We start from the raw sequence: 56,540 nt of genomic DNA, 5'->3' as shown, positions 1-56,540 counted from the left end.
GCCGGGTCCGGAGGCGTGGGCAGGAGACCGCCGCCCACGCGGACCGCCGCGGGGCCGCTGTCGGGCGGTGCGGGGTCGGGGGCGGAGGCGGGCATGGAGGTGAGGGCGGAGACGTGCCCAGGGGCGACGCCACCTGCCGCGTCCGCAGCGGGTAACCGGTGCCGCGCCGTCGTGGCCCCCGTTGGCGTGACACCCGCCATCGTGGCACCCGTTGGCGTGACACCCGCTGTCGTGGCACCCGTCGGCACGGCGGCACTCGGCGCGGCGCCACTCGCCCGCCTCTCCTCTCCGGACCTCTGCTCCCCCGCCCGCCGCCCGGATGCCGGTGGTCGTGGGGCGAGAGGAGTGGGGTCGGGTGGGCCGGGGTCCGGCGGGTCGGCGGCGCGCTCGTAGTCGCGCCACCGCACGCCGTCGCCGACCACCGGGTCGTAGCGCCCTCCGGGAAGGACCCACCGGACGCGGGGCTTGCGGTCGCGGGTCACGTCCTGCCTCCTGTCGTGCTCGACGCCGATCGTAGGGCCGCCGCCCCGGCCAGGAGGGCCACTCGGCAAGTTCGGGCACCACGATCCACCCGCCGTACCTGCACAAACGCGGAGAAAGGGTACGACGGAGCGTTACGAGACCTGGACCGTGATCGTGTGCCAGCCGGTCGCGCCGTCCGGTGCGGGAGGCGCCTCCTGCTCCGCCTGGGTACGGCCGGCGGCGTCGGTCGCACGCACCTCGATCGTGTGGCGGCCGGGTGTGGCGTCCCAGTCGAGCGCCCACTGCCGCCACGTGTCGGGCCCCGGCACCGCGGCGAGGCGCGCCTGCCGCCACTCGCCACGGTCCACGCGCACCTCCACGGCGTCGATCCCGGTGTGCTGCGCCCAGGCGACCCCGGCGACCGTCGTGCGGCCCGCCCGCACCGTCGCGCCCTGCCGGGGCAGGTCGATGCGCGACTGCGTCTTGATCGGCGCCTTGGCGGCCCAGCCGCGCGGCGTCCAGTACGCCTCGTCCCGGTCGAACCTCGTCACCTTCACGTCCACCACCCACTTGGTGGCCGAGACGTACCCGTACAGCCCCGGCACCACCTGACGCACCGGGAAGCCGTGGTCCACGGGCAGCACCTCCCCGTTCATGGCCACGGCGAACAGGGCGTCCCGCCCGTCCATGACCACGTCCACCGGGGTTCCGCAGGTGAAGCCGTCGGCGGAGGTGGACAGGAGCATGTCGGCGCCGGACTGGAGCCCGGCCTCGCGCAGCACGTCGGCCATGCGGACGCCGAGCCAGCGGGCGTTGCCGATGTACTCGCCGCCGACCGGGTTGGACACGCAGGTGAGCGTGATGTCGGCCTCGGTGAGAGGCCGCTTGAGCAGGTCGGCGAAGGTCATCTCGATCGGCCGGTCGACCATGCCGTGGACGCGCAGCCGCCACGTCTGCGGGTTCACCTGGGGAACGACGAGCGCGGTGTCCACCCGGTAGAAGTCCCGGTTCCTGGTGGTGAAGGGGGACAGGCCGCTGATGCGGAGGTCCGTCCCGGCGGGCAGCGGCGCGGCGGGCGTGGTGGGCGCCGGCAGGGCCAGCCCGCCCCTGGCGGTGTCCACGGCCTGACGGTCCGACAGGACCCGCCCGAGCACGGTGGCCGCCCCCGCCACCACCACCCCGCTCGCGACCCCGGTCAGCAGCCTGCGCCGGTCGAACCCACCGGCCGCGGACGCCCCGGGCCGCATCACCACGGGCCGCTCCACCCCGGACGGCCCCCCGTCCTCCCCCGCACCGCGCTCACCACGGAAGCCCGCCTCCCCGGCATCGGCCTCACCACGGAAGCCCGCCTCCCCGGCGCCGGCCAGGACCGCGGGCTCCTCGGCGGGCACCGGGTGGAGACGCGCCCGCCGTTCGAGGAGGCGCAGCGTCCAGACGCCCGCCGCCACACCCACCACCGTCGGGAGCACCCCGGTGATCCCGGCGCCCGGCCGGGTCAACACCGCCAGCACCCCCACGGCCCCGAACGCCAGCAGCCCCGCGTCGCCGGCCACCGGCCGCCGCCGGGCCGCGATCCCCAGGGCGGCCGCGATGACGGCCAGCACCACGAGCACGCCCCCGACGAGGACCGTCTTGTCGTTGGCGCCGAACGCGTTGATCGCGAAGTCCTTGACCGGTGGGGGCGTCAGGTCGACGACCACGTCGCCCACGGCCACCACCGGGAACGTCTCCGGCCCCGCGATCCCGGCCACGAGCCGGGCGACGCCGAGCGCCACCGCCCCGGCCGTCAGCCCCGCCAGCGCGCCCGCCCAGGCGGGCGCCATGTCTTGCCTCTGCACGGTACCGACGCTACGCCCGCGGCACCCGCCCGGTTCTTACGCGCCGGTTACGGGACTGCCACGCCAACGTCAGGACCCCACACACGCGTCAGGACTCCACGCACACGTCGGAACCGCCACGCGAACGTCAGGACAACGGTGACAGCAGGTCGCGGACCTGCGGGGCGAGGGCGCGGAACGCGCGGCCCCGGTGGCTGATCGCGTCCTTCTCCTCGGGCGCCAGCTCGGCCGTCGTCCGCGTCTCACCGTCGGGAACGAAGATCGGGTCGTACCCGAACCCGTTGGACCCGCGCGGAGCGGAGATCAGCCGGCCCGGCAGGTCGCCCTCGACCACGCAGGTCTCCCCCGACGGCAGCGCCAGCGCCGCCACGCACGCGAAGTGGGCCGTCAGCCGCTCGGCGGGCACGTCGGAGACCTGGGCCAGCAGCAGGTCGAGGTTGGCCTGGTCGTCGCCGTGGCGGCCGGACCAGCGGGCGGAGAAGACGCCCGGCATGCCGTTCAGCACGTCGACGCACAGGCCGGAGTCGTCGGCCACCGCGGGCAGCCCGGACCCCTGGGCGACGGCGTGCGCCTTGAGCAGGGCGTTCTCCTCGAACGTGACCCCCGTCTCGGCGACCTCGCCGATCGAGGGGAACTCCTCCAGCCCCAGGATGTCGAACCCCGACAAGATGCGGCGCAGCTCGGCGATCTTGCCCTGGTTGCGGGTGGCGAGCACTATCTTCATCGGCCGAGCGCCTCCATCTGGATCAGCGTCAGCTCCTCGCAGCCGCCGGCGGCCAGGGCGAGCAGCTGGTCGAGCGTCCCGCGGTCGAACGGCGCCCCCTCGGCGGTGCCCTGCACCTCGACGAAGCTGCCGGAGCCCGTCATGACGACGTTCATGTCCGTCTCGGCGGCCACGTCCTCGGTGTAGCAGAGGTCGAGCATCGGCACCGCGCCGACGACGCCGACCGAGACGGCCGCGACGGAGCCGACCAGCGGGTCGCCGGGGCACATCTTACGCTCGCGCATCCAGGCCACGGCGTCGGCCAGGGCGACGTACGCCCCGGTGATCGCGGCGGTCCGGGTGCCGCCGTCGGCCTGGAGGACGTCGCAGTCGAGGACGATGGAGTTCTCGCCGAGGGCCTTGTAGTCGACGCAGGCCCGCAGCGACCGGCCGATCAGCCGGGAGATCTCGTGGGTGCGCCCGCCGATCTTGCCGCGGACCGACTCGCGGTCGTTGCGCGTGTTGGTGGCGCGCGGCAGCATGGCGTACTCGGCGGTCACCCAGCCCTGGCCGCTGCCCCGGCGCCAGCGCGGCACGCTGTCCTGCACCGAGGCGGCGCACAGCACGCGCGTGCCGCCGAACTCGACGAGCACCGAGCCCTCGGCGTGGGCGAGCCACTGCCGGGTGATGGTGATCGGGCGTAGCTGGTCGGGAGCACGGCCATCCTGTCGAGACATGCAGTTCACCCTATCTCCGCACCGTGACGCTCTTGACCGAAAGTGTCCGCCACAGCGATCCTTACGCAATGACAACGGGGGTGTTGCGGAGCCCTGACTTCATCAGGTTCCTCAGCTCACATGTGGCCGACGAGCTCGGGGTCAACATCTCCCGAGTCGCGCTCCCGCTGGTCGCCGTCCTGGTCCTCAACGCCGGCGCGCTGGAGGTCGGCCTGCTGTCCGCGTTACAGACCGCGGCGTTCCTGGCGATCGGGTTACCCGCGGGGGTGTGGGTGGACCGTATGTCGAAGCGCCGCGTGATGATCACCGCGGATCTGGTCCGGTGCGCGCTGCTGGCGAGCATCCCGCTCGCGTACACGCTGGGACTGCTGTCCATGGGGATGATGCTGGCGGTGGCGCTGCTGGCGGGCATGGCGCAGGTGTTCGACGACGTGGCTGATCAGACCTACCTGCCCGAACTGGTCAGCAAGCAGAGCCTGAGCAGCGGCAACTCCAAGCTGGAGTTCGTTCGCTCCGGCGGCGCGCTGGCCGGCCCCAGCCTGGGCGGGCTGCTGGTGCAGGCCCTGGGCGCGCCGCTGACGGTGTTCGCCACCGCGCTGGCCTCGCTCGGCTCGGCGATCCTGCTCACCTCGATCAGGACGCCCGACCGGCGGGCTCCCGCGGGCGGCGGGCGCACCGGCATGCTGCGGGACATCCGTGAGGGGCTCGTGTTCGTCTGGGGCGACCGGCTGCTGCGGGCGATCGTCACCACGACCGCCGGCACCAACCTGTGCGTCAGCGCCGTGCTCGGGCTGTCGGTGCTGTTCCTCGCCGACGAGGTGCGGCTGGCGCCGGGGGTGATCGGCGTGCTGCTCATGTCCGGCGCGGTCGGCGGGCTGCTCGGCGGGCTCACCGGGACGTGGCTGTTCACCCGGTACGGCACGGCCCGGGTGACCTGGCTGGCGATCGCCGTGACGTCGCCGTTCGGCCTGCTGCTCCCGATGACGCAGGCCGACTGGCGGGTGGCGTTCTTCAGCGTCACGTCGATCGCGCTGTCGTGGGGGGCGATCCTCTACAACGTGGGCCAGATCACCTACCGGCAGATGGTCGCGCCGGAGCGCATGCTCGGCCGGATCAACGCCACGGTCCGGTTCGTGGTGTGGGGCACGATGCCGCTGGGCGCGCTGCTCGGCGGGCTCGTGGCCCAGCAGATCGGCGTGCGGGAGGCGTTGTGGCTGTTCATGGCCGGCCGGCTGGTGTCGTTCCTGCCGCTGCTGTTCTCGCCGCTGCCGCGGATGCGCGACTTCACCCAGGTACGCACCGACCCCTGAACCAGCCGACCCGACGAGGTCAGGCCAGTTCGTAGACGGCGCCGCTCCTGGCCAGCTCGATGGGGCCGTCGTAGCCGCCCCGGGAGGCGTCGTCGAGCACGGTCGCCTGGTCGTTCCAGGGCACCAGGTGGGTGAGCACCAGCCTGCCGGCGCCGGCCTTGGCCGCGTGCACGGCGGCCTGCCGGCCGGAAAGGTGCAGATCGGTGGGCAGCCCCGGCCGGTCCACGAAGGACGCCTCGCACAGCATCAGGTCGGCGTCCTCGGCGAGCTTCACCAGCTCGGCGCACTCGCCGGTGTCGCCGGAGTAGGCGACCGTCCGCCCGCCGTGGGAGACGCGGAAACCGTACGCCTCGACGGGGTGGTTGACCAGGCGGGCCGTCAGCGTGAACGGTCCCACCTCGAACGTGCCGGCCGTCAGCGGCCGGAAGTCGAAGGCCGTCTCCAGCGCCGGCTCGTCGGGCATGCCGTACGCGGCGGCCAGCCGCTTCGACGCGTCGGCGGGCGCGACGACCGGCACGCGCGGGTACGGCGCCTCGGGGCCGTACGTGCGGGCCACGTGGTAGCCGCACATGTCGAGGCAGTGGTCGGCGTGCAGGTGGGACAGGCAGATGGCGTCCACGTCGTACAGGCCGATGTGCCGCTGGAGGGCGCCCAGCGCGCCCGCGCCGAGGTCGAGCAGCATCCTGAAGCCCTCGGCTTCGAGCAGGTAGCACGACGCGGGACTGTCGGGGCCCGGGAAGCTACCCGAGCAGCCGATGATGGTCACCTTCATGTGGGCCTCCGTTGCAGGTAGTACCCCCGACCGGTGTGACTTCGACCGCGTCGATCTCCGGGCCCAGGAAACGCCGTCCCAGGTGGGCGAACAGCGTGGAGTCGCCGGTGGCGCGGAAGCGGTGCCGGGGGGTGACGTCGCTTCCGGCCGCCAGGCCACGGTCGTGCAGGATCCGATAGACGTCCTTGGCCGTCTCGTCGGCGCTGGAGACCAGCGTGACCTCGTCGCCGGCGACATAGGAGATGGCGCCGGTGAGGAGCGGGTAGTGGGTGCAGCCGAGGATGAGCGTGTCGCACCCCGCCTCCCGGATGGGCGCCAGGTACTCCCGGACCGCCTCGATGACCTCCTCGCTCGTCGTGTCCCCCCGCTCGGTGTACTCGACCAGGCGCGGGGCGGCCACGCTGGTCAGGCGTACGTGGGGGGCGGCGGCGAAGGCGTCGTGGTAGGCCATCGACGCGATGGTGGCCCGGGTGGCGATCACGCCCACCTCGCCGGTGCGGGTGGCCCGCACCGCGCGGCGGGTGGCGGGCTGGATCACCTCGACCACCGGGACGTCGTAGCGCTCGCGCGCGTCGCGCAGCACGGCGGCGCTGGCGCTGTTGCACGCGATCACGAGCATCTTCACGTCGTTCTCGACGAGGTGGTCCATCACCTCCAGCGCGTAGGCGCGCACCTCGGCGATGCTTTTCGGCCCGTAGGGCTGGCGCGCCGTGTCGGCCACATAGGTGATGGACTCATGGGGAAGCTGGTCGATGATCGCCCGGGCGACCGTCAGGCCGCCCACCCCGCTGTCGAAGATCCCGATGCTCGCGTCCTGCACGTTTCAGAGGGTAGGGGACCCGCGACCTGCGCACTGCGTAAGAATACTCACAGTGCGTTCGTGTCACCCCCGTCCCACGCGTGCCAGCTGGCGGGCCTGGGCGACGAGGCGGCCCCGGGAGTCGCGCACCTCGACCTCCTCGTCGAACCAGCCGCCGGAGACGAGCCGGCCGCCGCCGATGAGCGTGAGCCAGCCGGGGGCGGGCAGCGCGCGCAGGTGCCAGGTCAGGTCCACGGTGGGCGCCCAGCCGCGCGCCCCCGTCGAGAACACCACGGGCGGCAGCGCGTCGACCGCGAGGGCCAGCACGTACGGGTCCGGGTCCTGGGTCTCGGCCATCCGGAAGTACGCCCGCGACTCGGGCCGGCCGGTGGGACGGCCGCTCAGCCAGCCGATCGTGGGCGGGTCGAAGAGCAGCTCGAGCTGGGCGTTGAGCGTCATGCCGGACTCGGGCTTGGGGTCGGGCAGCCGGACACAGTCCTCGGGGCGCGGCATGACATATCCCGATTCATCGGCATACGTGGGCTCCGCGTCGTGGAGCGTGGCGGTCGTCACCAGTGCCGCGATCTGGGCGACGTCGTTCTGGACGAGTGTGGCCCGGGTGAAGGCGGCGGTCTTGCCCGCCTTGAGCTGCTCGACCCGGACCCGCGCCGGACCGGCCGCCGGCGACCGGAGGAACTGGACCGTCGTGCTCACCGGGTGCTCGAACGGCGAGGAGTCCACCACGGCTCGCAGCACCACGGCCATCAGGTAACCGCCGTTGAGCGGCCCGCCGATGGCGTAGCCGGGGTCGAGGCAGACGTCGTAGGTGGTCTCGTCGACCCTGATCGCCTGCGTGGCCTCGTCGAACTTGGTCATCAGTCCCGCCTCACAAAGTACCGAACTATATTCTAGTAGCCCGCATACTCTACGCGACCGGGACAGGAGCCAGGGCAGCCGGACGATCCACGGCCTCGTCGTCTTCAGTGCATTGCAAGCGCCCGTACAGCAACATCCGTTACCGTTCCTGTGGTCATAAGTCCACATTGTGAGTTGAGTGATGTCTGCGAATAATCCCCCTCCTGGCCAGGATCCTGATCGGACGACGGCTTACCGCTGGAGCTCGGAGCAGTCCCCCAACCCGCCTACCGCGCCGCACGGCCAGCCGTACCCGCCGCAGCAGCCCTACGCGGGCCAGCAGCACGGTCAGCCGTACGGCGAGCAGGCGTCGTCGGGTCAGCAGCCCGGGTACGGGCAGCAGGCGTCCTACGGCCAGCCCGCGTACGGCCAGCCGGACCACGGTCAGGCGGCCTTCAGCCAGCAGGCCGGCTACGGCCAGCAGCCCGGCTACGGCCAGCCCGACTTCGTCCAGCAGGGCTACGGGCAGCAGGGTCACGGGCAGCAGTCCCAGGGCCAGCCAAGCTACGGCCAGCCAAGCTACGGCCAGCAGGGCTACGAGCAGCCCGCCTACGGGCAGCAGCAGTACGCGCAGCAGGGTCACGGGCAGCAGCAGGGCTGGCAGCAGCAGGGGCCCGACGGGTTCGGTCCCACCCAGCCGGCCGGCAAGGGCCGCAAGAGCTGGATCATCGCCATCGCCGCCGCCCTGGCCGTGGTGCTGCTCGGCGGCGGCGCCGTCTGGGCCGTGGGCGCGATCGGCGGCGGCGGCACGCAGCCGCACGAGGTGCTGCCGCCCAACGCGATCGCCTACGTCCGCCTGGACCTGGACCCGGCCGCCAACCAGAAGGTGGCGCTGTTCCAGATCGCCCGCAAGTTCTCGGTGACCAAGGACGCGTTCACCGGCGAGGACCCGCGCCAGGCGCTGTTCAACTCCATCAAGGAGGACGACGACAGCCTGGCCAAGATGGACTTCGCCCGCGACGTGGACCCGTGGCTCGGCAGCCGCATCGGTGTGGCCGTGATGCCGCCCGCGGCGGCCGGCAAGGAGCCGGAGTTCGCGGTGGCCGTCCAGGTGAAGGACGAGGCCGCGGCCAAGGCCGGCATCGCCAAGCTGATGGGCGACGACAAGTACGGCATCGCCTTCCGCGACGACTACGCGCTGCTCACCGACGAGCAGGCCAAGGCCGACACGTACGCGGCCGAGACCGCCAGCCTGGCGACCGCCGCCGACTTCTCCGACGACCTCGACGCCGTGGGCGAGCAGGGCGTGCTGTCCTTCTGGGCCCGCCTCGGCGAGGTCGGCAAGCTGGCCGCCGAGGACATGGACGCCGAGGAGGCCAAGGCGCTGGAGCAGGTGAAGAACGCCCGGTTCGCCGGCGCGCTGCGCTTCGACAGCGCGTACGCGGAGCTGGCCGGCGTGGTCCGCGGCGCGGAGGGCCTCGTGGACGGCGACCTGGAGGGCGCGAAGCTGAGCACGCTGCCCGCCTCGACGGCCGGCGCGCTGTCCGTCTCCGGCCTCGACCAGATGCTCACCAAGAAGTGGGCCGACATCGAGAAGTCCATGACGGCGGCCGGCGGCGGCGAGTTCAAGCAGGTCATCGACAAGGCCAAGCAGACCTACGGCCTCCAGCTTCCGGACGACCTGGCCACGTTCTTCGGCAAGAACCTGACGGTGGCCGTGGACAGCGAGGGCCTCGACAGCGACCAGGTCAAGGGCGGCGTCCGCATCGTCACGGACCCGGCCAAGGCGCAGGCCGTCTTCGACAAGGTCCAGAAGGCCATGACCGCCGAAGGTCAGCCCGCGCCCAAGGTCGCCAAGGTCGCCGGTGACGGCACGTTCACGCTGGCCACCACCGACGAGTACGCCAAGAAGCTCGCCGAGGAAGGCGCGCTGGGCGACAGCGAGACCTTCACCACGGCCGTCCCGGACGCCGACAAGGCCACGTTCGCGGTCTTCGTCGACCTGGACAAGGTGGAGAAGTACTACCTGCAGAGCCTGAGCGGCGAGGACAAGACCAACGCCCAGGTGCTGCGCGCGGTGGGCCTGAGCGGCACCCAGACCGACTCGGACGCCACGTTCTCGCTGCGGCTGCTGTTCAACTGATCGGCTCAGGACGTGACAGAAGGCGGCCGGCTCCACGCCGGCCGCCTTCTTCTTTCACGCTTGTGCGTCAGGGGCGTCACGCCCAGAGCTGGCCTTCCAGCCGCTCCTCCGCCTCGTCCAGGGTGCCCTCGTACGCGCCCGTCGACAGGTACTTCCACCCGCCGTCGGCCACCACGAACACCACGTCGGCCCGCTCCCCCGCCTTGGCGGCCTTGGCCGCCACCCCGAGCGCCGCGTGCAGGGCGGCGCCCGTGGACACGCCGGCGAAGATGCCCTCGGCGGCCAGCAGCTCGCGGGTGCGGCGCAGCGCGTCGGCCGAGCCCACCGAGTAGCGGGTGGTCAGCACCGACTCGTCGTACAGCTCGGGGATGAAGCCCTCGTCGACGTTGCGCAGGCCGTACACCAGCTCGCCGTAGCGCGGCTCGGCCGCGACGATCTTCACCTCGGGCACCCGCTCCCGCAGGAACCGGCCGACGCCCATGAGGGTGCCGGTCGTGCCGAGCCCGGCCACGAAGTGGGTGACCGTGGGCAGGTCCTCAAGGATCTCCGGGCCGGTCGTCTCGTAGTGGGAGCGCCAGTTGGCCGGGTTGCCGTACTGGTAGAGCATCACCCACGACGGGTTGGCGGCGGCGAGCTCCTTGGCGCGGCGGACGGCCTCGTTGGAGCCGCCCGCGGCGGGCGAGGAGATGATCTCCGCGCCCCACATGCGCAGGAGCTGGCGGCGCTCCTCGGAGGTGTTCTCCGGCATCACGCAGATCAGCCGGTAGCCCTTGAGCCTGGCGGACATGGCCAGCGAGATGCCGGTGTTGCCGCTGGTCGGCTCCAGGATCGTGCAGCCCGGGGTGAGCAGCCCGTCCTTCTCGGCCTGCTGGATCATCCACAGCGCCGGACGGTCCTTGATCGAGCCGGTCGGGTTGCGGTCCTCCAGCTTCGCCCAGACGCGGACGTCAGGCGCGGGCGAGAGCCGGGGCAGGCCGACCAGAGGAGTGCGGCCGACCGACTCGATCAGCGAATCGAACCGCATGTCACCCGCCGGCGACGGCCGGGAGGACGGTCACCGTGTCGCCGTCGGAGACGGGGGTCCCGAGACCGCCGAGGAAGCGGACGTCCTCGTCGTTCAGGTACACGTTGACGAACCGGCGCAGGTTGCCCTGGTCGATCAGGCGGTCCTTGATGCCGGGGTGGGCGGACTCCAGGTTGCTGATCAGCTCGTCGAGGGTGGCGCCCTCGGCGGCGACCGCCTTGGCACCGCCGGTGTAGTTACGCAGGATGGTCGGAATGCGAACCTCGATGGCCATCTCGCTCAGTCTCCTCAGGTCAGGTCGTCCCATCGGCGGCAACGCCGACGGCTGGATGCGAATTCCAGGTCAGCGACAGTCGTAGACGACGACAGCCGGGGTGTGGGCGAAGAGAAAGCTCTGCACCGGCCGGACCATCATGGGATGAACCTTACCTCTTCCTCGGTGACGACACCGTCGACGATCCGGAAGGAGCGGAACTCCACCTCCTGCTCGTCGCGGGTCGAGACGAGCACGTAGTGGGCGCCCGGTTCGGAGGCGTAGGAGACGTCGGTGCGCGACGGGTACGCCTCGGTGGCCGTGTGCGAGTGGTAGATCACGACCGGCTCCTCGTCACGGTCGTCCATCTCACGCCAGACGCGGAACTGCTCCATCGAGTCGAAGCGGTAGAAGGTCGGCGAGCGCTCGGCGTTCTCCATCGGGACGAACCGCTCCGGCACACCGTCGCGTCCCGCGATCACACCGCACGCCTCGTCGGGGTGGTCGGCCCGCGCGTGGGCAACGATCCGGTCCACCAGTTCCTGCGAGATCGTCAGCATGCCCGGAAGCTACCAGAGGGCCCGGACCAGGGTGTCCTGGAGGTAGGTGAGCCAGTCGTAGGTCACGTAGGCCGGGTAGCGGGGGTCGTCCTCGGACATCGTCGCGATCTCCTCGTGGATCTCCTCGGTCACCTCCAGCTTGGTGCCGAGGGCCAGCCGCACGTCGTTGAGCGCGCGCAGCCACGCCTGGGCCTGCTCGGGCGTCAGCTCGGTGCGTCCGGGCCGGGCCGTGTCGAGCATGGTGCGCGCGTCGGCGCGCTTGCCGTCGCGCAGCGTCGCCTCGGTGTAGCGGCGGAACTCCGCCGCGTCGCCCGCGTCCTCGTACGCCGACGGGAACAGCCTCGCCAGCACCGGGTCCGACGGCGCCTCGCCCCCGCCGCCGATGCCGAGGGCGCGCTCCAGCGGGTCGTCGCCGGTCTCCCCCGGCTCGACCAGGCCCAGCACCTGTGACACCAGCGAGCGGAGGATCGCCACCTCCGGCGCCTCGAACTGGGCGATGACCACGCCGCGCTTCGACGAGAACCCCGAGCTCACCCGTACCGCCTCACTTGACCGAGTCCGGCTGGACCGTCGCCCACAGGCCGTAGGAGTGCAAGATCTGCACGTCGCGTTCCATCTCCTCGCGCGTGCCGCTGGACACGACGGCCCTGCCCTTGTGGTGGACGTCCAGCATGAGCTTCTCGGCCTTCTCGCGGGTGTAGCCGAAAACGGTCTGGAAGACGTACGTCACGTACGACATGAGGTTCACGGGGTCGTTCCAGACGATCGTCACCCAAGGCAGATCGGGCCGGACGTCCGATGACGGACGCTCGACGGCGATTGGAGCGGTGCTACCCACATTCCCCATCCTGCCCTACCTCCGCCGTAGTCTTCGAGTCGTGACATTGAGCATGAGCACCGCGTTGCTGACAGATCACTATGAGCTGACGATGTTGCAGGCGGGTCTGCGAAGCGGCGCCGCCCACCGGCGCGCCGTTTTCGAGGTGTTCGCGCGGCATCTCCCTGGGGGCAGGCGTTACGGGGTCGTCGCGGGGACGGGCCGCGTCCTGGACGAGCTGGAGAACTTCCGTTTCGGTGAGGAACAGCTCACCTTTCTGCGGGAGAACCGCGTGGTCGACGAGTCCACCCTGGAGTTCCTGGCGGGGTACCGCTTCTCGGGCGACATCTGCGGCTACGCCGAGGGCGACCTCTACTTCCCGGCCTCCCCGATCATGGTCGTCGAGGGCACCTTCGCCGAGGCCGTGCTGCTCGAAACCATGATCCTGTCCATTCTCAACCACGACTGCGCGATCGCCTCGGCCGCGTCCCGCATGCGCAACGCGGCGGGCGGCCGGCCGCTCATCGAGATGGGCTCGCGCCGCACCCACGAGCGTGCCGCGATCGCCTCGGCCCGCGCCGCCTACCTCGCCGGGTTCGCCTCCACGTCCAATCTCATGGCCGGCCACGTGTACGGCGTCCCCACGGCCGGCACGGCGGCGCACGCGTTCACGCTGCTGCACGACTCCGAGCAGGCCGCGTTCGAGGCGCAGATCGCCTCCCTGGGGCCCGAGACCACGCTGCTCGTCGACACCTACGACGTGCCGGAGGCCGTACGGACCGCCGTCGAGCTGGCCGGCACCAAGCTGGGCGCGGTCCGCATCGACTCGGGCGACCTCGCCGCCGCCGCGCAGGAGGTCCGCGAGCAGCTCGACGCGCTGGGCGCCTTCGACACGCGCATCCTGGTCACCTCCGACCTCGACGAGTACGCCATCGCCGCGCTCGCCGCCGCCCCCGTGGACGGCTACGGGGTCGGCACGTCACTGGTGACCGGGTCCGGCGTGCCGACGGCCGCGCTCGTCTACAAGCTGGTGGCCCGCGAGACGGCCACGGACGAGATGGAGCCGGTCGCCAAGCGCTCGGTCGGCAAGCCGTCGCGCGGGGGGCGCAAGCACGCGTACCGGCTGTTCGACGGCCAGGGCCGGGCGGAGACCGAGCTGATCACCACCTCGGGCGAGGCGCCGGAGGGCGGCGTGCCGCTGCTGCGGCAGCTCGTGCGCGGCGGCGAGCCCGTCGGCAGGGAGCCGCTGGCGGACGCCCGCGCGCGCCACGCCGAGTCGGTCGCGACGCTGCCCCAGGAGGCGCTGCAGATCGGACGCGGGTACGCGGCGATCCCCACCGAGTTCGCCTGACGTATCGTGCCTCTATGGGCACCGCGTTAATCATCGTCGACGTGCAGAACGACTTCTGCGAGGGCGGCAGCCTCGCCGTGGCGGGAGGCTCGCAGGTGGCCGCGGCGATCACCCGCCACGTGGCCGACCACCCCTACGACCACGTGGTGGCCAGCCGCGACTACCACGTCGATCCGGGCGACCACTTCTCCGACCACCCCGACTACGTCGCGACCTGGCCCCGCCACTGCGTCGCCGGCACACCGGGCGCCGACTTCCACCCGGCGCTGGACGTGGCGGCGGTCGAGGAGGTGTTCAGCAAGGGCGCCCGCACGGCGGCCTACAGCGGCTTCGAGGGCGCCTCGGGCGACGGGGTGAGCCTGGGGGCGTGGCTGGCGGAGCACAAGGTGCACGAGGTGGACATCGTGGGCATCGCCACGGACCACTGCGTGCGCGCCACGGCACTGGACGCGGTCAAGAACGGCCTGGCCGTACGGGTGCTGCTGGACCTGACGGCCGGGGTCGCCCGCCACACCACGGACGCGGCCCTGGCCGAACTCGACGCCGCCGGCGTCACCCTCAAGGGCGCCCCCGCGGTCGGCTGACCCCGTGACGGCCTCTCAGCGGCCGTCGGCGGGAAGGACCGTGAAGGCGTCACCCCGGAGCGGCTTCATCGTGCGGAAGTGCCGGTGGTCCAGCGTCAGCACCCGAGTGGTGCCATGACGGGCCGCGACCAGCGCGACAGACGCGTCGGTCAGCCCGATCCGCATGTCGGCGTACTGCTCGGCGATGTTCGCCGCGCGTCTCACGTCGTCCGCCGACATGGCCACCAGTTCGTAACCGCCCGCACCGATGTCCCGGAGGAATTGCAGCTCTCGCCGGACGCCGGCGAGCTTGAGAATCATGTAGTCCGTCTCGGCGAGGACGAACGGGGAGAGGAGCAGTGGCCCCTCCTCCGTCTCCAACACATGACGCGCTTCCTTGTGGAACGGCTGCTCGGGACCGATGGCGGCAAGCAGCCCGCTGGTGTCGAGGACCAGCATCAGACTAGCCCGTCCTCGCCGAAGCCCTCGGTGAGGATCTCATCGACGCGTTCGGCCGTGAGCGTCTCGCCGCCCAGCTCGAACACCGGAAGCCTGGGCCGGGGGCGCTCAGCGAGGGCCTCCTCCACCAGCGCCCGCCGGATGGCGTCGCGCATGTAGTCCTCTTCGGTCATCCTGTGCACTCGGGCCGCCTCCGCGACCCGCTGCTGGATGTCCTCCGGAAGGTACAGGCTCACTTCAGGCACCCCTCCAAGGTAACCCGGCGTCCCTTCGACGCCTCTCACCACGCAACGTACACGATCGACAACGGAACGTTCAGGGGATCGTCAAGCCGGAGCGGCCACGCCGAGGGAGAAGTAACACGGAGAGTCACGTGTCTCATCCCGGTGTGAGGTCTCTTCATGCTCGCCTTCTCTCTCGGACTGGCCTGGCTCGTCCTCGGCCCGTTCAGCCTGTGGGTCCTCGTGTCCGGCCGGGCCTGGGCCCGGGCCGGCGCGGTGCTGGCGCTGACGATGCTGGAGGTGGCGACGATCGCCACGAACGCCGTCCGCTTCCCCTTGCCCGATCCCCACGGCGGGGCCGTTGCGGCGCCCCCTGAAGCGCGGGCGGAGTGCGCCGAGCGGGAGCCGCTGCCCCGGACGGGCCGGGTGGAGGGGCGGCGCGGCGGGCTCGTCCTGTCCTGGCCGGCGGCGGCCGGGGAGTGCGCCACAGCCGACGTGGTGGTGCTGGCCGAGGGGCGCAGGCTCAAGGTGTGGCTCCACGAGGGGCCCGCGCCGGGCTCGGCATCGGGCTCGGCCGCTCCGGGCGCGAGCGGCGACGCCGGCTCAGGGGGCCCGGGCGGCACACACGGCTCACATGGCGCGAGCGGCTCAGTGTCGGGCGCCCCGGGCGCGGGTGGGCGAAGTGTGCCTGTGCGGGTCGAGGAGGGTGAGGCGTCGCTGCGGGTGCCGCTCACGGCGGCGGGCGTCCGTCGAGCCCAGGCCTCCGGCGACGCGGGGCACGGACACGGGCACCTCGGCCGTTACGTGCTGATCGACGGCCGGACCGGCCACCGCATCCCCGCCCCCGACGGCTCCGACGGCTCCGACGGCTCCGACGGCTCCGACGACCTGAACGCCCCGGACGCCCCGGACGCCCCGGACGCCGCCACCACCCACGGGAACACCGGCGCCCACGACGCCCCTGACGCCTCGAAGGCCCCGGGCGCGGATCACCGGCGCGCCACCTGAGGTCCGGGCCAGGACGCCACGCGCCCGGCCCGCCCGCCGGGCCGGGCGCGTTCACCAGACACGCAGCCGCCCGTACCTGAGACGGCGGACGGCCGCTCGCTGAGACGGCGGACGGCCGTACGTGAGACTGCGGACGGCCTCCCCCTTCGTGGGACTGCGGGCGGCCGGACAGGTCAGCGGCGCTGGGTGGCCCAGTGGCGGATCTTGTCGATGCGTTCCTGGATCTGCTCGGCCGTCGCCTGGGCGATCGGCGGGCCGCCGCAGGCGCGGCGCAGGTCCGAGTGGATGACGCCGTGCGGCTGGCCCGTGCGGTGGTTCCAGGCGCCCACGAGCCCGTTCAGCTCCCGCCTCAGCTCCGCGATCCGCTCGTGCGGCGCCAGCTCGGGCGGCGCCTCGTCCTTGGGCTCGCGGCGCCTGGCCGCCTGCTGGTCCGACTGACGCTTGCGCAACAGCGTGGCCACCTGGTCCGGCTCCAGCAGCCCCGGCAGGCCGAGGAAGTCCTCCTCCTCGGCCGAGCCGACCGCGGCCCCCGTGCCGAACTCGCCGCCGTCGAACAGCACCCTGTCGAACGTCGCCGACGTCTCCATCGTCTCGAACGGCAGTTCGTCGCCCAGGACGTCGGGGTTGTCCTGCTTGCGGTTGGCCTGCTCCAGGAGGCTGTCGTCGAGGCCGTCCTCGGGCGGGCGGCGGTTGAGGACGTGGTCGCGCTCCACCTCCATCTCGTTGGCCAGCCCCATGAGGGTCGGCACCGAGGGGAGGAACACCGAGGCGGTCTCGCCGCGCTTGCGGGCCCGGACGAAGCGCCCGACCGCCTGGGCGAAGAACAGCGGGGTCGAGGTGGAGGTGGCGTAGACGCCGACGCACAGGCGCGGGATGTCGACGCCCTCCGACACCATGCGGACCGCCACCAGCCAGCGGTCCTGCGAGGCGGCGAACGCCTTGATCTTCTTGGACGCGCCCGGGTCGTCGGAGAGCACGACCGTGGCGCCCTCGCCGGTGATGGCGCGCAGGTGGCGGGCGTAGGCGCGGGCCGTCTCGTGGTCGGTCGCGATGACCAGGCCGCCGGCGTCGGGCACGCCGCGCCGCACCTCGGTCAGCCGCCGGTCGGCGGCCTGCATGACCTGCCTGATCCAGTCGCCCTTGGGGTCGAGCGCGGCCCGCCACGCCTGCGAGAGCTGGTCCTTCGTGAGCGGCGTGCCGAGCGTGGCCGCGATCTCGTCACCGGCCCGGGTGCGCCACTTCATCTCGCCGGAGTACGCGAGGAAGATCACGGGACGGACGACGCCGTCGTCGAGGGCGGGGCCGTAGCCGTAGGAGTAGTCGGCGACGCTGCGCTTGAGGCCCTCGGCGTCCTCCTGGTAGCCGACGAAGGGGATGGGGTTGTCGTCGGAGCGGAACGGCGTGCCGGTGAGCTGGAGCCGCCGGGTGGCCGGCTCGAACGCCTCACGGATGCCGTCGCCCCACGACTTGGCGTCGCCGGCGTGGTGGATCTCGTCGAAGATGACCAGCGTCTTGCGGGCCTCGGTGCGCGCCCGGTGCAGGGCCGGATGCATGGCGACCTGGGCGTAGGTGACGGCGACGCCGATGTAGTCGCGGGAGGTGGTGCCCTGGCTGTTCTTGAACTCGGGGTCGATGCCGATGCCGACCCGGCTCGCGGCGTCGGCCCACTGCCGCTTGAGGTGCTCGGTGGGGGTGACGACGGTGATCGCCTTGATCACTCCCCTGGCCAGCAGGTCACTGGCGATCCGCAGGGCGTAGGTCGTCTTGCCCGCGCCCGGGGTCGCCACGGTGAGGAAGTCACGCGGCTCAAGCCTGGTATAGAGGTCGAACGCCTCCTGCTGCCATGCCCGGAGCTTCTGGGCGGTGCCCCACGCGGCACGGTCGGGATAGGAAGGCGATAGGTGGGACGCGGCGAAGGTGCTCACCGCATCACCTCTGGGGTTCGTGTGCTTCGCTCTCTCACAGTGACCCAAGGGTAATCGGGCACACCGACAAGACGTGCCGTGCACCGCGGATCCTGGCCAAGGTCGTCCTTGCGTGCTAATGGGCGTCAGGTGGCTTTCAGGGGGCTTATCGCACGCTCGCCAGCAGCGCGTCCAGCGCCTGTCTGCGTGCGGGTTCCTCGGGTTGGAGCAGCCCGACGACGAGCACCGCGCCGCCGTCGCGGGTGAGCAGGATCACTCTCAGGTACGCGGGCCGGTTCACGACGTCCTGGTACTCGGCGCGCAGGGCGCGCGTGTGCCCGCCGGTCAGGTTCCTGTCCTCGACGACGCCGACCCGGTCGCCCTTGAGCAGGAGCCGGGAGTACAGCTCGGCGGCCTGGGCCGCGGCCTTCCTGGGATCGCCCACCGGTTCGCCGACCGGCCTGGCCATGACGAGGGCGCCGTCGCCGTCGCGGGCGACCGAGGTGAACCCGGTCACCGGCGGCACCGCCCCCGCGTGCCACCCGTCGGGCAGCGGGATGACGACCTTGGCCCGGGTGTCGGCCAGGCTCTCCTGCCGGGCCTCGGGGCCGTCCGTCCGTCGCAGGGCGGTCACGCCGAGCAGGGCCACGGCGGCGACGGTGGCCAGCAGCGCGAGCGCCGTGCCGGCCCGCCGCCAGAGGTGGCCGCCCACCCTCCCGGGCGGGCCGGGGTCGGCGGGCGCGCCGTACATGCGGGCGGAGGGCGGCAGGGAGTCCCACGGGCGGCGCCCGTCGTCCCTTCCGTGGTCCTGCCAGTCGTCCTCCTGGTCGTCGAGGTCTTCCGGGCCGTCCCAGGCATCGGTCTCAAGGGGCTCCTCGCGGCGGGGCCGGCCCGTGAGCCAGTGGGAGAGGCCGCCGCGGCCCGGGGCCGGAAGGGCGTCCTCCGCGGCCCGTACCGTCCTGGGGCCCCACGGGCGTTCCGTGGAGTCGTCACCCGCTCCCGGCTTCCGGCGGAAGACGGGTGCCCAGGTTCCGTGCTCCAGGTCCGGATCGTCGTCCTCCGGGCCCCAGAACTCCTCGTCCGGCTCCTCCTCTCGGACGGCGCGCACGTCCCTCCGGGCGGCGGGCGCCTCCTTGCGGTCCCTCCGGGCGGCGGGCGCTGTCTTCCGGGGAGCGGGCGCTTCGTCCCCGGGAACGGGGGCTTCCTCCCGGGGAGGAAGCGCCGAGTCGGGCGGCGGGTCCGGGGGCGGGTCCGGTACGGCCCTCACAGGCGGGTACGGCGGCTGAGCTCCACGACTCCGCCCGGAGCGCCCAAAGCCCCCGGGAGCGCCGGGCACGCCCGCCACGGGTGGGTACGGCGGCTCGCCCGCGCGTCCCCGGGCCGGGGCTCCCGTCCAGTCCTGGGGAGGGGTGCGGCGGTGCCTGGCCCCCGTGCTCGGCGGCCAGACCAGGTAGTCGTCCTCCATCAGATCCTCCCGAAGGGACCGTCGCCTTCAGGCGACGGGGGAATCGGGAGCGGGAGGGCCGTCAAGGCCCAAGCGTGCCCTGGCCGGTCAGGTCTGCGCATTGAAGATCTCCGATAGTCGCGCGTTAGATAGATGGTGCTGCTGTAATGATCGTGTGGTTAGTCAGGGCGCACACTTCTCCCGGCGCGGCGTACGACCTCGGATACTTCCTGGCCACGGTCGGCGCGGTGCCCGCCGATACCGTGCAGCGCTACATCGAGACCCCATGCGAGCGCCTCCCCAAGGGTGGGGGTGCTCGTGCGTAGGTCGTTGAAGTTCCTGCTGCGCCCCACCGCTCGCCAGGCAGTCGCGCTGACCGCGTGCCTGGATGACCACCGCGCCCTGTACAACGCCGCGCTGGAGCACCGCCGTACCGCCTACGCCAAAGCGGGCGTAAGCATCAAGTACGGCGACCAATCGGCTGACCTCAAGCACATCCGCGCCGACGACACCGATGGCCAAGGCCGGTGGTCGTTCTCCTCCCAGCAGGCCACACTGCGCCGTCTCGACAAGGCATTCGCCGCGTTCTTCGCCCGCGTCAGGGCCAAGCGCACACCCGGGTTCCCCCGCTTCAAGGGCAAGGGCTGGTTCGACACCGTCGAGTGGCCGAAAGACGGTGATGGCTGCCGCTGGGACTCTCAGCCCGAACACCCGTCCGCGACCTACGTTCGCCTCCAGGGCGTCGGCCACGTCCGCGTCCACCAGCACCGCCCCGTACGCGGCACCGTCAAGACGATCAGCGTGAAGCGGGAGGGCACGCGCTGGTATGTGATCCTGTCGTGCGATGACGTGCCCACCGAAGCCCTGCCCGCCACGGGCGCCGCCGCCGGGATCGACATGGGCGTGACGTCGCTGGTCACCACCTCCGACGGCGAGCACCTGGACAACCCTCGTCACCTGGCCGCCTCCGCAGACCGGTTGGCCGCCGCGCAGAGGGACCTCGCCCGGACCAAGCGCGGCTCGAAGCGGCGCCGTAAGGCTGCGGTCAGGGTCGCGGCCCTGCACGGCAAGGTGCGCCGTCAGCGCCTCGACGGCGCCCACAAGGCGGCCCTGCGCTTGGTCCGCGACTACGATGTCATTGCCCACGAGGACCTGCGGGTCGCCAACATGACCCGCTCGGCGTCCGGCACAGCCGAGGCGCCCGGCCGGAACGTCGCGCAAAAGTCCGGCCTGAACCGCAGCATCCTGGACGCGGGTTGGGGGGTGTTCCTCAAGGTCCTCGCGGACAAGGCTGAAAGCGCCGGTCGAAAGTTGATCGCGGTGAACCCCGCCAACACCTCCCGCACCTGCTCGCGTTGCGGGCACTGGAAGGAGAACCGCCTCACCCAAGCCGAGTTCCACTGTCAGCGGTGCGCTCATACGGCGCACGCCGACGTCAACGCGGCGATCAACATCCTCAGGGCAGGGCTTGCCCTTCGCGACGTCGCGGAAGCGGCTTAACGAGAAGCCGCTCCCTCCAGGGAGCGGAAGAGTCACGGCACCTCCTGGCCGCTGTCCTATCACTCCTAGCGCTCGAGATCTGGCGAACCGTGACCGCTGTGGCAGGTGGGGCGGAAGAGTCGGACGACGACGTCAGCGGACGCGGGAGGCGAGCAGGGTGGTGCAGAGCGCGAGGGCTCCCATGAGGCAGCAGATGACGATGTACCCGCGCGCGATCTCCGCGGGGCTGTGCCCGATCACGTTGATCAGCGCGCCGCCCACCCCGAGCGCCAGGGCGGACCCGAGCATGTCCGTCACCGACAGCGCGGCGCTGTTGGCCCCCTGCTCGTTGAGCGGCGACTGCTTCAGCGCGGTGACGCTGACCGTGGTCATCCCGAGGCCCATGCCGAACCCCGCGATCACCCACGCCGGCACCGCGACCCACCCGGTGACGCCCGGCACCGCCGCGAGCAGCGCCAGCAGCACCCCGGCCGTGACGCAGGCCGCGCCCAGCCGCAACCGCCGGTGCGGCTCGGCGGTGCGCCGGCTCTGCAGGAAGGACCCGGCCGACCAGCCGAGCGCGCCGATGGTCAGCGCGATGCCCGCGGCCGTGGGGTCGAATTTCTTGACGGACTGGAGGGCGAGCGGGATGAAGGCGTTCACGCCGAAGAACGGCGCCGAGAACATGCCCCGCATCATGATGGTCGTGGGCAGCCCCCGGCCGAACCGCAGCGCGCCGGGCGGCAGCAGCCTGCTCAGCCCGTACACGAGGAGGGCGAGGCCCGCGACGGCGGCGACCGCGCTGGGCAGCGGCATGACGTGCAGCCCGTTCACCCCGTACAGCAGCACGCCGGCGCCGCCCGCGGCCGAGGTGGCGGCGATCGTCATGGGGAGCGGACGCGACCGCGGGCCCTCCGGCGGCGCCGTCTCCTCCTCCGCGGTCCGCGGGCGCAGCGCGGGGATCAGCATGACGAGGGCGGGCACGACGAGCGGGACGATGCCGTAGAACACCCACCGCCAGCCCCACTGGGCGGCGACGAACCCCGCCACGGCGGGGCCGACCATGGCGGGCACCACCCAGGCGGCCGACAGCGCCGCGAAGACCTTGGGCCGCATCGCCGCCGGGTAGACCCGGGCGATCATCACGTAGAGGGCGACGATCGTGGAGCCCGCGCCGAGCCCCTGCACGGCCCTGGCGACCAGGAACATCGTCTTGCCGTCCGCGGCCCCGGCCAGCACCATGCCGGTGACGAACAGCACGAGGCCGAGCAGGAACGGCGCCGTGTAGCCGCGCCGGTCCGACCACAGGCCGGACACCACGTTGGCGAACAGGCTGGCGATGAGGAAGGCCGAGAAGCTCACCCCGTACAGGTCGAGCGCCTGGAGCTGGCGCGAGACCTCCGGCATGACGACGCCGACCGACATGCCCTCGAAGGCGACGAGCGTGACGACGAGCAGGATGCCGACGGTCGGTGCGCGGTAGGCGGCGCCGAGGATGCCGGTGCGGGAGTCGTATGGAGTGTCGAGTGCCTTCGGTCCTGTCACCGGGACATCCTAAGTGTGCGGGGATCGCCCGGCGAGGCGGCCTCCGCTTCCGACCCGGGCCGCCGCCTGGGTAGGCGCGGGCTCCCGGTAGACGGCCCACATCTCGCGCATCCGCGCGGCCTGACCCTGGGTGAACTCCCACATGCAGGGATCTTTGGCGTAGTCCATGAAGTTGTGGAACGGGTCGGGCCGCCCGTCGGGCAGGCAGGTGTCCTTCGACTCGGGGCATCCCTCGGTGGGCCTCGCCTCCGGCGCGGTGTCCTCGATGCCGTCGCCGGGGGTCTCGCAGCCGTTCTCGAAGGTGTGGAAGAGGCCGAGCCAGTGGCCGATCTCGTGGACGGCGGTGTAGCCGCGGTCGTAGTCGGCGAACGTGCCGCCGGGCAGCGTGCGCCAGTCGATGACCACGCCGTCGATCTGGGGGTTGTCCTTGTACCAGTACGGATACGTGGAGAAGCCGAGGACCTGCCGGTCGAGCTGGGCGATGTAGAGGTTGAGCGTCTCGGGGCCGCCCCTGCGCAGCGCCTGCTTCATGGCCTGCTCGTTGGTGGTGGGGTCGGCGAACCAGTCGGCGTTGCGGACGAGCCGCGCCCCGGCCAGGCGGAAGGTGACGCCGGAGTCCGCGCCGCCGAACCGGCCGGAGTAGGCGTCCCTGAGCGTGGCGAACTGGGCCTTGACGGCGGCGGTGGACGCGCGGGTGACGCCGTCGGTGAGGACGTGCACCCAGACGGGCACGGTGACGTGCTCGGGCGCCCGGGAGCCGGCCAGGCCCTTGTCCAGCTCGGTGAGGACGCGGCCGACGTCCTGGGGGTGCGGCTGGCGCGGCTCGGGGCCGCGCGGGGTGTCACGGCCGAGCCGGGCGGCGGGCTCGCAGCCCGCCTGGCCGCCGGTGTCCGGCGCCCGGGCGGGACGGATCGCGGCCGCGCCGCGGTGCGGCGGCGCCAGACCGGCCGCCAGCAGGCATGCCAAAGTGACGGCGGTCGCGCGCCGGGCCATGCAATCCCCCGTTACCGATCGAGTTGGTCAGATCACCGACCGTAACTCGACGGGAGAGGATCACACGTGAGCAACACTCACTGGTTCTTGTCGTCGCCCGGGCCGCCGCCCGGCGGGAGACCCTCGTAGATCTCCTTGCACTCCGGGCACACCGGGTACTTCTTCGGGTCGCGGCTGGGCACCCAGACCTTGCCGCACAGGGCGCGGATCGGCGTGCCGGTCACCATGCTCTCGGTGATCTTGTTTCTGTCCGCGTAGTGCGAGAACCGCTCGTGATCGCCGTCGCCGTGCGACGTCCGCGGCGTCGTTTCCTGCTCGGGGAGGATCTTCGTACTCACCCCACCGAGTCTATGCCCCGCGTCCTCCTGCACCGGGCAGCCGTACGGCCCCCGCCAGGAGCCGTTCTCCTGGAGGGGGCCGTACGGGACAGGCGGGGACGTCGTCAGCCCACGTGGACCGGCGCGCCCGGCTCGGACTTGCGGCCCGCCTTGACGAACAGCGTGAGGGCCGCCGTCAGCAGCGCGACGCCGGTGCTCACGAGGAACGCCAGGTGCATGCCGTCCATGAACGCGTTGTGGATGGCCGGCCCGAGCGTCTGCCGCAACTGCGCGGGCGTGCCCGGCGGGAGCCCGCCGAACGCGGCGGCCTTCTCCAGCAGCGACATCTGCTCGGCCGGGATCTTCTGGGCGGCCGGGCCGAGGTAGCCGGGCAGCTTGCTGGAGATCTCGGCGGCCATGACGGCACCCAGGATGGCGGTGCCGAGCGCGCCGCCCACCTGCATGGCCGACTGCTGCAGACCGCCCGCGACGCCGCTGAGCTCGATCGGGGCGTTGCCCACGATGATCTCCGTGGCGCCGACGAAGACCGGCGACAGGCCGAACGCCAGCAGGACGAACGGGATGCCGCTCTCGATGAACGAGGCGTCGATGCTCAGCTGCGACATGAGGAACATCGCCGACGCGGTGATCACCAGGCCGATGGCCATCGTGATCTTCGCGCCGAGCCGGCCGATGAGCATGCCGGCCAGCGGGGAGGCGACGATCATGCCGGCGCTCATCGGAAGCATGCGCAGGCCGGCGTCGAGCGGGCTGAGGCCGTGCACGCCCTGGAAGAAGAAGCCCAGGAAGAACATCGCGCCGAACATGGCGAACGCGACCATCATCATGAGCACGGTGCCGATCGAGATCGACACGTTGCGGAACAGGGAGAGCGGAACCAGCGGCTGCTTGGCCTTGCTCTGCCAGAAGATGAACCCGGCGACCAGCACGGCGAAGCCGACGAGGAAGCCGATGGTCTTGGTGTCGCCCCAGCCCCACTCGGGGGCCTTGATGATCGACCAGACGAGGGCGAACATCGCGCCGGACAGCAGCACCACGCCGAGCCAGTCGATGCGGGCGAGCGTCTGCGAGCGGTTCTCCTTGATGAGGAGCAGGCCCATCAGCAGCGCCACGATGCCGACCGGCGCGTTGATGAAGAACACCGACTCCCAGCTGACCTTCTCGACCAGCACGCCGCCCACGATCGGACCGGCGGCGCTGGACAGGCCGATGATGGCGCCCCAGGCGCCCATCGCCTGGTTGAGCTTCTCGCCGGGGAAGGCTCCGCGCAGCAGCGCCAGAGCGGCCGGCTGGAGCAGCGCGCCGAACAGGCCCTGCAGCACGCGCAGGCCGATCAGGGCGCCCACCGGGGACAGGCCCGGGACGACGTCGGCCAGCTCCTGGCTGAGGCCGATGCCGACGGACGAGAGCGCGAACCCGGCCACGCCGATGAGGAACACCCGCTTGTGGCCGAACAGGTCACCGAGCTTGCCGGCCGTGATCAGGAAGACCGCCAGAGCCAGCAGGTAGCCGCTGGTGACCCACTGCAGGTCGGACAGCGAGGCACCCAAATCGTGCTGGATGACCGGGTTGGCGATGCCGACCACGGTCCCGTCGAGCATCACCATGATGACGCCGAGGCTGACCGCCAGCAGCACGAGCCATGGATTGCTCCCCGCCCCCGTGGCACCGGACTCCGGTGCCGGCGGCGCGTCAACCGCCTTCGTGTGCGCCATGAAACCCCCTCAAACACATGTGTCCCACACCGGGACATAGATCTCTTTAGCCTCGGGTAATCTATGTCAGTCGATGAAAGATCACAAACCGTTTTAAAAAGTCAGGCCGCGACTTATGACACAATGTGACACGAAGATGTCGAGGGAGTGACGTGCATGGGTCTGCGGGAACGCAAGAAGGAGAAGACGCGCCTGGCGATCCTGGACGCCGCGCTGGACCTCTTCCTCGAACAAGGGTACGACTCCACCACCGTGGAGCAGATCGCGGGGTCGGTCGACATCTCGCCCCGGACCTTCTTCCGCTACTTCACCAGCAAGGACGCCGTCGCCTTCTGGTTCCACGAGCACGGCGAGGAGGTCATGCTGGAGGCCCTGCGTTCCCGGCCGGCGGGAGAGCCCCCGTTCGCATCCATGACGCACGCGCTGCGCGCCGTGCTGCGCGACATGCAGGAATCAACTCCCGAGGACGCCCAGAGATTCCTCAAGTTGCGCAGGCTGCTGGACGACCACCCGCACCTGGTCGGCCTGTCCGTGGCCAGGGGCGCCGAGACGGAGCGGCACCTGGCCGCCGAGATCGCCGCGCGCCGGGGCGCCGACGTGACCACGGACCGGGTGTCGCACCTGGTCGTGGCCATCGCCATGTCGTCGCTGCGGGTCGGGTTCGAGTGCCCGCCGGGCCGGCGGCCCGAGCTGTCGCAGGTCGTCCAGCAGATGGAGGAGACGCTGGAGCTCGTGGAGAGCATGATGCGCCCCGGCTGGGACACGGGCGACCCGGCGGATGCGGCGGATGCGGCGGATCGCCCCGGGTCTGGGGACGCCTAGCAGGTCAGTTCATCGTCGGGTCGTCCGGGCAGTTGGCCACGAACGCCAGCTCGCCGCGCTGCCGCCGCAGCACGTGGCGCCAGAGCGAGCGCGGGTCGGTGTGGAAGGTGTCGCCGGCCTCCGAGTCGACGACGTACCACGCCCCCTCGGCGATCTCGCTCTCCAGCTGGCCGGACGTCCACCCGGCGTACCCGGCGAAGATCCGCATCTGCGAGATCTCGCCCTGGAGGATCTCTGGCGGCGCGTCCAGGTCGACGGTGCCGAGCCGCGAGACGGACGGCGTCCCCGCGTGGAGGCGGCGCCATCCCAGGGGCTCCTCGCCGCTGGGGACCGCGGCGAGGGCCAGCGCGCTGTCGGTCTGCACCGGGCCGCCCTCGAACAGCACCGGCGGCCCCGTCACCAGGGGGTCCCACACGGGCAGCACCTGGGTCACGGAGATCTCGCTCGGCCGGTTGAGCACCACACCCAGGGTGCCGCCCTCGCTGTCGTGTTCGAGGATCAGCACGACGCTACGCCGGAAGTTGGGGTCATCGAGAAGCGGCGTCGCCACCAACAGACCGCCGACGTAGATCGCTTCCGCCATACATCCATCATGAAGGGTCACCCGCGTATCTCGCTCCCCTGGTCCGGCGTTGTGACGTTTTGCGGCTCCACGAACACGCGACGTTCGGGGCGTCCGCGTCTTCACCACCCTCCATGTCAACGACGCCCACCCCCGGCCCGACAGGGGGGAACGACATGACACAGCGCACAGGCCACGCGGACGGCGGCACGGCGGAGACCGGGTCCCGGCTGCTCGAACCCGCCCGGCTCACCGCCTTGGACCTGCCCAGCCGCCTCGTGATGGCGCCCCGGGTCGGCCGGCAGCGCCCGGACCTCCACCTCGGGGACCCTGACGACCTCGCCCTCGCCGTCCCACACCACAAGAGGACCGAGCACCCCGAACCGCATGGCACAGAACGCTGCACAACGCCTGCCGCCCACCGGGGCGCCGAGTCGGTCGGCCCCAGGGGCCGCGGGCGTGGCTGGAAGCGGGGGTGGCGACATGCGGGTGACCGAGGCGCCGAGCTTCTCCGGACGCGGCCGTGTCGGCCCTGGCACGGGTGACGGCGCGGGCGGCAACCGGGCGCCGGCGACAACCCTGCGCGGGTGACGGGCAGCGGTCACGGAAGGCCCGGTCAAGGGGGCGGCGTTACGGCGGCGCGCCCCCATCCGGTCAGCGGCCGTCTCCCTGGAGGCCCCCAGCCCTTACGGCGACCGGGGCCTGCCAGGCTGTGCCGTAGAAGACGATCCCTTTTATGCCTCGGTGAAGCCGCGCGCGCGGCCGCCGGCGGACTCGCGGACCGCCGCCGCGACCGCGCCCGCCACGTCCGGGTGGAACACGCTCGGGATGATGTAGTTGGGACCCAGCTCCTCGGGCGTCACGACGGCGGCCAGCGCCCCGGCGGCGGCCAGCAGCATCTGCGTCGACACCTCCGTGGCCTGCGCGTCCAGCAGCCCTCGGAAGACGCCCGGGAAGGCCAGCACGTTGTTGATCTGGTTGGGGTAGTCGGAGCGGCCCGTCGCCACCACGGCCGCGTGCTCGCGGGCGTCGTCCGGCGACACCTCCGGCTCCGGGTTGGCCAGGGCGAAGACCACCGCGTCGCGCGCCATCGTGGCGACGTCGTCGCCCGTCAGGATGCCCGGCGCCGACACCCCCACGAACACGTCCGCGTCCTTGACCGCGCCGCGCAGGTCGCCGGAGTAGCCCTCGGCGTTGGTGTGCTCGGCGATCCACCTCAGCGACTCGTCGAGGTCGTCGCGGCCCTTGTGGACGGCGCCGAGGTAGTCGCAGACCACGACGTTGCGGGCGCCGGCCGCGAGCAGCAGCCGCAGCACCGCGTTGCCGGCCGCGCCGGCCCCCGCCATGGTGATCCGCACGTCCTCGATGGACTTGCCCACCACGCGGAGCGCGTTGGTGAGCGCGGCGAGCACGCAGATTGCCGTGCCGTGCTGGTCGTCGTGGAAGACCGGGATGTCGAGCAGCTCGCGCAGCCGCCGCTCCACCTCGAAGCAGCGCGGCGCCGAGATGTCCTCCAGGTTGATGCCGCCGAAGCCGGGCGCGATGAGCTGCACGGTCCGGACGATCTCGTCGACGTCCTGCGTGTCGAGGCAGAGCGGCCAGGCGTCGATGCCGGCGAAGCGTTTGAACAGCGCCGCCTTGCCCTCCATGACCGGCAGCGCCGCCTCCGGGCCGATGTTGCCGAGGCCCAGCACCGCCGAGCCGTCCGTGACGACCGCGACCGTGTTGCGCTTGATGGTCAGCCGGCGCGCGTCCTCCTTGTTGCGGGCGATCGCCAGCGAGACCCGGGCCACGCCCGGCGTGTACGCCATGGACAGCTCGTCGCGGTTGCGCAGCGGCACCTTCGACACCATCTCGATCTTGCCGCCGAGGTGCATGAGGAAGGTCCTGTCGGAGACCTTGTGGATGACGACGCCCTCGACGGCCTCCAGCTGGTCGACGATGGCCTGGGCGTGGTCGGTGTCGCGCGCCGCGCAGGTGACGTCGATGCGGAGCTTCTCGTGGCCCGCGTTGGTGACGTCGAGGGCGGTGACCACGCCGCCCGCCGACTCTACGGCGTGGGTGAGCTGGCTGACGGCCTTGCCGCCTGCCGGCACCTCCAGCCGCACAGTGATGGAGTACGACACACTCGGGACGGTCGCCACGTCAATCGCTCCTTCGGGCCTGACCAAGAAGTTCTCCTATGGTAGGGGGAACACGGTCAGGCCGACGCCCCGGCCGTCGTCACGGGTGTGCGGAGCCCGTCGTCACCGGTGGGGAGAGCGCGGTCAGGACAGCGCTTCGGCCGCCGTGACGATCAGATCGACACAGGCCGGCACGGGGATGCTCGTGCTGTCGATCACGAGGTGGTAGAGGCTCGGGTCGGCCGCGTCGGCCCGGTAGAAGTGGCGCACGTAGGCGGTGCGGGCGCGGTCGTTGCGCTCGATCATCTTGAGCGCCTCGCGCTCGTCGAGGTCCCTCAGCGTGGCCGTCTGGAGCACCCGTCGCCGCAACGGCGCGTCGAGCCGCACGTGCAGGGCGCCGGGATGGTCGGCGAGCACGATCGCGCCGGCCCGGCCCAGGAAGACGCCGCCCTGGGCGCGGGCCATCTCCTGGAGCACCTGCTCGGTGCGCCGGACGAACTCCTCGGGAGCCAGGGGCATGGCGCCCGCCATGTACACGTCCACGCCGCCGAAGGTCACCGTGGGCAGCCGCATCGCCCCGGCCAGCAGCCTGGCCAGGCCGTGCGCGGCGCGGTCGTCGTGGGCCAGCGCCTCCTCCAGGGTGCAGCCGAGCTCCTCGGCCACGGCGCCGGGGATCGCCCGGTCGACGAACGGCACGCCGAGGCACTCGGCCACGGCGGGGCCGATGTGGCCGCCCGCCGTGCCGTACGTCGCCGAGATGGTGACGACCCGCACACCCTCAGGTTAGAACAGCGCGAAGGTCAGAACAGCGCGTTGGCCAGGGCCCTGCGCGCTTTGGCCAGGGACGGGTCCTCGGCCGGGAGCGTCTCGAACAGGCCGAGCAGGTGGCGCCGCGCCCTGTCGCGCTCGTCGCCGGAGGTGCGCTTGACGACGGCCACGACGCGGGCGAACGCCTCGTCGACCGAGCCGGACAGCATCTCCATGTCGGCGGCGAGCAGGTGGGCGTCGATGTCGGCCGGGTCGGCCAGCCGCCGCTGCACGTCGGCCGGGTCGGCGCCGGTGGTGCGCTTGATCAGTCGGACGCCCGCCAGGCCCATCTTGGCGTCCTCGTCGCTGGGCACGCGGGCCAGCAGCCGCTCGTAGGCGGTCTCGGCCGCGTCGAGGTCGCCCTGCTCGATGGCCTGCTCGGCGGCCAGCAGGTCGGGGTCGGCCGGAGGCGCCTCGGGCGCCTGCTCGCCGTCGCCCTGGGCCGGCCTGGCGTCGGGGTTGGCCTCGTAGAACTGCTCGACCGCGCCCATCAGCTCGTCGAGCCAGCGGCGCACCTCCTGCTCGGGCAGCACCTGCTGGAAGCCGGTCACCGCCTGCCCCTGGAAGACGGCGAGCACGGTCGGCACCGCCTGCACGCGCAGCGCCTGCGCGATCTGCGGGCTGGCGTCGACGTTGATCCTGGCCAGGACGGCCCGGCCGCCCATGGACCCGACCACCTTCTCCAGCACGGGACTCAGCTGGGCGCTGCCCGGCGCCCGCGGCGACCACAGGTCGAGCACGACGGGCACGCTCATCGAGCGGTCGATGACGTCGGTCGTGAAGGTCTCCTCGGTCACGTCGACGATCGAGGCCGAGGAGGCCGCCTGCGGGCCCGCGGTCTCCCGCCGGGCCTGCGCGTCCAGAGCCTGCTTGCGCGCGCCCAGGTCCACCGCTCCGTAGAGCGACCCGGGCCTAGAGAAGTCCGCCATGCTCCTCATCTTGCCGCATGCCACGACGCGGGAACGCCAGCGAGGGCCGCCGTCCGCCACGGGCCGAATCCGGACGCCGCGCGCCCGCACCGCCGATCACTCCCCGAAGTCGCCCGCGGCCACCCGGAGCGTGCGCAACTGGTCGAACATGGCGTGCAACTCGTCCTCCCCGTACATGGACAGGCCGAAGTCGCCCGCCATCAGGTCGGCCGTGGCGCGGCGCACGACGTCGCGTCCCGCGTCGGTGATCTCCGCCAGCACGCCGCGGCCGTCCTTGGGGTTGCGCATGCGGCTGACCAGTCCGGACCTCTCGAGCCGGTCAACGGTGTTCGTGACGCTGGTCGGATGCACCATGAGACGCTCTCCGATCTTCCACAGCGGGAGCGCCCCCGTCCTGCTGAAGGTCAAGAGCACCAGCGCCTCGTACCTCGCGAAGGTCAAGTCGTACGGCTTCAGGAGCGAGTCAAGTTGCGACAGGAGGATCTGATGCGCTCTCATGATCGAAGTGACGGCGGCCATGGCGGAAGAGGGTCCGAAGTGAACACGCCAGGTCTGCGCGGCGCGTTCGATGGGATCGAACGGCAGGTTGAGCGGCTTCGGCTGCGACACAGCGCTACGGTAGCGCGCCGCTCGTCCCCATTCGTCTGGTTACTCTGAGCTATCGCATTCACTGCTTGGCCAAGAATCCGGACGTCAATCATCACGCTCAGTTATGGTTCTCGCATCAAACGGTGACGCGGACACCAAGTCCATCGGCGGTGGGGACCTGCCGGACTGCTGACGTTCCGCGTTCGCCTACGGGGCACGGGGGGTGCTTGATGGACTTCAAGGGGAGATCGCGTGCGTGAGCACGCGGGCGTCACACGTGAGGAACTGAAACAGAGCGCGGCCGTCACCGTCGCCGTGCTCATGGCGCTCGGTCTGGCCGCGGCATGGAGCGTCCTGATCCCTGGCGTGGACGCGTGGGAGAACATCGTGGCCGCGGTCATCGGCTCGCTCCGGCTGACCGGGCCCGTGGCGGCCGGTTTCGCCGCCTGGGTGGCGCTGCGCAAGCGGAAGGCGCTGCGCGGCCGGACGATCGGCGCGTGGCGGGCGCTCAAGGCGCCGCTGGCGATCGTGGTGGTGGTGCTCGGGTCGTTCGCCGCGACCGTGCTGGTGCTGGCGGTCAAGACGGTCCTCACCGAGCAGGCCGGGCCGCTCGGCCTGCCGGGGCTGGGCGTGGGCATGGCCGGGCTGGCGCTCTACTCGGTGATCGGGTGGGTCGCGGGCTGGTTCGCGCCCGTGGCGATCACGCCGCCGCTCGCGGGGCTGGGCTGCTACCTGCTGTTCAGCCGGCTCGCCGCCGGCGGTGGCTGGACCGACCGGCTCACTCCGGGCGCCGGCCGGCCGTACGACCTGTTCCAGATGAGCGGCGGCGCGGCGTTCCTCGACCAGACGATCTGGCTGCTCGGCATCACGACGGCGCTGCTGCTCGGCTGGGCCGCGATGGTGACCCGGCAGGCGCTGGTGCTGGCCTGCGCGCTGCTGGCCGTGCTCGCGGCCGGCACCGGGGTGGCGCGGCTGCTGGGCGCGCCCAAGCCGGCCGCCGCGCAGGACATCGCCTACTCCTGTCAGGAGTGGCCGATCACCGTCTGCCTCCATCCGGCCATGCGGGCGGGACTGACCGAGCTGGGGGCGGCCTTCACCAAGATCGCTTCGCGGCTGGCGGGCACCCCGGCGGCGTTCACGCGGGTCGAGCAGCGGCCGCTGGAGGACGAGCTGAGGCCGGTGCCCGGACTGGCGCCCATCCACGTGCGCGACCTGTCGGCGGGCTTCGCGGACGAGGCGTCGTACGAGTACGTCGAGTCGCTGGCGGCCAAGTGCACCGGCACCCCGGCCGACGGCTACCGGGAGATCGTGATGGCGTGGCTGCGGGGCGAGCCGCTGCCCGGAGGGCCGTTGCCGGAGCACGAGTACGCGGCGGCGTGGTTCTCCGGGCTGAGCGAGCACCAGCGGCGCGAGTGGCTGCGCATGTTCTTCAGCGACTTCCAGTCGTGCAGGCTGTCGAGCACCCACTTCGGCGGCGGCCCCGCCGAGACGCCGCGGGGCCGGTCGGGGGCGGCCCGGGTGGCCACGACCGCGGGCTCCCCCCAGCAGGTGTATCCGGTCTATCCGGACGCGGGCGACGCGCCCGTGACCGACTGGAGACCGTAGATGTCACCAAACGGCTGGCAATGATGATCCACGTCCGGGTAGTCAACACCGTATGACGACATCCCGTACGGCGCCCGCCACGGTCTCACCGGGGCGGCGCCGCAGGTGGCGATACGTGGCCGGCCTGCTGGTCCTCGCGGTCCTGCTCGTGGTCGGCGGCCGGCTGGCGTGGACCTGGCTGGACCCCACCGGCGAGCGGACCATCGACCGCAGCCAGCCCGTCCTGCTCCAGTCCATGAAGGACCTGAGCCGCTTCGAGGCCGCGACCGGCAGCTTCCAGGTCGTGGTCGACCTGGAGAAGGACGCCAACTTCCTGCCCGACGCCGTCAAGGGCACCCGGACGCTGTTCGTGGGGGCGGGCGGCGTCGACGCGTACGTGGACTTCTCGGGACTCGCGGCCGACGCCGTGACGGTGTCGCCGGACCGGACCCAGGTCACGATCCGCCTGCCGCGCTCCCAGTTGGAGAAGCCCAACCTGGACAACAGCCGCTCGTACGTCTTCGCGCAGCAGCGCGGGCTGCTCGACCGGGTGCAGGACTTCCTGTCGTCCTCGCCGGGCGACCAGAGGGAGGTGTACGTGCTGGCCGAGAAGAAGATCGCCGAGGCGGCGGCCGCCAGCGACCTGCGCAGGCGGGCCGACACCAACACCAAGGCCATGCTGGAGGGGCTGCTGAAGTCGCTCGGGTTCACCAAGGTGACGGTGAAGTTCAGCGACGAGCCGTGACCTAGGCACCCCTAGGTACCTCAGGCCGTGCCCGTCCGTCCATGGGTGTCCAGGGATAGGGCATCCGCCCGATGTGGGCGGACGGGCCTTAGGACGAGTCTTGAGAGTGCAGGCAACAAGCACCTCAAGATCCGGGAGCCGGACTGATGCACGCCGAACTCGAGTACCTCGTCATGAAGAACCGCGCGGAGGAGCTGCGGCGCGTCGCCGACGACCACCGCCTCGCCCGTCAGGTGAGCGGCCGCCGGCGGTCGCTGATCTCCAAGCTGTTCTCGTGACCCTCTCCCACGACGGTTAGCTCTCGTCCTCGGACGGGACGCGGATGATCAGGGCGTCGCCCTGGCCGCCTCCTCCGCACAGGCCGGCCGCGCCCAGCCCACCGCCGCGCCGGCGCAGCTCGTGGGCGAGGGTGAGCACGATGCGCGCCCCCGAGGCGCCGATGGGATGGCCCAGCGCGATGCCGCCGCCGTTGACGTTGACCTTGTCCAGCGGCAGGTCCAGCTCCTTGGCCGACTGGAGCACCACGCTGGCGAACGCCTCGTTGATCTCGACCAGGTCCAGGTCGGCGACCGTGAGGTCCTGCTTGAGCAGGGCCTGCTTGATGGCGTTGGCCGGCTGGGACTGGAGCGAGGCGTCGGGACCGGCGACGTTGCCGTGCCGGCCGATCTCCGCGAGCCACGGCAGGCCCAGCTCCTCGGCCTTGGCGCGCGACATGACGACGACCGCGCAGGCGCCGTCGGAGATCTGCGAGGACGACCCCGCCGTGATCGTGCCGTCGGCCGCGAACGCCGGGCGCAGCTTGGCCAGCGTCTCCACCGTGGTGTCGCCGCGCACGCCCTCGTCGTCCTTGACGACCAGCGGCTCGCCGCGCCGCTGCGGGACCTCGACGGGCACGATCTCGTCCTCGAGGACGCCGTTCTTGACGGCCGCGGCGGCGAGCTGGTGCGAGCGGGCCGACAGGGAGTCCTGCTCCTCGCGGCCGATGCCGAGGCGGGCGTTGTAGCGCTCGGTGGACTCGCCCATCGCGCACTGGTCGAACGCGCAGAACAGGCCGTCATGGGCCATCGAGTCGACGATCTCGGAGCCGCCGTACTTGACGCCCCTGCGCAGCCCCGGCAGCAGGTGCGGGGCGTTGCTCATCGACTCCATGCCGCCCGCGACGACGATGTCGAACTCGCCCGCGCGGATGAGCTGGTCGGCCAGCGCGATGGCGTCGAGGCCGGACAGGCAAACCTTGTTGATGGTGACCGAGGGGACGGTCATGGGGATGCCGGCCCGGACGGCGGCCTGGCGGGAGGGGATCTGCCCGGCGCCGGCCTGGAGGACCTGGCCCATGATGACGTACTCGACGTCCCCGGGCGCCACGCCGGCGCGCTCCAGCGCGGCCTTGATGGCGATGCCTCCCAGCTCCACGGCCTGCAGCCCGGACAGCGCCCCGAGGAGCCTGCCGATCGGGGTGCGCGCTCCGGCGACGATGACGGAACCAGACATGGCGACGGCCTCCTGTGCGGGCAAGGGGTTCTTTGACACCATACCCACGGGTGCACGCTCGACGGCTATGGAGGCTGACCACACATGTTCATGCGGATCGACCACATCGGGATCGCCTGTCACGACCTGGAGGAGAAGATCGCGCTCTTCTCCGAGACGTTCGAGCTCAGCGTCGTCGCGCGGGAGGTGAACGAGGAGCAGGGGGTCAAGGAGGCCATGCTGCACATCGCCGACGGCGAGGGCGGCGGCTCCTACATCCAGCTCCTGGAGCCGCTGTCGCCCGACTCCCCCGTCGGCAAGTTCCTCGCGAAGCGCGGCGAGGGTGTGCATCATGTGGCCTTCGGGGTGCCTGATGTGGTTGAGGCGATCGATAGAATCGGCGGGAAAGGCGTACGTGTCCTGGACGAGCGGCCCCGGCACGGCTCGATGGGCTCGCAGATCGCGTTTCTGCATCCGAAGGACGTGGGAGGAATGCTGACGGAGCTGGTCCAGGCGACCAGGTCGTAACAACGCAAAAAACGTTCATATGTAACTAGTCGCGCAGAAAGTTGGACGGGGCTTCAGACTCGGCACCGGCGGAGTACTCTGGCCTTTCACCGGACATGGGGCCTGCCGTGAGGCACAGGCTCCCGGCTCGGCTGCCCCGAACCCCCCGTCCGGCCCGTGTAGCCGTCTCGACAACCCAGGATCGAGCCTCCATGCAGTCCGACATCGACGCCCAGCTCAACAACTTCTTCGAGGACGCCCCCGCACGCGAGTTCGACGTGGTCCTCCGTGGTTATGACCGTCACCAGGTTCATGATCACCTGAAGCAGCTCGACGGCGAGTTGCGCCAGGCTCGGGAGCAGGTCTCCACCCTGCAGCGCGATCTGTCCGACTCCCAGCGCCAGCTCCAGGAGCAGGAGCGCCCCACCTACTCCGGTCTGGGCGCCCGCATCGAGCAGTTGCTGCGGCTGGCCGAGGAGCAGGCCACCGAGCTGGTCCAGGCTGCGAGATCCGAGGCCAACGAGATCAAGGCGGCGGCCAAGGTCGAGGCCGCCGACATGAGGGCGGCCGCCGAGGCGGAGGCGGCCGAGAAGCGCGCGCAGGCCACCCGCGAGAGCGACGAGATGCGCACCACCGCGGAGCGCGAGGCGGAGGACATCCGCTCGACCGCGCGCCGCGAGGCCGACGAGCTGACCAGCACCACCGAGCGGGAGGTCGCCAAGCTGCGGGCCACCGCCGACCACGAGGTGGCCGAGAAGCGGGCCGACGCCGAGCGTGAGATCGCCAAGCTGCGCACCACCACCGAGCGCGAGGTCGCTCAGCTGCGGGCCTCGACCAAGCGCGAGCGTGACGAGGTGCTGACCACGGCCAAGCGGCAGGCCGACGAGATGCGGGCGCAGGCGCAGCGGGTCCTGGAGGAGTCCGAGGCCAAGCGGGCGCAGGACGAGGCGGAGTTCGAGATCCAGCTCGCGTCCCGGCGTGAGGAGGCGGAGCGCCAGGAGGCGGAGCGCCACGCCACCGCGCAGGCCGCGACGCAGAAGCTGGTCGCCGAGGCCGAGCAGCGCGCCGCGACGGCCGAGTCCCGGGCCACCAAGGCCACCCAGCAGGCCGAGCAGACCCGCCGCGAGGCCGACCTGCACGCCAAGCAGCTGGTCGCCAACTCCCGCAAGAACGCCGACCAGATCGTGTCCGAGGCGAAGTCGAGCGCCGAGACGATCGTCACCGAGGCCAAGAACGAGGCCGAGCGCACCCGCTCGTCCATGCAGCGTCAGGTGGACGAGCTCACCCGCCAGCGCGACAGCATCACCAGCCACCTGGCGCAGCTGCGCCAGCTGCTGGGCGGCGCCGCGCTGCCGGGCATGGAGCCCGAGCCCGCGGTCACGGCGGCCCCGCCGAAGCCCGCGCTGTCGGCGCCGGTCAGCGACAAGCCGCTCGCGCCCGCCCCGGCCGCCAAGCAGGAGGCCAAGGCCGAGGACGACGCGGAGTGGTGGCAGGAGTAGCCCGCATCACCGGGGGGTGAATGACGGCTGAGAGAGCCTGGCGACCGGGTGGTCGCTAGGCTCTCTTTCTGTTGCCGGCCCCTTCCGGGCTCCGGCGCCTGGTCCGCCGCCCCCCGACCTCCAGGAGCCCTCCTTGTCCGCAGACGTCGCGTCCGACGCCGCCCAGGACCCGGCAGCCGACCGGCCGCCGTCCTCCGCCTCCACCCCGCCGCCCGAAGGCCGGTCGTCCGAAGGCCGGCCACCCGAAGGCCGGTCGCCCGAAGGCCGGTCGGCCGAGGGCTCGGCGGCGTACGGGCTGCCGGGCAAGCCGCTGGCTCGCGGGCCGTTCCTGTTCGGGCTGGTCGGCGGGCTCGGTGTGCTGACGGCGATCGCCATCGCGCAGATGGTGGTCGCCTCGCTCAGCGTCATCGTCCTCGTCGTGGTGGCGATGTTCCTGGCCGTGGGGCTGAACCCGGCCGTCGAGGCGTTGCAGCGGCGCGGCCTGGCCCGGCGGGGCGCGATCTCGATCGTGTTCGCCGGCGTCATCGTGGGCTTCGTGCTGTTCGGGCTGGCCGTGGTGCCGCCGGTGAGCAAGGAGCTGGCCGACTTCGTCGCGGCGGTGCCCGGCTACGTGAGCGAGCTGAGCAACCATCCGACCCTGCGCCGGCTCGACGCCGACTACCAGATCCTGCCGAAGCTGGCCCAGTTCGTCACCGGCACGGTCGGCCCGTGGCTGGCCAGCGGCGTCGTCGGGGCGGGGCTGGTGGTGCTCGACGGAGTGTTCACCACGGTGACGCTGCTCGTGCTGATGCTGTACTTCCTCGGCTCGCTGCACACGATCAAGGCGTACCTGCTCAGGCTCGTGCCGGCCTCGCGGCGGGACCGGACGGCGGCGCTGTCGGAGCAGATCCTGGCCGGCATCGGCGGTTACGTCGCGGGCAACGTGATCATCTCGATCATCGCGGGCGCGCTGACGTGGATCTTCCTGTCGATCCTCGGCGTCAGGTACGCGCTGGCGCTGGCGCTGGTGGTGGCGCTGACGGACCTGATCCCGCTGGTGGGCGCCACCATCGGCGCGGTGCTGGTCTCCGCGGTGGCGCTGCTCCAGTCGCTGCCCCTGGGCATCGCGTGCGCGATCTTCTTCGTCGTGTACCAGCAGATCGAGAACTACCTCGTCTACCCGCGGGTGATGAAGCGCTCGGTGGACGTGACGCCCGCGGTGACGGTGATCGCCGCGCTGGTCGGCGGCGCGCTGCTCGGCATCGTCGGCGCGCTGCTGGCCATCCCGGTCGCCGCCGCCATCGCGCTGATCATCCGGGAGATCGTCCTGCCTCGCCAAGCTGAGGCCTGACGCTCCTATGTGCAAGGGGGTTGGCTGGGTTGGTATCTATCGTGGCTCTGGGCGTCTTGGAGCCGTCGTCACATGTGCTGTCAGTCGGACGATAAAGCTGCGTGAGCAGCGCCGGCCGCATGCAGGATGTTGATCCATCCAGGATGGTCGAGGTAGGCGTTGTCTGGAGCGGCAGGGCCGAAGTCATCAAGGACGTGCAAGAGGGCATCAACGACCGTCTGCACGAGGTCGGCTTCTCGTTGATCGAGGAAAAGGTGCGGGATCAGTGCTCGTGCGCCGCGTTGGTCGATGAAGGTGTCGTCGATGAGCCAGTGCACGGCAGCGGTGAGGTCCGGCCATCCCTTCCCGGACCGCCAGTGTTGGTCCTGGTAGTCGCGGTCACCTAAGGCTCGTAGTGCCTCGAGCACGTCCTTGCGTTTATCGGGCCACTGCACCCGCTGTTTGCCCGGATGTTCTTCCTCCACGGGCGTCAAGCTACTCGGGACCTGTCTATGTCACGTCGTCGTGGGCGTGGTGGTCGGCGGTGAGGGCGCGGAAGATCACGTCTGACAGGTGCCGTTTCAGAACGCGGAAGCCGCCCTTGGCGGTGTCTCGGGTGGTTTCCTGGCGTCGTTGGAGCAGCGCGCGGGCGCCTTCGTGGCAGCGAGCTTGGGTGATGGCGATGCGGTGCAAGGCGGTGTTGAGTTGCCGGTTGCCGCCCATGTTGAGCCGGTGGCGGCGTCGATCTCGATACTGAGCGAGTCGATGAGAGCGATCTGAGCCAGCGCGACGCGGCGGGCAGCGGTGGCCGGCAGGGCTTGGAGTTGCGCGGTGAGGTTTCGGCGGGTGGTGACCTGCTTGAGTTTGGTCACCGCGGCCGCCATGTCCGGGTTGAGGTCGTGGACCAGCCACAACACGCGGTTGATCAGCCTGGTGCGCTCGGCAACGAGTGCCTCACGGTGATCGACGAGCAGGCGGATCGGCCACACACGCGCTCTTCGGGCACGAGTTTGCGGGCCCAGACCAGCAGCTGGACGTGCCCGTGGTCGCGAGCCTGAACGGTGCGTTCGTCCTTCTTGCGGCCGACTTCATCGACGGCGACCGCGGTGTGGGTGCGCTTGTGCGGATCGATACCGATCACCATCATGGACGCTGTCTCCTTCATGCAGGGGGACGACATCCGGGCTGGTCGGCGGACATATCTCAGTTGAGGGAACTGCCAGGCTCCTATCAAGTCATGCCGTCCGGCCCGGCCTATGTCGAGGACCAGGCCACCGTGGACAGGTCAGGCACAAGCCATGCACGTTCCGGCAGATCATCCCTGAGTCAGGCGTTCTGGACCCGCATTAGCGGGCACTACAAGCGTGACACTGAGATCATCCCGTCAGGCCCGGCCCTGATCATCCGGGCGATCGTGCCGCCTCGCCGAGCTCGGTCGTGAGGAACTCGGTGACCGCCGCGTTGAACGCCTCGGGCTGCTCGACCGCGCTCAGGTGACCGGCCTTCGGGATGACCTCCAGCCGTCCGTGCGGCGCGGCGCGGACCATGGCCTCGGCCTCGGCGGGCGGCGCCAGCTCGTCCTCCTCCCCCACGATGACGAGCAGCGGCACCTTGAGGGCGGCCAGGGTGGCGGCGGAGTCGGGGCGGGCCGCCATGGCGCGCTGCGCCCAGGCCACCGCCCCGGGCGGCGCGGACTGGACGAGGCCCTTGACCCGGCCCACGACCATGGCCCGCCGATCCTTGGTGGTCGGCCCCATGAGCGCGGGCAGCACGTCGGTGAGGAGCACGTCGGTGCCGCCGGACAGCACCGCCTGGGCGATGCGCTCGCGGTTGTCGCGGGCCGGCTGCGGGTCGGGGCCGGCCTTGGTGTCGGCCAGGACGACGCCGAGGACCCGGTCGGGGTGACGCCGGCAGAAGGCCATCGTCACGTACCCGCCCATCGACAGGCCGCCGACCACCGCCTGGTCGATGCCCTCCTGGTCGAGCAGCGCGGCCACGTCGTCGGCCATCGCGTCCACGGAGGGCTCGTCCTCGCCCAGCCGCGATCCCCCGAAGCCGCGCAGGTCGGGCGTGATGACGCGGCAGGTGGCCGCCAGCCCTTCGCGCTGCGCCAGCCACATGGCGGAGGAGAGGGGGAAGGCGTGGAGCAGTACGACCGGCAGGCCGGTTCCCGCTGATCTCGTGTAGAGCTGCACGATCACACGGTAGACCGGTTCCCTCAGACAATCACTTCACGTCACATACCGATATACCCGGTTATAGACGACCGCTTCCCCGGGTCTACCGGAAAACGACAGGTCAGCTCGCACCGATGGCCGTGGACCCTCCGTCCACGAAGAGCACCTGACCCGTCACGTACGCCGACGCGTCCCCGGCCAGGAACACCGCCGGATGCGCCATCTCCTCCGGCGTCCCCCAGCGGCGCATCGGAACCCCGCCGACCGTGGCGCGGCTCGCCGCCTCGTCCTCCCACAGGTTGCGGTTGAGCTCGGTGGCCGTCCAGCCGGGGCACAGGGCGTTGACCCGGACGCCCGACTGCGCCCACTCGACCGCCAGCGTCCTGGTGAGCGCCACCAGGCCGGCCTTCGCCGCCGCGTAGCCGGCGAGGAAGGGGGCGCCGAGCGCGGCCACCGACGCGACGTTGATCACCGAGCCGCTGCCGCGTTCGAGCAGGTGCGGGGCGATCGTGTGGCAGACGACCATGGCCGAGTCGAGGTTGAGCCGCATGAGCTTGTCCCACCCGGACAGCCGCAGGTCCTTGAACTCGACCATGAAGTTCGAGCCGCCCGCGTTGTTGACGACGATGTCGACGTGCCCGAGTCCCTCGACGGCCTGCCGTACGGCGTCCGCGGCGGCCTCGCGGTCCGTGAGGTCGGCGGGGATCACCAGGGCACGCCGGCCACGGGCCTCGACCTCCTTGGCTACCTCGGACAGGGAGTCGGCCGAGCGGGACACGAGGGCCACGTCCGCTCCCGCCTCGGCGTAGGCGAGCGCGATGGCCCGTCCGATGCCCTTCGACGCCCCGGTGACCAGAGCCTGCTTGCCAGTGAGATCGAACGCGCCCACGCCGCCTCCTCGAAATCGAAACCGAATAAGATTCTATGGACTCGGCGCCCGGGAACGCCACCGGCGCGGGCCCACGAGGGTCCCGCGCCGGCGTCCTGTCACAGGCTGGTCAGCCTCCCAACCCTCCGAAGATGATGTCCAGAGCGTCGGCCAGACCGCTCTTGTCCATGTATTGCGTCACCTTGAAGCCGGTCTCGGCGATCGTGCCCGTCCTGGTGTTCTCCGGCTCGATCTTCTCCGGTCTGAAGATCTGCCGCTCACCCTGGCCGGAGCCGCCGGGCCGGGCCGCGGGCGGCGGTCCGTCGGGGTACATCCGGCCGTCGCGGTAGACGGTGTAGGACTGGGTCGGCTGGGTCGAGCCGTCGTTGCGGTAGATCTGGCTCGGCCGTGGCTGCATCGGCTGCCGGCTGTCCCTGGGCGGTGCCTGCCGCTGCTGCGCCCTGTGACTCGTGGGCCGCTGCGCCGGACGCTGCCGGGCCTGCTGGATTCCCCTGGGGACGTGGCCGGAGCGCCTGTTGCGGGTCCTGGCCGCCGCGGAGGCCCGGCGCTTCGCCGCCGCGTCGGCGGCCTTTCTCCTCGCCTCTCTTCTCGCCGCGGCCGCGGCCCGCCGCTGCGCCCGTGCCGTCGCCGCCTTCCTGGCTCTCTCGGCCGCTCTCTTCTTGGCCTGTTCCTGGAGCTTCTTCCTGGCCGCGGCCGCGGCCTTCTTCTTCGCCGCCTCCAAGGCCCGCTTCTTGGCCTCGGCCGCGGCTCTCCTCCTTGCCTCCGCCAGCGCGCGGCGCTTGGCCGCCGCGATGGCGGCCCGCCTGGCCGCCGCACGCGCCGCCGCGATGGCGGCCCGCCTGGCGGCGGCCATCGCCAGCCTCCTGGCGATGATCTGCGCCGAGACCCTCACCACGATGACGGCGACGACCCAGAACAGCTGCCCGTCGGGGTCGCTCATGGTGACGGGGCTGTTGTTGGCGTAGGCGTAGGCGTTGAGCTGCTGCGGGTTCTGCTCCTCCATGACCGGGTCGACCGACAGGAAGCGCCCGAGCTTGGGGTCGTACTCGCGGGCCCCGAGGTGGACCAGGCCGGTGGTGGCGTCCTGCGTGCCGCCCACGAACCCGCGCTGCCCCGGCCAGAACGCCGGGGGCGAGCCCCGGTTCTCGCCGAACGGCGTCGTCCTCCGTACGGCCAGCTCACCGGTCGCGGCGTTCACCGCGGCCTGCGAGGTGCCCTGGTGGTCGTTGGCCAGGAAGTAGACCTGGTTGTCCGGCGTGCGGACCGCGATGGGCTCGCCGCCGATGGTGTAGTAGCGGGTCTGCTCGACGGCGTCCTTGGCGAAGTCGAAGCGCAGCTCCATGTCGTCGATGTAGAGCGTGGAGTCGGTCGGCGTCTTGCGGATCAGCCGGTCGCCGTCCGCGTCGTACACGAAGGACGTGGTCTTGCCCGCCTCCGTCACCGACTCCAGGTTGCCCTCGGCGTCCCAGACCAGGCTCTGGTCGGAGTTGCCGACCTTGCGCCTGGTGGTGTTGCCGGCGTCGTCGTACTCGAACAGGTCCTGCCCGGCGGTCTGCAGCGCGTGCGGCTGCTTGCCGCCCGCGGCCGGGTAGGTGTAGTCACGCGTGCTCGCGCCCCCGCCGCCGAAGGCGTGCTTGGTCTCCTTGAGCCGGTTGCCGGTGGAGTCGTAGGCGTAGCTGACCGCGTACGGGGCCACGCCGCCGATCTTGTCCGACTGCGGGGTGCCGCTGGCGCAGTCGTCGTTGGCCGTCCACGCCGAGGTCAGCTGGCGCAGATGGTCGTAGGTGAAGCACTGCGTGTCGGGGCCGCTGGCGCCCTTGTCGGCGATCTTGGTGATGTTGCCGATCGCGTCGTAGCTGTAGTTGAGGTCCAGGTCGGTCGCCGGGGCGCCCTCCCTGTCCACCCGCATCCGGGACAGCCTGCGGGTCGCCTCGTCGTGGGTGTAGGTCAGCCAGGTCTTCTTCGTCCCGGAGCCCAGCTCGTACTGCAGGGTCTCGCCCAGCTTGGAGTAGCGGGTCGCGTTCACGTACGTCGACAGGCCGGTGACCTTGGTCGGCTGGCTGAGCGCGTCGTAGCTGTAGACGACCGACTCCTCCTCCAGCCCGCCGGCGGCCGGGAAGCTGACGGACTGCACCTGGTCGTCGATCGTGTAGCGGGTGTTGAGCACGTACGAGCCGGCCAGCTTCCCCTCCCGCTCGGGGATGGTGACGGTCTCGCGCAGCGGGCGGTAGTCGGTGTCGATGGCGTTGATCTCGGCCTTGTACGCCTGCCCGCCCACGTAGCGGACGCTGGCGTTCATGTGGCCCTTGGCCAGCGCGTCGTACTGCCACTCGGCCAGCAGCGGACCGGTCGCGGAGCCCTCGTGCAGCTCCTTCTTGCGGCCCAGCTCGTCGTAGACGTAGTACAACGTCTTGCCGCGCGAGTCGGTCGTGGTGACCAACTCGTCGGCGTCGTTGTACGTCATCGTCGTGACGCCCTTGTCCGGGTCCTCCATCTTGATCTCGCGGCCGCGCATGTCGTAGTGGTGACGCCACACGTTGCCCGCCGGGTCGGTCACCGTGGACAGGCGGCCGGCGTGGTCGTAGGAGTACTTGGTGGCCTCGTACTCGCCCGTCGGGGTGGCGCCCTTGTACTGGCGCAACTCGATGAGCCGGTCGTCGGCGTCGCCGATGCGGGTCGTGGCGGTGCCTCCGGGCGGCGGCGTCACGTGCATCCGGTCGCCCTGCTGCGTGGTGCTGACCCGGTACTTCTCCTGGCCCTTCGCCTTGAGGATCTGGGCGTTGACGTCCCCGCTGCCGTCGAAGGTCACCACGACCTGGTTCGGCACATCCGCGTCGGCGACGCCGAGCAGGTCGGTGGAGGGCGCCCCGGTGGCGAAGTAGCCGGTGTTGGACTTGGCCGCCTCGCCCAGCGAGTTGTAGAAGGTGTCGGTGATCGTGCGCCCGTCACGCAGCGCCGGGTCCTGCGTCTGGTCGTCGCGGGGCGCGGGCTCCTGGGTCTGGCGCTTGCGCATCAGGCCGTCGTACAGCTCGTGGCTGGCGCTGTAGGTGCCGTCCGCGTTCAGCGTCTTCGTGGTGACGACGCTCGGGCCGTCGGTGCGCATGGTGTAGGAGAACTCGGTGCTGGGCGTCTGCCCGGCCGCCTTGCTGCGGTCGGGCTGCCAGACCTTGATCAGGCGGCCGAGCGCGTCGTACTCCATGTCGGTGCGGCGGTTGTTCGCGTCGATCTCGGCGTACGGCTCTCCCCAGGCCGGTTCGAGCAGCGTGCGATCGACGTGGCCGAGCTGGTTGACCTCCTTGACCTCGGTGGGGGGCGCGCCCGCCGCCGGGACGTAGGTGGTGGTGGACTTGGTGCCCACCGCGTCGGTCTCGCTGGTCTCGCGGCCGTAGGCGTCGTAGGTGTGGGTGCTCTCGACGATCGTCGCGCCGTCCCCGGAGACGGTGTGCTCGACCGTGGTCACGTCGCCCTTGCTCGGCGCCTGGCCGTACGCCTTGTTGTCGTACTGGACCTTCTCGTCGGAGATGATCTCACCGGCGGCCAGCTTGGACACGGCGGTGCCGCAGCCGGCGGCGACCTTCTGGATCCGGCTGGTGTAGTCGAGCATCCAGCTCGTGTCGTTGCGGGCGTAGGTGTAGCGGGTGCACTGGTCGTCGTCCGTCGTGGCCAGGTCGCCCTTCTCCTCCACCTGGGTGAGCAGGCCCTTGGTGTCGTACGCGCGCTCCTCGCCGGTACGCCGCCACTTGCCCCCTTCCAGCGCGGTGCGGGTGACCATGGACTTGGGCTCGACCACGTACGCGGCCTTGGTGACGCCGTCCTGCGTGGACTCGGCGGTCTTGACCGACCAGGGCTCCTCCAGCGTGGCGGTCAGGACGGCCCCGCCGTCGCCGTCGAAGAGGATCTCCTCCCGCTCGAAGCCCGCGAGCTGGTCCAGGTCGTCGAGCTTGCCGCCCTCGGTGTCCGTGACCTGCGCGCTGCGCTTGGAGCCGTCGGCCTGCTTGTCGCCGTGCATGCCGCGGAAGTACCGGAACTCCGTCAGCGTGCGCTTGGCGTCCTGCCCGTCACCCTGGCGCACCCGTACGCGGCCGTATCCCCGGAAGTCGGCCCACGTGCGGTGCTCGGCCTTGACGAGGACGTTCTCGGCGTAGTGCCAGGCGGCGCCGTCGAGGTACTCGTAGTCGGTGACGACGTTCGGCGCGCCGCCGACGCGGTCCACCTCCATCGTCTGCGTGACCACGTACTTGTGGAACCAGTCGGTGACCTCGGCCTCGTTCGGCGGTGACCACCGCTGCGGGAAGCAGCGCCTGGTGTTCTTGTCGGCGGTGGGCACGTCGCCGGGCTTGCAGTCGGCGGCGGAGTAGTTGACGCGCAGCTCGCCGCCGGACTCGTTGTTCACGGCCTGCACGCGCCACTTGACCAGCGGGGCGCGGCCCTCGTTGGCGTCCACCCGGTTGGGCAGCTGGACGCCCGTGAACGTCACCTTGGGCAGCGTGATCGTGCCGCCCACGTGGCCGCTCTGCTGGATCGACGCCAGCCACAGCGCCGGGCTCATGCCGTCGCCGGAGGCGGGGAACTGGTGTGTCAGCGTCCAGGAGTCCACCGGGGTGTACTGGCCCGAGGCGTTGACGATCTGCGTGGTGACCTTGGTCAGGCGCTTGCGCGTGAAGAACGTCGGCGCCAGACGGTCGGTGCACTTCACGCCGGAGTCGCAGATCTGGTCGAACGGCACGTCCGGCCAGGAGCTCGCGGTCTCCTTCTTGAGCTGGTCGGCGGCGCAGGTGATCGTGCCGCTGGGCAGGCAGCGCTCGGCCACGTCGAAGACGACGCGGGCGGCGGGAGCCTTGGTGAACAGCTCGTTCTGCAGGTAGCCGTAGTCGATGCGGGTGAGGTACCCGGCGCGGTCGTACACGGTGCCCTGTTCGGGCTTCATGTTACGGCCGTAGTAGTTCTTCTCCTGGGCGTACCAGTACGTGGTGGCGTTGCCGTGGGTGTCCACCGCGTAGTCGAGGTTCCACCGGTAGGCCTGCTGGCACCAGGCGTTGGCCGGGGTGCTGTTGTAGCAGGGCTCCCCGCTGTTGTTGCCGAACACCGGAACCGTCTGCACCGACTTCGTCTCCGGCTTGCCGGTGGCCCAGCCGGGCAGGCGGTTCAGGCCGAAGGTGTACTGGGTGCCGTCGGCGCCGGTGACGCGCCAGTACTCGCCGTTGTTGTCGCCGTTGGTGGCGCCGGTGAGGTACTCGATGCGGGTGCCGTCGTCGCGCTTGGGCCGCCACTGCTTGGTCGTGGCGTCCTTCACCAGCTCGATGGCCGAGTTGCCGAGCGACAGGGTGACGTTCTCCCCGCTCCAGCACAGGTCGCCGGTCTTCTTGCCGTCGACCATGCAGGACTTGTAACGGCGCTCGACGTAGCCGCTGGGGTTCAGCTCGAAGCCCTCACCGACCCAGGACGTCTGGTTGTTGGTGGAGGCGGTGCGGCCGTCCACGCTCTGCGAGGAGTAGTCGATCGACAGCTCAGGCTCGTCGCCGCCCAGCGCCGGTGGACTTCTCAGGTCGTAGTCCCAGTTGAAGTCACCCGACTGGGCTCCGACGCTCCAGCTCGCCGACGGGGCGAGGGAGGTGGCGGCGTGGTCGCCCGCCGGTCCCGACGACGCCGCCGTCACCGCGTACAGGGCGGGGGTGTCGAGCTCGGCGGTGATCGTGCCGGCCTTCGTGTCGTTCTTGGAGGGCACCGGCTCCGGCAGGGGGCAGTTCGCTCCTGTGGTGGCCGTCAGCGCGCAGTCGGGCAGCTTGACCATGCGCAGCCGGGAGCCGTAGTCGCCGCCGAACGCGTAGCGGAAGCCCGAGTAGTCGAACTGGAGCCGGGTCTTGCCGGCCTTGGCCGCGACGCCCTGGCCGGGCGAGACCCGGAGGGCGACGCCGAGCAGCCCGGCGCGCTGGGTCTGCGCGGTGTCGAGCAGCTCCACCCGTACCGGACCGGCGTCGGCGGCCTTGGCCGTCTTCGCGTCGCCGCTCGCGGGTTCGGCCAGCCGTACGGGGAAGGACGAGTCGGCGGCCTTGAGCTGGGCGGCGCCACCCAGCTCGACGGCCTGCGGCTTGGGCCAGGTCACGCCTGGCGGCGCCTTCCACGCCTGTTTCTCGGTCGGGTCGGCCAGCTCGGGCAGCACCGGCACGGGCTTGCCGGTGACGGGCTTCTCCTTCTGCACCACCGGTGCCGTGCGGGGCGCGGCGCTCGCGGGCTGGGCGGGCGCCAGGGGTGCGAGGACGAGGACGGACAGCACGGCCGCCAGCCGGCGTGGCCACGCCGACTCGCGCATCGCGCCCTGTAAACGATTCCAATAGGACTCGGACAGATCTGACTCGGACGGTGTATCCATGATCACCCAATCGGTAAGGGGGGTTATTGGGCGGATTCGGCGAGATCTGAGGGGTCGTGGAAGGGGCCGGGGGCCTCGGTCGAGGCCCCCGGCGGATTCATTGGGCGGCGAGCTGGGCGATCTGCTCGACGCTGAGGGGTCCGTCGTAGAGGCGTACGTCGTCGATCGTCCCGGGCCAGTAGCCGGTGAAGGCGCCCGCGCTCTTGGTCCGGCCGAGCTGGAGAGCGCCGACGGCGTTCCACGCGCTCGCGTGGCTGGTGACGCTGGTGGTGGTGAGCTGCCCGTTGACGTAGACGCGCAGCTCACTCCGCAGGGCGTCGTAGACGCCGGCCACGTGCGTCCATTCCAGGGGCACGGCGACGGCGTCCGAGCGGGCCCGCACCAGCGCGGCGGTGTCGGCGTCGGAGGCCGCCATGCCGAGCGTCCATCTGCTCTGCTCCTTGTCGAAGCCGAGCTGGAAGCCCGCGGCCCGGTTGCCCGGCTGGGAGACGGCGGAGGTGTCCCGGGCCGGCAGGTAGTCGAGCTGCGTCCAGACCGCGACCGTGAACCCGGTCTTGGTGTTCACGGCCGGAGCGGCGGCCTGGGCGTAACCGTTGACGCCGTCGAGCGCCAGCGCGCCGTCCAGCCAGCCGGCGGTCCAGGAGGCGGCGCCGCCGAGGGTCGCCGCCGTGCCGCGGCCGGAGGAGTCGGCGGCCGTCACGCCGGTCTCCTCGTCCAGCTCCCAGTGCCCGACCAGGGTCGCGGCGCTGTTGACCAGGTCGGCCACCTCGTCGGCGAACATCGCCCGGCCGTAGACGCGGACCTCGTCCACGTCGCCCGGCCAGAACTCCGCCGCGGCGCCGTTGACCTTGCCGCGGCCGATCGTGAGTGGCCCGGTGGCGTTCCACGGCTTGGTCCAGGCGACCGTGGACTCCAGCTTGCCGTTGACGTAGAGCGAGATCTGGCCCGCCGCGGCGTCGTAGACGCCGGTCAGGTGGGTCCACTCGTTCAGCCGCGGGGCCGCCGCGGAGAGGGCGCGGACCGTCGCGGCGCCGTCGGCGTCCGTTCCGGCGCGGGCCAGCGCCCAGCGGTCGTCGGGCTTCGAGTACTGGAGCGCGAAGCCGCCGGTCCTCGCCCCTTCCTGGGTGAGCACGGTGGCGGTGGCGGTGTTGGCCGTCAGGCGGGCCCAGGCGGTGACGGTGAAGTTGCGGCTCGTGTCGATGACGGGGCTGGAGGTCTGCGCGTACGCACTGGCCAGGCGCAGCCCCGACCCGGTCTTGCCGGCCGTCCACGTCGCGCCGTTCAGCGTCGCGGGGTGGGCGTCGGCCGCGTCGGCGGCCACGGTGCCCTGGCCCTCGTCCAGGGCCCAGTGGCCGCTGGGCGCCCGGCCCGAGTTGACGTTGAAGACGTACGTGCGGATCGGGCCGGACTGGCCGGCGCGGTCCTTGCTGCGCACCGACAGGACGTTGGGCCCGTCATGGCGTGGGGTGAGCGCGATCGTGGCCGTGCCGTCGGCGCCCGGGGCGACCTCGGTCTTGGGCGTGGTGTCGAGTCCGTAGACGTACGCGGCCACGTCCGGCACGCCGTTGGGCTCGAACCTGAACGTGCCCGCCAGGCCGACGCCGTCGTTCCAGCCGGTCTCGGCGTACTCGGGTGAGGTCACGACCGGCTCCCTGCCGGGGGCCGTGGCGTCCACGGTGGCCTCACACCAGGGACTCCAGGCGCTGGTGGCCTTGCCGTCCTCGGCGCGGACCCGCCAGCGGATGAGCGCGCCGTCGGCGTACAGGCTCGTCGGGATCGTCGCGTAGTAGGCGCCGCCGGACGAGCCGGTCGCGGTGACGTACTCACCGGTCTTCGTCCCGGCGGCGTTGTACCACTCGAACCGGCCCTTGACCGAGTTGTCGGCGTCCTTCAGCTTGGCCCACAGCTTCGGCGTGGCGGTGGGGATGACCGGCCGCCCGTCGCCGGAGGTACAGGCGCCGCCCGGGTCGGACCACGCGTCGGCGGCCACGGGGTCGGACGGGATGGAGTTGTACTCGATGACGACGGTCGGGTTGTTCTTGAACTTCTTCCAGGCGTAGACGTCGGTCTCGCTGGTGGCGCGCAGACCGATGGTCATGGAGTTCCACTTCTTGGCGGCGGCGTCCGCGGCCCACGAGGTGACGTCGAACTCCACGCCGCCGGGCAGGCAGGAGGAGCCCCAGCCCTTGGCCACGTTCACCGTGGAGAGCAGCCTGGTCCACGACGGCTGGTTGTTCCAGGTGGTGCTCTTGCTGATCGCGCCGGTCCCCCAGGCCTCCACCTTGCGGGCGCTGCACGAGTACGACCACGTCTCGTAGGTGCGCAGCGTCGCCTTGATGATCTGCTTGCCGTGGATCGTCGTCCCGGACGACATCTGGAAGAAGGACCGGTTCTTCTGCGACTCGACGTGGCCGACCCTGGCGACGTCGCTGGAGTTCAGGTAGTTGGAGCTGGGCCAGTTGCTCCAGACCGCCGTCCACGAGCCGCGCGCGGCCGAGAAGTACGGGTCCAGGTAGACGGGGAAGCGGGTCTTGGGGTCGGCCAGCATCTTCCTGTCCGGCTTCAGCTTGAGCCGCCTGCCCGCCAGCTCCACGCCCATCGTGGCCTGCCTGGCCTCCGGGGAGCGGCCTTCCTTGAGCGCCTGCGGGCTGGTGATGCCCTCGGAGTCCCACATCGTCGGCGTGGGCGCGATGAACACCGTCCCGCCGCCACCGTCGAGGGCCTCCAGGTTGCCCGCCTTGTCCGCCTTCAGCGACAGGTCGCTGGTGGCCAGCGGGTACGTCAGGTCGGTCAGGCTCGCCGCCGCCTCACGCGACTTGACCACCAGGATGTGCGAGAAGCCGTCCACGTCCGCGGTGACCTGGAGGTCCACTCCCGGCATGACCTCGGCGTAGGTGGCGGTGTCGCCGTTGAGGGTGGGCTTGGGGAGCGTGCCCTGCCAGCCGAGCTCCAGGGCCTTGGCCCCGCGCGACAGGCGGGCCAGCGGGCCTGGGCCGCCGCCGGAGAACCTGAGACCGGCCGCCGCGGCGACCGGCTCCACCGCGCCGTCGGGGCGCAGGCGCAGCGTGGTGTCCACGGGGACCCAGGCGTCGGCCTTGCGGACGCGTACCGGACGGGCGTACTGCTCCAGGGTGAACGTGCCGTCGGGCTTGGCGAAGACCTGGCGGGTCTCCGTGCGCAACGACTCGACCTCGACCCGCTTCCCGTCGCGGCGGGCCAGCGCCAGCGCGGAGGTCTCGGCCGGGTCCGCGCCCGTCCCCCCGGGGGCCGGCCCGCGGAGGGTGCCGTGGGAGGGAACCTGTTGTCGGAGTGCGGCGGCCGAAGCCGGTTCATCCAGGGGCGCCGCCGCGACCGCCCCTGCCAATATCATCACGACGAGCCCACGACCAACGCGCATCCGCCCTCGCAAGCGCCGAGGCGGGACGCCGCGCGGTCAGCCCGCCCGGCGCCTCCACGATCTTCAGTTGCTCGGATTGTTAATCAGGATGTGGCTTTCGTCCAGATCTTCTGACAGATTTCATCAGAACAATCTTCGGAGTGAAGAAAATCTCCACAGGCGCGTCCGCCTGTGCGCTCAGACGTGCGTGGGCAGCGGGTACGCGGCCGGGTTGACCCGCTTGACGATCTCGTCCAGCACGATCCGGACGTACGGCTCCCCCACCCACAGGTGCTTGGCCCCGTCCACCCCGATCACCTCGGCCTGCGGCACCCGCGCGAACCGCTCCCGCGCCTCCTCCGGCCGCAGGTAGTCGTCGAACTCCGGCACCAGCACCGTCAGCGGCCGGCCGAAGCGCGCCCACGCGTCGAGGTCGTCGTCCTTGGCGCGGTGCAGCGGCGGCGAGAGCAGGATCGCCCCCTCCACCAGCGGGTCGTGCGCCCACTTCAGCGCCAGCTCCGTGCCGAACGACCAGCCGAGCACCCACACGCGGGGCAGGTCGTGGTACTCGGCGTACTCCAGGGCGGCGGCCACGTCGAAGCGCTCGCCCTCGCCGCCGTCGAAGTCCCCCTGTGAGGTGCCGCGCTCGGAGGACGTCCCGCGTGTGTTGAAGCGCAGCACCGCGAGGTCGGCGAGCGCGGGCAGCCGGTTGGCCGCCTTCTTGAAGACGTGGCTGTCCATGAAGCCGCCATGGGTGGGCAGCGGGTGCAGGGTGACCAGCGTGGCCACCGGGGGGCGGTCGAGGGGCTGGGCCAGCTCCCCCACGAGGGTCAGGCCGTCGCCGGTGTGCAGCTCGATCGGCTCACGCCTGGCCGGCAGCTCGGTGCCCGCGCGGATCTCCACTTCGGTCCTTTCGAGAGTTCGTGCGCCTGTGGTTCGTCTGCGGAAGGAGGGGGTCAGGCGTCAGTAGCGGCTGCGGCCCGGACCGCGGTCGAGCCGCTTGCGCCAGCACGCCGTGTGCCAGTGTCGCCGCTCCTCGTCGCCGCCGGGCCAGTTCGGCCAGCTCACCACGTGCGGCTTGGCTCCGGGGATCTCCTGGTCGCAGCCCGGACAACGGTAGCTCTTGCCGGACGACGCGCCGGTGAGCATGCGCACCTTCCACTCGCCGTCGGGCCATTCCTCGACGCGGTCCGTGCCCCGGGGGAAGCCGGCAGGGCGGGGCGGGGGCTCCCTGCGGCGGGCTCTGCGCGGGCTCATGTCATCCCGGCCACCCAGATGGGGAGTGCCGTCGCTCCCACGCTGTCGAACGCCATGCGTCCAGTTTTCCAGAGCCGCTAAGGTGGACCGTCATGCGGTTGGTCATCGCGCGATGCAGCGTGGATTACATCGGACGGCTCACGGCGCACCTGCCGATGGCTCCCCGGCTCGTTCTCATCAAGGCGGACGGCAGCGTGTCCATCCACGCCGACGACCGTGCCTTCAAGCCTCTCAACTGGATGAACCCGCCGTGCAAGCTCAAGGAGGACGGCGGCACCTGGACGGTCACCCACGGCAAGACCGGCGAGAAGCTGGTGCTGACCATGGAGGAGATCCTGCACGACTCCAGCCACGAGCTGGGCGTCGACCCGGGCCTGATCAAGGACGGCGTCGAGGCGCATCTGCAGGAGCTGCTGGCCGAGCACATCACGACGCTCGGCGACGGCTACTCGCTCATCCGCCGCGAGTACATGACGGCGATCGGCCCCGTCGACATCCTGTGCCGTGACGCGAGCGGCGCGACCGTGGCGGTCGAGATCAAGCGGCGCGGCGAGATCGACGGCGTCGAGCAGCTCACCCGCTACCTGGAGCTGCTCAACCGCGATCCGCTGCTCGCGCCGGTGCGCGGCGTGTTCGCCGCCCAGGAGATCAAGCCGCAGGCGCGCGTGCTGGCCGCCGACCGGGGCATCGACTGCGTCACCCTCGACTACGCCGCGCTGCGCGGCATCGAGCCGGAGAACCCCACCCTCTTCTGACGCTCCCCCAGCAGGACGCGCAGGCGGTGGGTGAGGCAGTCGGCGTTTCGCGCTGCCCGGCATGAACCTCACCTCGTTCGCCTGCCGGCCCGAGGAGCTTGAGCGGCCGATCAGGATTGTCACGTTCTTGCACGGCCGACGTAAGAGGTAAACTCCGCGCCCTTTCCCAAAGCGGATCATCCGTCCATAATTGTGTGCTCTGGGGGCCACGATCATGTTGGACGGGTGGAATGTGAACCGGTCTTACCGGGGAATGTCAGCCGAGCAAAGGCTGGCAGACAGACGCGAGCGGCTGATGACGGCCGCGTACACGCTATACGCGAAGCCGGGTTTCGCGGCGACGACCATCGAAAGGCTGTGCTCGGAGGCGCGGATCTCCAACCGCGCCTTCTACGAATGTTTCGGGGGACGCGAGGAGCTGCTTCAGGCACTGCACGAACGCTGCGTGGAGGAGAGCCTCTCCTACGTGGCCAAGGTCCTGCAGGAGGCCCCGCACAGCCTTGAGGGCAAGGTGGAGGCCGGGATCCGCGCGTATATCGAATTCGCCACGGCGGACTGGCGGCGGGCCCGGATCATGCATCTTGAGGTGCGCCGGTCGGGTGACGTTCTGACGGCCTCGCGGCAGCGCGCGGTGGACGCGTTCGCCCGGCTGATCGAGGAGGCGTCGGCCGAATTCCCGGTGGGCGGCGGCCTCAATCGGCGGCTCGTGGCGCTCGGCGCTATTGGAGCGCTACAAGAGTTGCTCATCGAATGGATCCTCGCGAGCCCTTCGCCGGACATCGGCGAACTCGTCGAGGTGGCCTCGCACATCTTCCGCAGATCGCTCGGTGAACCGTGAAGCGTTGATTACGGATTGTGCTTACTTTGCGGTGCGAGACGGGGATAAAACACCCCTGACAATCGGTATTTAGGCTGTTGTTTTTTCGCGAACGCCGGTTTCCGGACACGAAGAGAGCGGGCTACGGCATCGTCGTCGCCCGCTCCGCGATGAGCCGCCGCCCCGTCAGGCCACCGCGGCTTCCTCCGCCTCGACGCGCAGCACCCGGTTCAGCCGGGTCACCGCCAGGACGCGCATGATCCGCGGCGGCACTCCCCGGAGGACGAGACGGCGCTCCCCGGCGAATGCGCGCCGATGCGTGCCCACGAGAACGCCCAGGCCGGTGGCGTCGATCATCTCCAGCTTGGACAGGTCGAGGATCAGGTCTCCCTCACCGGAGTCCACCGCGTCGTGCAGCCGGGCGCGGACCCCGGCCGACGTTCCGGCGTCGAGCCGGGCGCCGATCTGCACCACCTGGGCTTTCGGATTGCCCCGGACTCGCATGCCACCTCCTCATTCACACCGCGCGACCGCACGCGATGCCGGCTTACCCTGTGGCAGGGCGTTCGGGAGGGCCGAAACTCCCTCCGATTCTTTACCCCTACCCAGGAATCGGCAGTGACACGACCGCTTTGAGGATGAAGTGGCCGTCTGTCCCCTGCCGGGCCGTGATCTCGCCGCCCAGCGACGCCATCCGCTCCCGCATCCCGTGCAGCCCGTGCCCCGTCTCGCCGTCCGGCTGCCGGGTCTGCGCGCCGTCGTTGCGCACCTCCAGCTCGGCCCGCTCGGCGGTGAAACTCAGCGTGATCGCGCAGAACGTCGCCGCGCTGTGCTTGAGCACGTTCGTGACGGCCTCCCGCACGGCGTAGGCGAACACCGCCGCGACCTCCTCCGGCGGCTCCCGGTACGGCAGGCGCAGCTCGCACCGGACGCCGGCCGCCTCCAGCACGCCCCGCACGCTGGCCAGCTCGGCGCCGAGGTCCAGCCGCCGGTAGCCGCGCACCGCCTCGCGCAGCTCGCGCAGGGCCGTACGGGTCAGGCCGTTCACCGCGGCCATCTCGTCGCGGGCCGCCCCCATGTCGGCGTCGGACAGGCGCACGGCCAGCGCGGTCTTGACGGCGATGGCCGACAGCCGGTGCCCGACGAGATCGTGCAGGTCCCGAGCGAAGCGCAGCCGCTCCTCCGCGACGGCCAGCCGGGCGTGCGCCTCCATGCCCTCGTGGGCCCGCACGGCCAGCCGGTAGATCCACACCCAGAGCCGGTTGGACACGACGCAGGCCAGGCACATCACCACGTACATGAAGGTGTTCGAGACGGCCACGGCGCCGAGCCACACAGGTCCCCGCGCGTCCGGCATGTCCAGCAGCTGCCACCACCCGGTCGCCGCGGCGGCGACGCTCAACGCGACCCCCAGGAGTGTCGTGCCCGCCCCCAGCGCGAACGCCCGCCGGCGCGAGACACCGACGGCGACGACGGCCAGCCAGGCCACCAGCGCCAGCCCCGCCCCGAACGGCTGCGCCCCGCCCGTCCCCGCCGCCACCACCGCCAGGATCCCGCTCGCCACGATGGGCCGCACCGGGTACCTCGACTCGATCACCGCGTTCACCAGCCGCAGATAGAGCGCCGTGAACCCGGCGGCGGCGGCCACGGACACGGCCAGCAGCGGCCACGGCTCAGCGCCCCGGCCGGCCTCGGCCAGGGCGCTCAGCGCCATCCCGCCCCACAGCAGCCCGAGGAACGAGTTCAGCATCCACCAGCACAGGCGGCGCGCCTGCGCGATCTCCCCCACCTACGCCCGCGCTACTTGGCGCGCAGCACGTCGCCGAGCCGGACCCGGGCGCCGGTGCGCAGGACGGCCCGCTCGTAGACCCTCGCGCCGATGGCCAGCACGGCCACCACGGCCGCCGCCATGAGCGCGAGCGCCAGCCCGACCTGCCACAGCGGCACCTCGGCCGCGGCGGTCCGCACCGGCATCACCATCGAGGAGAACGGGGGGATCATCGACATCACGGTGGCCAGCGTGCCGGTCGGCTCCGCGGTCGCGTAGAAGGCGACGCCGTAGGTGACCATGATGAGCATCGTCAGCGGCGACATCACGTTGCCGACCTCCTCCTGGCGGGAGACCAGCGAGGCCAGCGCCGCGGCCAGCGTCGCGAAGAACGCGTAGCCGAGGACGAACCAGACGACGACGCCGGCCACGATGCCCGGCATGCCGGGCGGGAAGTCCGTCGCCACCCCTGAGCCGACGGCCGCGGCGACGCCCACCACGAGGATCGTGACCAGGTTGACCAGCCCGAGCACGCCCAAGCCGAGGATCTTGCCGCCGAGCAGCTGCCAGGGGCGGATCGAGGTCAGCAGGATCTCCACGATCCGGCTGCCCTTCTCCTCCACCACGCCCATCCCGACCATCGTCGCCTGGCCGATCAGCAGCATGAACAGCACGAGCACCAGCACCACGGCGATGCCCGTGCGGGCGGCCTGGTAACGGGTGTCGGCGCCGACCGACTCGATCTGCAGCGGCGCGATCCGCACCCCGGAGGCTCCGAGCTTCACCTCACGATTCGTGCTCTGCAGGAGCACGCCGAGCTCCTGGTCGATCTCGCCGTCCGTGAGCACCTTGGCGTCGCCGACGAGCACCGCGTCCACGTCGCCGCCGAGCAG

Annotated in this window: 52 protein-coding genes (1 of these 52 running past the window's edge); 15 read left to right on the top strand and 37 right to left on the bottom strand. The window is 71.3% G+C overall.

Annotated features, from left to right (window positions below; translation table 11 throughout):
* Positions 1-614 precede the first annotated feature (614 nt).
* The 3 genes from ABZS51_RS06770 to rph all read right to left on the bottom strand — a co-directional run bounded on the left by ABZS51_RS06770 (position 615) and on the right by rph (position 3,740).
* Positions 615-2,300, bottom strand: coding sequence for a molybdopterin-dependent oxidoreductase (locus ABZS51_RS06770; protein ID WP_355437184.1), 1,686 nt, complete (start codon positions 2,298-2,300; stop codon positions 615-617).
* A 127-nt stretch (positions 2,301-2,427) separates the two neighbouring features.
* Positions 2,428-3,024: an RdgB/HAM1 family non-canonical purine NTP pyrophosphatase gene (gene rdgB, locus ABZS51_RS06765; RefSeq protein ID WP_355437182.1), complete on the bottom strand. Its 597-nt coding sequence runs from the start codon at positions 3,022-3,024 to the stop codon at positions 2,428-2,430.
* Complete coding sequence (gene rph / locus ABZS51_RS06760; protein ID WP_310710639.1) at positions 3,021-3,740, bottom strand: ribonuclease PH; 720 nt, start codon at positions 3,738-3,740, stop codon at positions 3,021-3,023. Before rph ends, rdgB begins: the two co-directional genes overlap by 4 nt.
* A gap of 68 nt (positions 3,741-3,808) precedes the next feature.
* Between rph and ABZS51_RS06755 the strand changes: the two genes are divergently transcribed.
* Positions 3,809-5,050, top strand: a complete 1,242-nt coding sequence (locus tag ABZS51_RS06755) for an MFS transporter (protein ID WP_355437180.1) — start codon at positions 3,809-3,811, stop codon at positions 5,048-5,050.
* A 19-nt stretch (positions 5,051-5,069) separates the two neighbouring features.
* Here the strand turns inward: ABZS51_RS06755 and ABZS51_RS06750 are convergent, their stop codons facing one another.
* From ABZS51_RS06750 to ABZS51_RS06740, 3 genes are all read right to left on the bottom strand, one after another.
* Positions 5,070-5,822, bottom strand: a complete 753-nt coding sequence (locus ABZS51_RS06750; RefSeq protein WP_355437178.1) for an MBL fold metallo-hydrolase — start codon at positions 5,820-5,822, stop codon at positions 5,070-5,072.
* Positions 5,791-6,642, bottom strand: a complete 852-nt coding sequence (murI, locus tag ABZS51_RS06745; RefSeq protein ID WP_355437176.1) for a glutamate racemase — start codon at positions 6,640-6,642, stop codon at positions 5,791-5,793. Before murI ends, ABZS51_RS06750 begins: the two co-directional genes overlap by 32 nt.
* A gap of 63 nt (positions 6,643-6,705) precedes the next feature.
* Entirely contained in the window at positions 6,706-7,497 is a 792-nt protein-coding gene (locus ABZS51_RS06740; protein ID WP_355437174.1) for a thioesterase family protein, read from the bottom strand.
* Positions 7,498-7,678: 181 nt separating this feature from the next.
* On the opposite strand from ABZS51_RS06740, the gene ABZS51_RS06735 reads away from it, so the two are divergent.
* Complete coding sequence (locus tag ABZS51_RS06735) at positions 7,679-9,619, top strand: DUF3352 domain-containing protein (protein ID WP_355437217.1); 1,941 nt, start codon at positions 7,679-7,681, stop codon at positions 9,617-9,619.
* Between the two features lie 76 nt (positions 9,620-9,695).
* On the opposite strand, the gene ABZS51_RS06730 is transcribed toward ABZS51_RS06735, so the two are convergent.
* From ABZS51_RS06730 to clpS, 5 genes are all read right to left on the bottom strand, one after another.
* Positions 9,696-10,643, bottom strand: a complete 948-nt coding sequence (locus tag ABZS51_RS06730) for a cysteine synthase (protein WP_355437172.1) — start codon at positions 10,641-10,643, stop codon at positions 9,696-9,698.
* 1 nt (position 10,644) lies between these two features.
* Positions 10,645-10,917 carry a MoaD/ThiS family protein gene (locus ABZS51_RS06725; RefSeq protein ID WP_310710633.1) on the bottom strand — a complete coding sequence of 91 codons (273 nt, stop codon included), beginning with the start codon at positions 10,915-10,917 and terminating at the stop codon, positions 10,645-10,647.
* A 137-nt stretch (positions 10,918-11,054) separates the two neighbouring features.
* On the bottom strand, positions 11,055-11,456 hold the full coding sequence (locus tag ABZS51_RS06720; protein WP_310710632.1) for a M67 family metallopeptidase: 402 nt from the start codon (positions 11,454-11,456) through the stop codon (positions 11,055-11,057).
* A gap of 9 nt (positions 11,457-11,465) precedes the next feature.
* A complete protein-coding gene (locus ABZS51_RS06715) occupies positions 11,466-11,990 on the bottom strand; it encodes a DUF2017 domain-containing protein (protein WP_355437169.1) in 525 nt (174 codons plus the stop codon).
* A 10-nt stretch (positions 11,991-12,000) separates the two neighbouring features.
* Positions 12,001-12,303 carry an ATP-dependent Clp protease adapter ClpS gene (clpS, locus tag ABZS51_RS06710; RefSeq protein WP_310710630.1) on the bottom strand — a complete coding sequence of 101 codons (303 nt, stop codon included), beginning with the start codon at positions 12,301-12,303 and terminating at the stop codon, positions 12,001-12,003.
* A gap of 31 nt (positions 12,304-12,334) precedes the next feature.
* On the opposite strand from clpS, the gene ABZS51_RS06705 reads away from it, so the two are divergent.
* Together ABZS51_RS06705 and ABZS51_RS06700 are read left to right on the top strand one after the other, a co-directional pair.
* The gene (locus ABZS51_RS06705; protein ID WP_355437166.1) at positions 12,335-13,624 is read left to right on the top strand and encodes a nicotinate phosphoribosyltransferase; all 1,290 of its coding nucleotides are present in this window, start codon (positions 12,335-12,337) and stop codon (positions 13,622-13,624) included.
* Positions 13,625-13,638: 14 nt separating this feature from the next.
* Positions 13,639-14,208, top strand: a complete 570-nt coding sequence (locus ABZS51_RS06700) for an isochorismatase family protein (RefSeq protein ID WP_355437164.1) — start codon at positions 13,639-13,641, stop codon at positions 14,206-14,208.
* Positions 14,209-14,223: 15 nt separating this feature from the next.
* On the opposite strand, the gene ABZS51_RS06695 is transcribed toward ABZS51_RS06700, so the two are convergent.
* Both ABZS51_RS06695 and ABZS51_RS06690 read right to left on the bottom strand, forming a co-directional pair.
* A complete protein-coding gene (locus tag ABZS51_RS06695) occupies positions 14,224-14,646 on the bottom strand; it encodes a PIN domain-containing protein (protein ID WP_310710627.1) in 423 nt (140 codons plus the stop codon).
* A complete protein-coding gene (locus ABZS51_RS06690) occupies positions 14,646-14,891 on the bottom strand; it encodes a hypothetical protein (protein WP_355437161.1) in 246 nt (81 codons plus the stop codon). Before ABZS51_RS06690 ends, ABZS51_RS06695 begins: the two co-directional genes overlap by 1 nt.
* A gap of 156 nt (positions 14,892-15,047) precedes the next feature.
* Between ABZS51_RS06690 and ABZS51_RS06685 the strand changes: the two genes are divergently transcribed.
* Positions 15,048-15,875, top strand: a complete 828-nt coding sequence (locus tag ABZS51_RS06685; RefSeq protein WP_355437159.1) for a hypothetical protein — start codon at positions 15,048-15,050, stop codon at positions 15,873-15,875.
* A gap of 173 nt (positions 15,876-16,048) precedes the next feature.
* Here the strand turns inward: ABZS51_RS06685 and ABZS51_RS06680 are convergent, their stop codons facing one another.
* Complete coding sequence (locus ABZS51_RS06680; RefSeq protein WP_355437156.1) at positions 16,049-17,800, bottom strand: DEAD/DEAH box helicase; 1,752 nt, start codon at positions 17,798-17,800, stop codon at positions 16,049-16,051.
* Between the two features lie 145 nt (positions 17,801-17,945).
* Positions 17,946-18,887, bottom strand: coding sequence for a hypothetical protein (locus ABZS51_RS06675; RefSeq protein ID WP_355437154.1), 942 nt, complete (start codon positions 18,885-18,887; stop codon positions 17,946-17,948).
* A gap of 666 nt (positions 18,888-19,553) precedes the next feature.
* On the opposite strand from ABZS51_RS06675, the gene ABZS51_RS06670 reads away from it, so the two are divergent.
* A complete protein-coding gene (locus ABZS51_RS06670) occupies positions 19,554-20,723 on the top strand; it encodes a transposase (protein WP_355437152.1) in 1,170 nt (389 codons plus the stop codon).
* Between the two features lie 132 nt (positions 20,724-20,855).
* On the opposite strand, the gene ABZS51_RS06665 is transcribed toward ABZS51_RS06670, so the two are convergent.
* The 4 genes from ABZS51_RS06665 to ABZS51_RS06650 all read right to left on the bottom strand — a co-directional run bounded on the left by ABZS51_RS06665 (position 20,856) and on the right by ABZS51_RS06650 (position 25,293).
* Complete coding sequence (locus ABZS51_RS06665; protein WP_355437150.1) at positions 20,856-22,247, bottom strand: MFS transporter; 1,392 nt, start codon at positions 22,245-22,247, stop codon at positions 20,856-20,858.
* Positions 22,248-22,256: 9 nt separating this feature from the next.
* Positions 22,257-23,240 carry a zinc metalloprotease gene (locus ABZS51_RS06660; protein ID WP_355437148.1) on the bottom strand — a complete coding sequence of 328 codons (984 nt, stop codon included), beginning with the start codon at positions 23,238-23,240 and terminating at the stop codon, positions 22,257-22,259.
* A gap of 77 nt (positions 23,241-23,317) precedes the next feature.
* Positions 23,318-23,578 carry a DUF3039 domain-containing protein gene (locus ABZS51_RS06655; RefSeq protein ID WP_310710620.1) on the bottom strand — a complete coding sequence of 87 codons (261 nt, stop codon included), beginning with the start codon at positions 23,576-23,578 and terminating at the stop codon, positions 23,318-23,320.
* 104 nt (positions 23,579-23,682) lie between these two features.
* Positions 23,683-25,293, bottom strand: a complete 1,611-nt coding sequence (locus ABZS51_RS06650; protein ID WP_355437147.1) for an MFS transporter — start codon at positions 25,291-25,293, stop codon at positions 23,683-23,685.
* Positions 25,294-25,449: 156 nt separating this feature from the next.
* On the opposite strand from ABZS51_RS06650, the gene ABZS51_RS06645 reads away from it, so the two are divergent.
* Positions 25,450-26,115 (top strand): TetR family transcriptional regulator, encoded by a 666-nt coding sequence (locus tag ABZS51_RS06645; RefSeq protein WP_355437145.1) that lies wholly within the window; start codon positions 25,450-25,452, stop codon positions 26,113-26,115.
* A 4-nt stretch (positions 26,116-26,119) separates the two neighbouring features.
* On the opposite strand, the gene ABZS51_RS06640 is transcribed toward ABZS51_RS06645, so the two are convergent.
* The 5 genes from ABZS51_RS06640 to ABZS51_RS06620 all read right to left on the bottom strand — a co-directional run bounded on the left by ABZS51_RS06640 (position 26,120) and on the right by ABZS51_RS06620 (position 31,145).
* The gene (locus ABZS51_RS06640) at positions 26,120-26,698 is read right to left on the bottom strand and encodes a YqgE/AlgH family protein (RefSeq protein ID WP_355437143.1); all 579 of its coding nucleotides are present in this window, start codon (positions 26,696-26,698) and stop codon (positions 26,120-26,122) included.
* A gap of 713 nt (positions 26,699-27,411) precedes the next feature.
* On the bottom strand, positions 27,412-28,821 hold the full coding sequence (locus ABZS51_RS06635; RefSeq protein ID WP_310710616.1) for an NAD-dependent malic enzyme: 1,410 nt from the start codon (positions 28,819-28,821) through the stop codon (positions 27,412-27,414).
* A gap of 123 nt (positions 28,822-28,944) precedes the next feature.
* Complete coding sequence (locus ABZS51_RS06630; protein ID WP_355437141.1) at positions 28,945-29,574, bottom strand: cytidylate kinase-like family protein; 630 nt, start codon at positions 29,572-29,574, stop codon at positions 28,945-28,947.
* A gap of 26 nt (positions 29,575-29,600) precedes the next feature.
* Entirely contained in the window at positions 29,601-30,536 is a 936-nt protein-coding gene (locus ABZS51_RS06625; protein WP_355437140.1) for a tetratricopeptide repeat protein, read from the bottom strand.
* A gap of 96 nt (positions 30,537-30,632) precedes the next feature.
* Positions 30,633-31,145: a MarR family transcriptional regulator gene (locus ABZS51_RS06620; protein WP_310710613.1), complete on the bottom strand. Its 513-nt coding sequence runs from the start codon at positions 31,143-31,145 to the stop codon at positions 30,633-30,635.
* 231 nt (positions 31,146-31,376) lie between these two features.
* On the opposite strand from ABZS51_RS06620, the gene ABZS51_RS06615 reads away from it, so the two are divergent.
* The 3 genes from ABZS51_RS06615 to ABZS51_RS06605 all read left to right on the top strand — a co-directional run bounded on the left by ABZS51_RS06615 (position 31,377) and on the right by ABZS51_RS06605 (position 33,731).
* Positions 31,377-32,729 carry a hypothetical protein gene (locus tag ABZS51_RS06615; RefSeq protein WP_355437138.1) on the top strand — a complete coding sequence of 451 codons (1,353 nt, stop codon included), beginning with the start codon at positions 31,377-31,379 and terminating at the stop codon, positions 32,727-32,729.
* 52 nt (positions 32,730-32,781) lie between these two features.
* Positions 32,782-33,453, top strand: a complete 672-nt coding sequence (locus ABZS51_RS06610) for a DUF4230 domain-containing protein (RefSeq protein WP_355437136.1) — start codon at positions 32,782-32,784, stop codon at positions 33,451-33,453.
* A 146-nt stretch (positions 33,454-33,599) separates the two neighbouring features.
* On the top strand, positions 33,600-33,731 hold the full coding sequence (locus ABZS51_RS06605) for a hypothetical protein (RefSeq protein WP_355437134.1): 132 nt from the start codon (positions 33,600-33,602) through the stop codon (positions 33,729-33,731).
* A gap of 16 nt (positions 33,732-33,747) precedes the next feature.
* On the opposite strand, the gene ABZS51_RS06600 is transcribed toward ABZS51_RS06605, so the two are convergent.
* Positions 33,748-34,944 carry an acetyl-CoA C-acetyltransferase gene (locus ABZS51_RS06600; protein ID WP_355437132.1) on the bottom strand — a complete coding sequence of 399 codons (1,197 nt, stop codon included), beginning with the start codon at positions 34,942-34,944 and terminating at the stop codon, positions 33,748-33,750.
* Between the two features lie 84 nt (positions 34,945-35,028).
* Between ABZS51_RS06600 and mce the strand changes: the two genes are divergently transcribed.
* From mce to ABZS51_RS06585, 3 genes are all read left to right on the top strand, one after another.
* A complete protein-coding gene (gene mce, locus ABZS51_RS06595) occupies positions 35,029-35,451 on the top strand; it encodes a methylmalonyl-CoA epimerase (protein ID WP_310710608.1) in 423 nt (140 codons plus the stop codon).
* A gap of 191 nt (positions 35,452-35,642) precedes the next feature.
* Complete coding sequence (locus ABZS51_RS06590; RefSeq protein WP_310710607.1) at positions 35,643-36,929, top strand: DivIVA domain-containing protein; 1,287 nt, start codon at positions 35,643-35,645, stop codon at positions 36,927-36,929.
* 133 nt (positions 36,930-37,062) lie between these two features.
* Entirely contained in the window at positions 37,063-38,259 is a 1,197-nt protein-coding gene (locus tag ABZS51_RS06585; protein WP_355437129.1) for an AI-2E family transporter, read from the top strand.
* A gap of 80 nt (positions 38,260-38,339) precedes the next feature.
* On the opposite strand, the gene ABZS51_RS06580 is transcribed toward ABZS51_RS06585, so the two are convergent.
* The 9 genes from ABZS51_RS06580 to ABZS51_RS06540 form a co-directional block, all read right to left on the bottom strand.
* A complete protein-coding gene (locus ABZS51_RS06580; RefSeq protein WP_355437127.1) occupies positions 38,340-38,723 on the bottom strand; it encodes a hypothetical protein in 384 nt (127 codons plus the stop codon).
* Between the two features lie 96 nt (positions 38,724-38,819).
* Complete coding sequence (locus tag ABZS51_RS06575) at positions 38,820-39,227, bottom strand: hypothetical protein (RefSeq protein ID WP_355437125.1); 408 nt, start codon at positions 39,225-39,227, stop codon at positions 38,820-38,822.
* A complete protein-coding gene (locus ABZS51_RS06570) occupies positions 39,164-39,385 on the bottom strand; it encodes a hypothetical protein (protein ID WP_355437123.1) in 222 nt (73 codons plus the stop codon). Before ABZS51_RS06570 ends, ABZS51_RS06575 begins: the two co-directional genes overlap by 64 nt.
* A gap of 253 nt (positions 39,386-39,638) precedes the next feature.
* The gene (locus ABZS51_RS06565; RefSeq protein WP_355437121.1) at positions 39,639-40,433 is read right to left on the bottom strand and encodes an alpha/beta hydrolase; all 795 of its coding nucleotides are present in this window, start codon (positions 40,431-40,433) and stop codon (positions 39,639-39,641) included.
* 103 nt (positions 40,434-40,536) lie between these two features.
* The gene (locus ABZS51_RS06560; protein WP_310710604.1) at positions 40,537-41,304 is read right to left on the bottom strand and encodes an SDR family NAD(P)-dependent oxidoreductase; all 768 of its coding nucleotides are present in this window, start codon (positions 41,302-41,304) and stop codon (positions 40,537-40,539) included.
* Between the two features lie 109 nt (positions 41,305-41,413).
* Entirely contained in the window at positions 41,414-47,614 is a 6,201-nt protein-coding gene (locus tag ABZS51_RS06555; protein ID WP_355437119.1) for an RHS repeat-associated core domain-containing protein, read from the bottom strand.
* A 157-nt stretch (positions 47,615-47,771) separates the two neighbouring features.
* Positions 47,772-51,044 carry a LamG-like jellyroll fold domain-containing protein gene (locus ABZS51_RS06550; protein WP_355437117.1) on the bottom strand — a complete coding sequence of 1,091 codons (3,273 nt, stop codon included), beginning with the start codon at positions 51,042-51,044 and terminating at the stop codon, positions 47,772-47,774.
* Positions 51,045-51,248: 204 nt separating this feature from the next.
* Positions 51,249-51,953: an alpha/beta fold hydrolase gene (locus ABZS51_RS06545; RefSeq protein ID WP_310710601.1), complete on the bottom strand. Its 705-nt coding sequence runs from the start codon at positions 51,951-51,953 to the stop codon at positions 51,249-51,251.
* A 60-nt stretch (positions 51,954-52,013) separates the two neighbouring features.
* Complete coding sequence (locus ABZS51_RS06540) at positions 52,014-52,307, bottom strand: ATP/GTP-binding protein (RefSeq protein WP_310710600.1); 294 nt, start codon at positions 52,305-52,307, stop codon at positions 52,014-52,016.
* A 92-nt stretch (positions 52,308-52,399) separates the two neighbouring features.
* Here ABZS51_RS06540 and nucS point away from each other — a divergent pair, with 92 nt between their 5' ends.
* Both nucS and ABZS51_RS06530 read left to right on the top strand, forming a co-directional pair.
* The gene (nucS, locus tag ABZS51_RS06535; protein WP_355437115.1) at positions 52,400-53,062 is read left to right on the top strand and encodes an endonuclease NucS; all 663 of its coding nucleotides are present in this window, start codon (positions 52,400-52,402) and stop codon (positions 53,060-53,062) included.
* 295 nt (positions 53,063-53,357) lie between these two features.
* Positions 53,358-53,900 carry a TetR/AcrR family transcriptional regulator gene (locus ABZS51_RS06530; RefSeq protein ID WP_355437113.1) on the top strand — a complete coding sequence of 181 codons (543 nt, stop codon included), beginning with the start codon at positions 53,358-53,360 and terminating at the stop codon, positions 53,898-53,900.
* 165 nt (positions 53,901-54,065) lie between these two features.
* Here the strand turns inward: ABZS51_RS06530 and ABZS51_RS06525 are convergent, their stop codons facing one another.
* The 3 genes from ABZS51_RS06525 to ABZS51_RS06515 all read right to left on the bottom strand — a co-directional run.
* Complete coding sequence (locus ABZS51_RS06525; RefSeq protein ID WP_355437111.1) at positions 54,066-54,383, bottom strand: STAS domain-containing protein; 318 nt, start codon at positions 54,381-54,383, stop codon at positions 54,066-54,068.
* Between the two features lie 97 nt (positions 54,384-54,480).
* Complete coding sequence (locus ABZS51_RS06520; protein ID WP_355437109.1) at positions 54,481-55,668, bottom strand: histidine kinase; 1,188 nt, start codon at positions 55,666-55,668, stop codon at positions 54,481-54,483.
* An 11-nt stretch (positions 55,669-55,679) separates the two neighbouring features.
* Positions 55,680-56,540, bottom strand: partial view of an ABC transporter permease gene (locus tag ABZS51_RS06515; RefSeq protein ID WP_355437107.1) — the 3' portion only. 249 nt of this gene lie beyond the right edge of the window; the window shows 861 of its 1,110 coding nt (coding positions 250-1,110); its start codon lies beyond the right edge, outside the window; the stop codon is at positions 55,680-55,682.

The sequence above is a fragment of the Nonomuraea sp. NPDC005501 genome (assembly GCF_040605905.1).
In the GTDB taxonomy this organism is placed as follows: domain Bacteria; phylum Actinomycetota; class Actinomycetes; order Streptosporangiales; family Streptosporangiaceae; genus Nonomuraea.
Note: the sequence above shows the minus strand (reverse complement) of the source record. Positions and strands in the feature narration are given on the sequence as shown.

Excerpts from the sequence above, each read along its gene's own strand:
- rdgB (WP_355437182.1), bottom strand. The coding sequence starts at position 3,024 with ATGAAGATAGTGCTCGCCACCCGCAACCAGGGCAAGATCGCCGAGCTG.
- rph (WP_310710639.1), bottom strand. The coding sequence starts at position 3,740 with ATGTCTCGACAGGATGGCCGTGCTCCCGACCAGCTACGCCCGATCACC.
- ABZS51_RS06755 (WP_355437180.1), top strand. The coding sequence starts at position 3,809 with ATGACAACGGGGGTGTTGCGGAGCCCTGACTTCATCAGGTTCCTCAGC.
- ABZS51_RS06750 (WP_355437178.1), bottom strand. The coding sequence starts at position 5,822 with ATGAAGGTGACCATCATCGGCTGCTCGGGTAGCTTCCCGGGCCCCGAC.
- ABZS51_RS06740 (WP_355437174.1), bottom strand. The coding sequence starts at position 7,497 with ATGACCAAGTTCGACGAGGCCACGCAGGCGATCAGGGTCGACGAGACC.
- ABZS51_RS06735 (WP_355437217.1), top strand. The coding sequence starts at position 7,679 with ATGTCTGCGAATAATCCCCCTCCTGGCCAGGATCCTGATCGGACGACG.
- ABZS51_RS06730 (WP_355437172.1), bottom strand. The coding sequence starts at position 10,643 with ATGCGGTTCGATTCGCTGATCGAGTCGGTCGGCCGCACTCCTCTGGTC.
- ABZS51_RS06725 (WP_310710633.1), bottom strand. The coding sequence starts at position 10,917 with ATGGCCATCGAGGTTCGCATTCCGACCATCCTGCGTAACTACACCGGC.
- ABZS51_RS06720 (WP_310710632.1), bottom strand. The coding sequence starts at position 11,456 with ATGCTGACGATCTCGCAGGAACTGGTGGACCGGATCGTTGCCCACGCG.
- clpS (WP_310710630.1), bottom strand. The coding sequence starts at position 12,303 with ATGGGGAATGTGGGTAGCACCGCTCCAATCGCCGTCGAGCGTCCGTCA.
- ABZS51_RS06700 (WP_355437164.1), top strand. The coding sequence starts at position 13,639 with ATGGGCACCGCGTTAATCATCGTCGACGTGCAGAACGACTTCTGCGAG.
- ABZS51_RS06695 (WP_310710627.1), bottom strand. The coding sequence starts at position 14,646 with ATGCTGGTCCTCGACACCAGCGGGCTGCTTGCCGCCATCGGTCCCGAG.
- ABZS51_RS06685 (WP_355437159.1), top strand. The coding sequence starts at position 15,048 with ATGCTCGCCTTCTCTCTCGGACTGGCCTGGCTCGTCCTCGGCCCGTTC.
- ABZS51_RS06660 (WP_355437148.1), bottom strand. The coding sequence starts at position 23,240 with ATGGCCCGGCGCGCGACCGCCGTCACTTTGGCATGCCTGCTGGCGGCC.
- ABZS51_RS06650 (WP_355437147.1), bottom strand. The coding sequence starts at position 25,293 with ATGGCGCACACGAAGGCGGTTGACGCGCCGCCGGCACCGGAGTCCGGT.
- ABZS51_RS06645 (WP_355437145.1), top strand. The coding sequence starts at position 25,450 with ATGGGTCTGCGGGAACGCAAGAAGGAGAAGACGCGCCTGGCGATCCTG.
- ABZS51_RS06640 (WP_355437143.1), bottom strand. The coding sequence starts at position 26,698 with ATGGCGGAAGCGATCTACGTCGGCGGTCTGTTGGTGGCGACGCCGCTT.
- ABZS51_RS06625 (WP_355437140.1), bottom strand. The coding sequence starts at position 30,536 with ATGGCGGACTTCTCTAGGCCCGGGTCGCTCTACGGAGCGGTGGACCTG.
- ABZS51_RS06610 (WP_355437136.1), top strand. The coding sequence starts at position 32,782 with ATGACGACATCCCGTACGGCGCCCGCCACGGTCTCACCGGGGCGGCGC.
- ABZS51_RS06605 (WP_355437134.1), top strand. The coding sequence starts at position 33,600 with ATGCACGCCGAACTCGAGTACCTCGTCATGAAGAACCGCGCGGAGGAG.
- ABZS51_RS06600 (WP_355437132.1), bottom strand. The coding sequence starts at position 34,944 with ATGTCTGGTTCCGTCATCGTCGCCGGAGCGCGCACCCCGATCGGCAGG.
- mce (WP_310710608.1), top strand. The coding sequence starts at position 35,029 with ATGTTCATGCGGATCGACCACATCGGGATCGCCTGTCACGACCTGGAG.
- ABZS51_RS06590 (WP_310710607.1), top strand. The coding sequence starts at position 35,643 with ATGCAGTCCGACATCGACGCCCAGCTCAACAACTTCTTCGAGGACGCC.
- ABZS51_RS06570 (WP_355437123.1), bottom strand. The coding sequence starts at position 39,385 with ATGATGGTGATCGGTATCGATCCGCACAAGCGCACCCACACCGCGGTC.
- ABZS51_RS06555 (WP_355437119.1), bottom strand. The coding sequence starts at position 47,614 with ATGCGCGAGTCGGCGTGGCCACGCCGGCTGGCGGCCGTGCTGTCCGTC.
- ABZS51_RS06550 (WP_355437117.1), bottom strand. The coding sequence starts at position 51,044 with ATGATATTGGCAGGGGCGGTCGCGGCGGCGCCCCTGGATGAACCGGCT.
- ABZS51_RS06540 (WP_310710600.1), bottom strand. The coding sequence starts at position 52,307 with ATGAGCCCGCGCAGAGCCCGCCGCAGGGAGCCCCCGCCCCGCCCTGCC.
- nucS (WP_355437115.1), top strand. The coding sequence starts at position 52,400 with ATGCGGTTGGTCATCGCGCGATGCAGCGTGGATTACATCGGACGGCTC.
- ABZS51_RS06530 (WP_355437113.1), top strand. The coding sequence starts at position 53,358 with ATGACGGCCGCGTACACGCTATACGCGAAGCCGGGTTTCGCGGCGACG.
- ABZS51_RS06525 (WP_355437111.1), bottom strand. The coding sequence starts at position 54,383 with ATGCGAGTCCGGGGCAATCCGAAAGCCCAGGTGGTGCAGATCGGCGCC.